Source organism: Micromonospora sp. AMSO31t (assembly GCF_008868175.1).
In the GTDB taxonomy this organism is placed as follows: Bacteria; Actinomycetota; Actinomycetes; order Mycobacteriales; family Micromonosporaceae; genus Micromonospora.
Map to the genome: position 1 here is coordinate 1 of NZ_WBKT01000008.1, position 54,990 is coordinate 54,990.

The following is a 54,990-nucleotide window of genomic DNA, read 5'->3' on the forward strand; positions in this document are numbered from 1 at the left end:
GTCGCCGACGAGGAGAGAGATGAAGGTTCTGCTGTGGCACGTGCACGGCTCCTGGACGACGTCGTTCGTGCACGGGAGACACCGGTACCTGGTACCGGTCACGCCCGACCGCGGCCCGTACGGGCTGGGCCGGGCGCGGACCTACCCCTGGCCGGACAGCGCCGTCGAGGTGACCCCGGAGGAGCTGGGGCGGGCCGAGGTCGACCTGGTGATCCTGCAACGGCCCGAGGAGCTGGAGCTGGCCGAACGGTGGCTGGGCCGCTGGCCCGGCCGGGACGTGCCGGCCGTCTACGTGGAGCACAACACCCCGAAGGGCGACGTGCCGAACACCCGCCACCCGATGGCCGACCGGGACGACCTGCTGCTCACCCACGTGACCCACTTCAACGAGCTGTTCTGGGACACCGGCGGCACCCGCACGGCGGTCGTCGAGCACGGCATCGTGCCGCCGGCCGTCGAGTGGACCGGCGAGCTGGACCGCCTCGCCGTGGTCACCAACGAGCCGGTCCGCCGCTGGCGGGTCACCGGCACCGACCTGATGCCGCGCTTCACCGCGGTCGCCCCGCTGGACGTCTTCGGCATGGGGGTGGCCGGGCTGCCCGACCGGCTCGGGCTGCCGGCGGACCGACTGGCCATCCACGACGACCTGCCGCAGGACCGGATGCACGCCGAGGTGGCGAAGCGGCGGGCGTACCTGCACCTGTGCCGCTGGACGTCGCTCGGGCTGAGCCTCGTCGAGGCCATGACCATCGGCATGCCGGTGGTCGCGCTGGCCACCACCGAGGCCGTGGACGCCGTGCCACCCGACGCGGGGGTGCTCTCCACCCGCGTCGACACGCTCGTCGAGGCGGCCCGCTGGCTGGCCGAGGACCGCGACGCCGCGTACCGGCTGGGGGCGCGGGCACGCGAGGTGACGAAGGAACGCTTCGGGCTCGACCGGTTCCTCGCCGACTGGGACCGGATCATGGAGGAGGAGACATGCGCATCGCGATGATTTCGGAGCACGCCAGCCCCCTCGCCGCCCTGGGCGAGGAGGACGCCGGCGGTCAGAACACCCACGTGGCCGAACTCGCGGCCGCGCTCGTCGGCGAGGGGCACGACGTCCGCGTCTACACCCGTCGGGACTCGGCCGCCCTGCCCGAGGTCGTGTCCACCCCGGACGGCTACCAGGTGTGCCACGTGCCGGCCGGCCCGGCGCAGCGCGTGCCGAAGGACGAGCTGCTGCCGTACATGGGCGAGTTCGGCAGCTGGCTCGCGGACTCGTGGCGGCGCGGCGGCTGGCTCCCGGACGTGGCGCACGCGCACTTCTGGATGAGCGGCCTGGCCACCGTGCACGCCGGCCGGCGGACCGGGGTGCCGACGGTGCTCACGTACCACGCGCTCGGCACGGTCAAGCGTCGGCACCAGGGCGCGCGGGACACCAGTCCACCAGGGCGGATCGGCTACGAGCGGGCACTCGGCCGGGCCGTGGACCGGGTCGTCGTGCAGTGCGAGGACGAGGTCGCCGAGCTGGTGCGGATGGGCGTGCCCCGCTCCCGGATGGCACTGGTCCCGTCCGGCGTCAACCAGGCCGTGTTCCGCCCGGACGGCCCGGTCGCCCCCCGCGACCCCGCCCGCCCCCGCATCCTCACCGTCGGCCGGATGGTGGAGCGGAAGGGTTTCCTGGACGTGGTGCGGGCGCTGCCCGCGGTGCCGGACGCCGAGTGCGTGGTGGTCGGCGGCCCGCCGGCCGACCTGCTCCCCGCCGACGCGTTCGCCCGGCGGCTGTCCGCGCTGGCCGAGTCGTGCGGTGTGGCCGACCGGGTGAAGCTGGTCGGCGCGGTGCCGCGCGAGGAGATGCCGACCTGGTACCGCTCGGCGGACGTCCTGGTCGCGGCCCCCTGGTACGAGCCGTTCGGGCTCACCCCCCTGGAGGGGATGGCCTGCGGCGTGCCGGTGATCGGCACCAACGTGGGCGGCATCGCGGACAGCGTCGTGGACGGGCTCACCGGCGACCTCGTGCCGCCGCGCGACCCCCGCGCGCTCGGCACCGCGTTGCGCCGGCTCCTCACCGACCGGGTCCGCCGGTTCGCGTACGCCACGGCCGCGCTGGACCGGATCCGCAGCCGGTACTCCTGGAAGCGCTGCGCCGAACAGCTCGGCGCCGTCTACGCCGCGCTGACGACGGTGTCCCGGCCGGCGCCGGCGGTGGCCTGATGACCCGCCACGACACCCTCGACGCCCACCTCTCCGGGCTGGCCGCGGCGCTGCTGCCGTACCGGCGGGAGGCCGAGCGGCTGGCGGGCTGGGGCACCGAGCTGGCCTGGACACTGGCCCGGGGCGGACGGCTGCTGGTGGCCGGCAACGGCGGCAGCGCCGCCGAGGCCCAACACCTCACCGCCGAACTCGTCGGCAAACTCCGCGACGACCGCGAACCCCTGTCCGCCATCGCCCTGCACGCCGAAACCTCCGCCCTCACCGCCATCGGCAACGACTACGGCTACGACGAGATCTTCGCCCGCCAGGTCCGCGCCCACGGCCGACCCGACGACATCCTCCTGCTCCTGTCCACCAGCGGCACCAGCACCAACCTCCTCACCGCCGCCCGCGCCGCACACCACACCGGCCTCCGCTGCTGGGCCTTCACCGGCCCCACCCCCAACCCCCTCGCCGACGAGTGCCACGACGTGCTCGCCGTGCCGTCCCCGGACAGCCAGGTGGTGCAGGAGCTGCACCTGGTGTCCACCCACGTCCTCTGCGAGTACGTCGACCAGGCGCTGCCGCTGATCCGGCAGCTGCCGAGCGCGTCCGTCCCCGCGCCGCGGGCGGGCACCTTCGCCCGCTGGGCACCGCCACCCGTCGCCACCGGAGGCGGCCGGGACGGCGGGAACGGCCACAACGGACACTCCGCCCACGGGCACGGCTTCGCCGGCACGGGGTCGGTGGGGTCGTGACCCGCCCGCTGGTCGTGGTCGGTGACGCGCTGTTGGACCGGGACGTCACCGGCGTGGTCGGCCGGGTCGCCCCGGACGCGCCGGTGCCGGTGCTCGACGAACGGTTCGCCGCGGAGCGACCGGGCGGGGCGGGGCTGGCCGCGCTGCTCGCCGCCGCGCAGGAGACCGAGGTCGCGCTGGTGACCGGGCTGGCCGACGACGCCGGCGGAGCCCGGCTGGCGCACCTGGTGACCGAGGCGGGCGTCGAGCTCTACCCGATCCGGCTGCCCGGCGCCACCGCCGAGAAGATCCGGCTCCGGGCCGGCGGGCAGACCCTCCTGCGGTTGGACCGGGGAGGTGACCCCCAGCCGCCGGGCGAGCCGCCGGAGGCGGTGCTGGAGCTGCTGTCCCGGGCCCGGGCCATCCTGGTGAGTGACTACGGTCGCGGGCTGGTCCGGCAGCCGGCGCTGCGCGCCGCGCTGGCGGCCGCCGCCGCCCCGGTGGTCTGGGACCCGCACCCGCGCGGCCCCGCCGCGGTGCCCGGGGCCCGGCTGGCCACCCCGAACCTGGCCGAGCTGCGGCAGCTCACCGGCGACGCCGGGGCGGGTTCGGTGCTCTCCACGGCCACCCGGGCCGGGCAGGAGCTGCGCCGCCGGTGGCGGGTCGGCGCGGTCGCGGTGACCGCGGGGCCGGACGGGGCGGTGCTCTGCCACTCCGGCACCGCGCCGCTCGTCGTGCCTCCGCCGTCCACGGTGGCGCACGTCGAGGACACCTGCGGCGCCGGGGACCGGTTCGCCGCCACCGCCGCGCTGGCGCTGGCCGACGGCGCGTCGGTCGCCGAGGCGGTGCAGGCGGCGGTCGGGGCCGCGTCCGCGTACGTGGCGGCCGGCGGGGCGGCCGGCCTGCACCGGGCGCCGGAGCAGCCCCGGGCCACCGGCGGCACCGCCGAGGAACTCGTCGCGACGGTACGCGCCGAGGGCGGCACGGTGGTCGCCACCGGCGGCTGCTTCGACATCCTGCACGCCGGTCACCTGGCCACCCTCCAGGCGGCCCGCCGCCTCGGCGACTGCCTCGTGGTCTGCCTCAATTCCGACCGGAGCGTGCGGGGGCTCAAGGGGCCCGAGCGCCCGGTCAACCCGGAACCCGACCGGGCCCGGCTGCTGGCCGCCCTGGACTGTGTCGACGCGGTGGTGGTCTTCGACGAGCCCACCCCGCACCAGGTGCTCGCCCGGCTGCGCCCGGACGTGTGGGTCAAGGGCGGCGACTACGCCGGTGACGGCGCGCCCGAGCTGCCCGAGGCGGAGCTGGTACGCCGCTGGGGCGGGCGGGTCGTCACCGTGCCCTTCCTGACCGGGCGGTCCACCACCGGCACCATCTCGGCCGCGCGCCAGCGCGGTCTCCACCTCGTCAAAGGAGTGGTATGAGCAGGGACCTGAATGGACGGGCCGTCCTCGTGACCGGCGGGTCGAGCGGCCTCGGCGCGGCGGTGGTGGCGGCCGTGGCCAAGGCCGGCGGCCGGCCGTACGTGCTGGACCGGCAGGCGCCGGCCGACGGGGTGCCCTGGGTCGAGTGCGACCTGGCCGACACCCGGGCCGCCGAGGCGGCCACCCGGCGGATCGCCGAGCAGGCCGGGGACCTCGACGGCGTGGTGACCGCCGCCGGCATGGACGTGCCGGGCCGGCTGGCCGACGTCGACGGCGCGACCTGGGACCGGATCGTGACGATCAACCTGCTCGGCACCGCCGCGGTGATCCGGGCCGCGCTGCCGCACCTGGAGCGGGCGCACGGCACGGTGGTGACCGTGGCGTCCACGCTGGGCGTCAAGGCGGTCAGCGACGCGACCGCGTACTGCGCGGCGAAGTTCGGGGTGGTCGGCTTCACCCGGGCGCTCGCCGCCGAGCTGGCCGGCACGGTGGGCGTCACGCTGCTGATCCCGGGTGGGATGCGGACGGCGTTCTTCGACGAGCGGGACGAGCGGTACAAGCCCGGGCCGGACGCGATCCTCAACGACCCGGCCGACACCGCCGAGGCGGTCCTGTTCGCGCTGGCCCAGCCGCCCGGCTGCGCCGTACGCGAGCTGGTGGTCTGCGCCGAGCAGGAGTCGTCGTACCCGTGATCCTCGTGCTCCGGGCGCTCGGCGTCGGCGACCTCGCGACCGGGGTGCCGGCGCTTCGCGCGTTGCGTGCGGCGTACCCCGGCACCGAGCTGGCGCTGGTCGCGCCCCGCTGGCTGACCCCGCTGGTCGAGCTGGTCGGTGGCGTGGACCGGCAGGTCGTGGCGGACGGGCTGGGCCACCTCGGGTGGTCCGGCCCGCCGCCGGCCGTGGCGGTGAACCTGCACGGGCGGGGGCCGCAGTCGCACCGGATGCTGGCCGGGGTCCGGCCGCGGCGGCTGCTGGCCTTCGCCAACGCCGAGGCGGGGTGGCACGACGGTCCGCCGTGGCGGGCCGAGGAGCACGAGGTGGACCGGTGGTGCCGGCTGCTGGGCTGGTACGGCATCCCCGCCGACCGCACGGACCTGGCGCTGTGCCGCCCCGGGCCGGGCGGGCTGCCGACCGGCGTGACGATCGTGCACCCGGGGGCCAAGGCGAGGCAGCGGCGCTGGCCGCCGGAACGCTTCGCGGCGGTGGCCCGGGAGCTGGCCGGACGGGGCCACCGGGTGGTGGTCACCGGCGGTCCCGGCGAGCGGGACCTCGCCGCCGGCGTGGCCCGCCGGGCCGGGTTGCCGGCCGACGCGGTGCTGGCCGGCGCAACGGATGTCGGTGAGCTGGCCGCCCTGGTCGCCCACGCCCGCCTGGTGCTGTGCGGGGACACCGGGGTCGGTCACCTGGCCACCGCCTACGCCACCCCGTCGGTGCTGCTGTTCGGTCCGGTGCCGCCGGCGGAGTGGGGGCCGCCGCCGGACCGGCCGTGGCACGAGGCGCTCTGGGCCGGGCCGTGCCCGGCCGGTGACGGCCGGGCCGTGCACCCGGCGCTGGCCGGGCTGGACGTGCCGGCGGTGCTGGCCGCCGTGGACCGGGTGACCGCGGCCGCCCGGTCGGGGCCGGTGGCCGGGCGGCGGATACCGGCGCAGGCGGCCCGCCGACCCCTTGCTACCCGCCGGTAGCCTCCGGCCGTAGGCTGAGCCGGTGAGCGGGGAGTACACGCAGGAGTTCGTGGACGTCGACGGGGCGCGGATCGGCGTCCAGGTCTACCCGGAGCCGGACGGGCCGCCCGGCGCGCCCGTCGTGGTGATCTGGCCCGCCATGGGTGTCCGCGCCCGCTACTACCGGCCGTTCGCCGCCGCGCTGCGCGACGCCGGCCTGGCCGTCGTCGTGGCCGACCTGCGCGGCACCGGCGAGAGCACCCCGGCCCCCGCCCGAACCTGCCGGTACGGCTATGCCGAGCTGGCCACCGACGTCGGCGCGGTGCTCGACGCGCTCAAGCCCCGGCTGGACGGCCGGACCCGGCTGCTGCTCGGGCACTCGCTCGGCGGGCAGGTCGCGGTGCTGCACCAGGCGCTGCACGACGCCGACCGGGTGGACGGGCTGGCCCTGGTGGCGGTGGGCGTCCCGTGGTGGCGCGGGTACCCGGGGCTGCGCGGCTGGGGTGTGCTCCCGTACACCCAGGGCATCGCGGCGGTCGCCCGGCTGCTCGGCGTCTGGCCCGGCTGGGGGTTCGGCGGCCGGCAGGCGCGCGGGGTGATCCGGGACTGGGCGTACACCGCGCGGACCGGGCGCTTCCCGGTGCTGGACGGGGTCGACGCCGAGGCGGCCGTCCGGCGGGTCCGCACCCCGGTGCTCGCGGTCAGCGTCGACGACGACCAGTACACGCCGCACGAGACGATGGACCACCTCTGCGGCAAGCTCACCGCCGCCCCGGTGACGCGGCACCGCTACACCGTCGCCGAGGCGGGCGCCCCGCTGGACCACTTCACCTGGGTGCGCGCCGCCGCCCCGCTGGCCGCCCGGATCGCCGCGTTCGCCACCGCGCTGCCCCGCTGACCCGGCCGGGCCGCCGTGCCCGGAAAACGGGTGCGTAGCCGCGCGAAAGGTGGGTAAGCCGCACCGCCCGAACACGGCGGAGGGGGATCAGATGTCCGAACGGCACACCGCGTTGCGCTCGATGCACGACCTGGGTCTGGCGGCCTGGTTCGGCGGCTCACTGATGGGGGCGCTCGGCGTCAACGGCGCGGCGGCGAAGATCGACGATTCAACCCAACGGCTGCCGGTCGCCTCGGCCGGCTGGGCGCGCTGGACCCCGGTCAACGCGGCCGCGATCGGCGCGCACCTGGCTGGCGCGGTCGGCGAGCTGGTGACCGAGAGCCCACGGGTGGCCAGCCAGTCCGGAGTGGCCAAGATGAGCACCGTGAAGACCGCGCTGACCGTGGGCGCGCTGGCGGTGACCGGTTACAGCCGGCTGCTCGGCATGCGGCTGCAGAAGGCGGGCGGGCCGCCCGTCGAGGGGGCCACCGAGCCGAACTACCAGACGCCCGCGAACGTCGCCTCCTCCCAGCGGCAGATGAAGCTGCTCCAGTGGGCCATCCCTGCGATGACCGGCGCGCTGGTGGTGGTCTCGGCGTACATGGGTGAGCAGCAGAAGCCCGGACAGGTGTTCCGGGGCCTGCTCAATCGGGCCGGCGGACTGGCGAGCGCCCCGATGGCGATCGGCAAGATGGCCGGGATGGGCGCGACCAAGCGACCGATGGCCATGGCCGGCAGGTGATCCGCGGATGACCGACGCCCGGGGCGGTCGCCCCGGGCGTCGACCATCCGGTCAGGAACCGGTGCCGTCCTCTTCCCCCGGCCGGCCCAGCGCCGACGGCTCGTTCTCCGGCACGGGCGGCTCGGCCACCGGGTGCCCGGTGTCGTCCACCAGGCCGGGGGCCATGCTGCCGCCGTGCGCCTCCTCGGCCTCCCGGGTCGCCCGGGGATCCCGGCCGTCCCGGGCCAGGCCGCCGGGCTCGTCCCGTCGCTCGTCCACGCGTCCCCCTCGCTGTCGGTCCTCGCAGCGCCGGTACCCGGGGCGTGCCGGCGGAAACCTCAGGCGGGGGTGGCGGCGGGCGCGACTCCGAGCAGCCCGGCCAGCCGGGCGGCGTCGCGCTGGGCCTGGTCGCCGCAGCAGTTGTTGAGCAGGACGTGCAGCTCGGCGCACTGGTCGGCGAGGTCGCGCAGCAGCACGGACCAGCGCCGCAGTTCCTCGTCGCCGTAGGCGTAGCGGAACTTCTCCTGCTTGTCGCCGCTCTCCCAGGCCGTGCTGTGCCCGTGGAACCGGACCACGGCCAGGTCGGCGGTGGCCACGAGGATCGGCGGCACCGAGGAGACGTGCCCCTGGGGCATGTCCACGCAGACGTAGCCCAGGCCGTGCTCCCGCAGGAAGGTCACGGTGTCGACCACGGCGTCCTCGGTGAACCAGGAGGAGTGTCGCAGCTCGACGGTCACCGGCCGGGGCCGGCATCGCCGTGCCGCCGACAGGATCCGCTGCCGGGCCGCGTCGCCGCGGGCCAGCCAGGGTGGGAACTGCAGCAGCACGGCGCCGAGCCGGTCGGCCGCCGCGAGCGGCGCCAGCGCCGCGTGGAACCGGTCCCAGAGCGCGTCGTACGCCCCGGCGGGCAGGTCCCGCCAGCGGATCCGGCTCGGGCCACCGGCCGGGCGCAGGTCCCGGGGCAGCGCGTCGACCGGGGTGTGGTGGCCGGTGAAGAGGCGGAACGCCTTGACGTCGAAGGTGAAGCCCGGCGGGGTGGCGGCCGCCCAGCCCGCGGTGGTCTCCGGCGCCGGGATCGCGTAGTACGACGTGTCCGCCTCGACCAGACCGAACCGTTCGGCGTACCAGCCGAGCCGGCCGGCCGGGGTGTTGACCGCACGGGGATACCAGCCGGAGCGGACCAGCATCTGGTCGGCCCAGGAGGACGTGCCCACCTTGATGACACCCATGTAATTCAGTGCACCGCGATCCGGACGAAACGGCAACTCGGGACGTCCGGTGTGGAGCCGGAAAGTGTCGGTGCCGGGTCGTACGGTGTCCCCCGTCCTCAAGCGAAAGGCGGGCGGCATGAGCGTCTCCGACCAGGTCCTCACCGGCGAGCGGGCCGATCTGCGCACCACTCTCCAGCGACACCGCGGCCTCCTCCGGCAGACCGTGGCGGGTCTCGACGACGAGCAGGCCGCCAGGCGCAGCACGGCCAGCGAGCTCTGCCTCGGCGGCCTGGTCAAGCACGTGACCCTCTGCGAGCACCGGTGGATGCGGTTCGCGGTGGGCGGCGCCGAGGCGATGCAGAGCGAGCCGGTCGACTGGACCGGCCAGTTCCGGATGACCGAGGGCGAGACGCTCGCCGGGCTGCTCGCCGAGTTCGACCGGGTGGCCGCCGAGACCGACGACCTGCTCGCCACGCTCGACCTCGACGCCGCGCACCCGCTGCCCACCGCGCCCTGGTTCGAGCCGGGCGCAAGCTGGTCGGTGCGCCGGGTGCTGCTGCACCTCATCGCCGAGACCGCGCAGCACGCCGGCCACGCCGACATCATCCGGGAGTCGATCGACGGGGCGAAGACCATGGGTTGACCGGCGCGCGGTGACCGACATCACCCGCCCTTCCGGTGCGGGCGGCGGGTTCCGGTGTGACGCCATGACCGGTGGCGGCGCTGAGGGACACGAGATGAACGGACACCGCATGGACCAGGAGACCGCCGAGCGTCTGCTCGTCGGCACCGTCGCCGAGGCACCGGACGGTCCGCGGGTGCTCGTCCGGTTCCTCGCCGCCGTCCGCGCCGCTCCCCGCCCGCACGAACTCACCGGCGAGGGGGCGGCCGTCCAGGCGTTCCGCGTGGCGCGGGCCGGCGGCGCGGTCCCCGTGGCGGCGTCCCGTCCCCCGCGACGGCTCCACGCCGGGCTGCTCGGCGCCAAGCTCGCCCTGGCCGCCCTGCTCGCGACCGCGACCGGCGGTGTGGCCCTGGCCGCCGTCACCGGCAACCTGCCCGGCCCGACCCGCGGCGGTGGCGGCGCCGGCCTGACGCCGTCCCCCGGCGCCGGCACCGGCGGGCCGGCCACGCCGACCGTCGACCCGAGCCGCCCGAGCACACCTGTCCCCACCCCGACACCGCCCCCCGGTCCGACCGACCGGTCGGCCAGTCCGTCCGCGCTGGCGGGGCTCTGCACCGCCTACCGGGCGAAGAACGGCGCGGACCGGGGGCGCGCCCTGGAGGCGCCGCCCTTCGCCGCCCTGGTCGCGGCCGCCGGCGGACCGGACCGGGTCCCCGGTTACTGCGACGGGCTGCTGCACGGCAAGGACGAGGCGAGCGCTGGCAGCCCGACACCGCCCACGCCGAGCGCCGACCCGACGCAACCCCCCGGCACCGGACCGACCACCCGCCTCACCGGTCGGCCCGAGCCCACCTCCAGCGCCCCGACGGCCGGTCTCGCGCCGACCACCCGGCCGGGCAAGCCGCCGGCGCGGACGCCCGCGTCGGTCCGCCCCTCCCGGCGCTGACCCCTCGCCCCGCCGGCGGGCGCTCGTCCGGCGATCGCCACCGGACGGGCTGGTAGCGTGCGCCGGTGACTCCGCGGCGTCGCCGACTGGCGATCCCCTTCCGCCTGGCCGTCGTGGTCGGCGTGGTGGCCGGCATTATGCTCACCGCGCTCGGCCCGGCCACGGTGACCGGCCTGCTGCCGTACTTCACCATCCAGAGCAACGTGGCGGTCGGCGTCTTCGCGGGCTACGCCGCCTGGCGGGCCTGGCAGGGCCGCCCGGAGCCGCCGAGCGTGCTCAAGGGCGCCGTGACCCTCTACATCGCCATCACCGGCACCGTCTACCACCTGGTGCTGGCAAACCCGGCCAGCCCGTTCGCGATGGTCCAGCCGCACCGCGGGCCGGGCGAGTGGTGGGGCAACCAGTTCCTGCACACCGTGGTGCCGCTGCTGGCCGTCGCCGACTGGGCGCTGTTCGACCGGCGTGGCCGGCTGCGCCCCCGGTACGCCGCGTGGTGGCTGGCATTCCCGGTCGGGTACCTCGGTTTCGCCCTGGTGCGGGGCCTGGTCGTGCACCGCTACCCGTACCCGTTCCTCGACGTCGCCCAGCTCGGCTACGGCGGCGTGGGGCTCAGCGCGCTCTTCTTCGCCGTCGCGTTCTGGCTGCTCGGCCTCCTCTTCGTGGGCGTCGACCGGGGGCTGGCCGGGCGGGTCCGCGGCGTGCCGGCCGAGCCGGCCCCGGCGCCGGCCGTCGCACCGGAGGAGAGCGCGGCCGGGCCCCGCTGACCGGCGGCGACGGAGCGGTCGCCGGTCACCCGGCGCCGAGCCGCTGGCCGATCGCGCCGCCGACCCGGACCCGCCGTGCGGTGGTGCGGTCGCGGCCGTAGGCGTCGGCCCGCCCCCAGCGCCCCGGCACGTCCAGCAGCTCGATCCGGCCGTAGCCGTCGGGGACGTACGGATTCACCAGCAGGTTCTCCCCGCACGGGCGCAGCCCCAGCATGGTGCCGAGCAGCATCAGCAGGCCGCCGGAGGCCCACGACTGCGGCCGGCCGGCCACCGGCAGCTGGACCGGGTACTTGGTGACCTCGCGCGGGTAGCCGGCGATCACCTCCGGAACCGAGCCGCCGAGCGTCTCCACCGCGGCGAACATGCCGGCCGCGACCTGGGCCGCCTCGGCGTCGTACCCGTAGCGGCGCAGGCCCGCCGCGACGAGCGCGTTGTCCGACGGCCAGACCGCGCCGAGGTGCGCCCCGACCGGGTTGTACGGCCGCTGCCCCGTGGCGTAGGTGCGCACCCCCCAGCCGGAGAACAGTTCGGGGCCGCACAGGTGCGCGGCCAGCGCGTCGGCCCGCTCCGGCTCGACGATGCCACTCCAGAGCAGGAGCCCGAGATTGGAGGTGAGCGCGTCGACCGGCTCCCCGTCCGGGGTCAGGGCCAGCGCGTAGTAGCCCCGGTGCGGCAGCCAGAAGTCCCGGTTGAACCGCTCGCGCAGCCGTGCGGCCTCGGCCTCCAGCCGGTCGGCGTAACCGGGGTCGCCCCAGAACTCCCGGGCCAGCCGGGCGCCGCGGATCTTCGCGTCGTAGGCGTACCCCTGCAGCTCGCAGGTCGCCCGCGGGTACGGCGGCGGGACGGCGTCCCGGTCGACGATGGCCTCCGGCGAGTTGCGCCAGGTCTGGTTGGCCACCCCGTTGACCGTGTTGCGCGGCTGGTAGCGGACGTAGCCGTCGCCGCACGCGTCGCCGTACTCGTCGAGCCAGTCCAGCGCCATCCGGGCCGGGTGACGCAGTTGCCGGACCAGGTCGGCGTCGCCGGACCAGCGCTCGTACTCGTCGAGCAGGATCACGAACAGCGGCGTGGTGTCGGCCGCGCCGTAGTACGCCCCGGTGGGCTGCTCGTCGAAGGCGGCCGACTCGCCGTACCGCAGCTCGGCCAGGATCTTCCCGGGCTCCTCGTCGTGGTGGTCGTCGAGCTGCCCGCCCTGGAGCAGGGCGAGCAGGCGCAACGTCGCCGGGGTGAGCTCCGGGGTGAACGGCAGCGTCTCCAGGCAGGTGACGAGGGCGTCCCGGCCGTAGACCGCCATGGCCCAGGGCAGCCCACCCACCGGCACCCGATCGGTGTACGACAGCGGCTGGTACCGCAACGAGGCCAGGTCGGTCAGCGCCTGTTCGTACGCCGTCGTCAGCGCCTCCCGCTCGGCGACGAGCTGCGGCGCGTGGTCGAACCAGCGGGCCAGGTCCTCGCGCATGTCCTGGCGGATGTGCCGGCGGTGGGCCTCGAGGCTGGACCGCAGGTCCCGCCCCCCGGCGCCGTGAATGATCATGCCGATGTGCAGGTCGGTGTGCCAGGCGCCGTTCGGGGCGACGCGGATCCGGAAGGTCATGCCCCGCTGGTCGACCTCCACGGGCGCGGTGCTGGAGACGACGGTCTCCCGGCCGAACCGGTCCCGCTCGTAGCAGATCCTCAGCTGTCGCTGGTCCGCGTCGGCGACGACCACCGGCCGGCGCGGCCCGGGCCGGAGGATCTCGGCGGTGTCGGCGAAGTCGCTGCCGATCTCCATCCGCACGGTGAACTCGGCGGGCTCGGCGGAATGGTTGAACACGGTGAGCCGCTCGTTGAAGCTGTCGTCGATGGACCGGTGCCGGAGCACCGAGACGTCGGCGTCCACGTAGTGGCTGGCGGCGCCCGGAACCAGCACGAACCGGGTCTCGAAGTAGGCCAGCTCGTCCCGGGACAGCGCGTTCAGCCGTTCCCCGTCGACGGTGAGCACCCAGCGGGACAGGAAGCGGGTGTCGAACGAGAACAGCCCGATCGGGGCGTACGGCTCGATCTCCATGTCGCCCTGCGCGTCGCTGAGCGCGAAGGTGTTGCCGGCGAGGACGGCCACCAGTTCCTTCATCGCGTCCCCACCCGGGCGCAGCCCACCTCGCGGGGGTGCCGGGCGTCGGGCGGGCCCGGGAAGAGCCGGCGCAGCGACGGCAGCAGCCGCAGGTCGCCCTGCACGGTGAAGTCGTTGCGCAGCAGCTCCGCAATCATGTGCAGCCGGCCGGCGGCGACCCGGTCGAACACCTCCCGGTCGGCGCGGACCACCAGGTCGGCCTCCTCCGCCAGGCGGGCCACCCGGACCTCCTGCTGGTCGATCGTCAGATACCAGTGTTCGGTCCGCGCCCCCTCGCGCAGGTCCAGCCGGATCGTGCCGCCGGTGGTCTCCGGCAGTTCGGGGTGCCGGCCGGCGACCTGCCGGGCCAGGTACTCCTCCGCCGCCGAGGCGCTCATGGGTCCCTCCCCGTGTCGTCGTTCACGGCCGGTCGCCGGGCGGCTTCGCCCCGCTCCGGCAGGGTCCCCACCGGTCGGGTGAGCTCAACTCACCCCGTCGGGGTGAGTTGGGCGGTGCGCCGCGGCGGAAGTCGGGTACTGCGGAGGAATGGGGATGACCGGGGACACCACGACGGACCGGGTGCTCGCCGCGCTGCTGGCCATGCAGCGCCAGTCCTGGGAGCAGGGGGTGACCGGGCACGCCCTGCTCGACCTCGGGCTCGGCGAGCTGGCCCTGCTGGTCGCCGACGCGGCGGTGACCCGGCAGCACCCGGACGGGCGGCTCGGCGACGTGTCCGGCGAGGCCGGCGCTGTCAACGGCGCGGCCTGCGGCGAGGCGGTCCGCCACGCGGCCACGACCGACGGGGACCCCCGCTACGCCGCCGCCCTGGACGCGCAGCTCGACTGGCTGGTCGCCCGGGCGCCCCGGGCCGCCGACGGCACCCTGTTCCACCTGCTCGACAGTCGCCAGGTGTGGGCGGACACGGTCTACATGGTGGTGCCGCTGCTCGCGCTGGCCGGCCGGACGGACCTGGCGGCCGCGCAGGTCGAGGGGCACCGCCGGCGGTTGTTCGACCCGCGCACCGGCCTCTACGCGGCCCGCTGGGACGAGGACCGAGGCGAGCTGGACCAGCCGCGACCCTGGGGCACCGGCAACGGCTGGGTGGTGGCCGGGATCGCCCGGGCGCTGCGCCTCGCGCCGGACTGGCCGGCGGGGTCCCGCACCGAGCTGGCCGGGCACGCCCGCACGGTGCTGGACGCCTGCCTGGCCCACCGGACCGACGACGGGCTCTTCCCCGACGTGCTCGACGACCCCGGCTCGTTCCGGGAGGCGAACACCGCGCAGCTCCTCGCGTACGCGGCGCTGACCGGGGTGGCCGACGGCTGGCTGCCGGCGCCCTGGCTGGCCACCGGCGCGGAGCTGCTGGCCGCCGCCGGCCGGCGGGTCGACCGCCACGGTCGGGTCACCGGGGTGAGCGGCGCGCCGGACTTCACGGCGCCGGGCACCTCCCCCGAGGCGCAGGCGTTCCACCTGCTCGGGCACGCCGCGCTGCGCGGCGCCCGCGCGGCCGTCAGCCCCGCTGGATGAGCCCGCGCACGTAGGCGGCCTGGCCGACGTGCTGGAGGTCGTCGTCCAGCACGCTCACCAGCCGCACCCCGAGCGTGACGGGCGGGTCCCAGTTCTCGTCGACCACCCGGTCCAGGTCGGCCGGGCGCAGCCCGCGCAGGTACGCCCGGGTCCGGTCCACCACCGCCCGGTGGTAGTCGAGCAGCACCCCGCCGTCCTCCGGCCGCACCCGGGCGATCTGCTCGGGGCCGTGCCCGTAGCCGGTGTCGTCCGGGTCGGCGGCCAGCCCGCAGCGCCCCGCCCAGTCGCCGCCGACCCAGAGCTGCTCCTCCCCCAGCACGTCGCTGACGTGGTGGTCCTGGATGCGGGTGAGGTGCCAGACCAGCCAGCCCACCGGGTTCGCCCCGGCGGCCGGGGGCTGCCGCAACTGTTCCGGGCTCAGCCCGTCCAGCGCCCCCGCCACCAGGTCGGGCAGCCGGCCGTACGCCTCGGTCAGCAGGTCGTTCACGTCCACGGGTCCCACGCTCCTCCGCCGTCGGTGCCACCGGGGGCAGTACCGCCCAGGCCGGGCGGCAAACCTCACCCCCTTAGGGTTGATCGTGTGGTCGCGGCGCTGGAGCTGTATCTCGACACCGACGCCACTCGGCGGATCCGGGTGCTCTGGGACGCGTTGGAGGCCGAGGGCGTGCAGAGCATGAGGTCGCTGCTGGAGCAGCGGCACCGGCCGCACGTCTCGCTGGCGGTCGCGCCGCGTCTCGACCCGCACCGGGTCGCCGAGGCGCTCGCCGGGATGGTGGTGGCCGCCCCGCTGCGGCTGGAGTTCCAGCACGCCGGGCAGTTCGTCGGGCGGGTCCTCTGGCTCGGGCCGGCCCCCACGCCGGAGCTGCTGGCCCACCACGGCGCGGTGCACGAGCGGCTGACCCGCGCCGGCATCGGTCTGGTGGAGCACTACCAGCCGGGCCGCTGGGTGCCCCACTGCACGCTGTCCATGCGGGTGCCGAACGCGCTGATGGCCGCGGCGGTGCGCCGCTGCCTGGAGGTGCTCCCGGTGACCGCCACGGTGGTCGGCGCCGCCGTCACCGACCACGCCCGGGGCATCTCCCACCCGCTCGACTGACTCCCACCCCTCGCGCACGGGCACCGGGTTTTGCGCCATCTGCCGCCGCTGATGACGATGCCGCCAGACCGACGCAAGCTGGTAAAAGAGCAGGTCAAAGCCGTCCTGGCCACCCGAGGACGTGCGGCCGGAGCGCCCACGAGCACGCCTGAAGGAGTCATCCCATGGCCGCACCCGTCATCCGTTCCGTCACCGCCGATCCGACCGTCCTGCTGCCCGGTCAGTCCACCACCGTCCGCGTGGACGCCTACCATCCCGACTCGCGGCTGCTGACCCTCTCCGGCCGGGTCAGCGACCCGACGGGCGCCGCCTGGGACAGCCCGGTCCGGGTGGATCTCAGCGTGCCGCTGACCATCCAGCTCGGCAGCACCTCGCCCGGCGTCACGGTCACGCCGAACCCCACGGACCCCACCCGCTTCACCGTCACCGTGCTGGCCGGGCGGGGCACGGTCACGCTGACCGCCACGGCGCGGGACGCCGCCGGCCGGACCGGCACGGCCGCCACGACCCTGACCGTGCCGCTGCTGGTCGGGATGAGCACCGAGAAGGGGGCGCGGACCCAGCGGGCGGTGGCCGAGTACCCGGGCATCCGCTACATGCGCGACTTCGGCGCGGACGGCGGCGACGCGGACGCCCTGCCGGAGCTGCCGCCGCTGAACGCCGGCAAGTTCGTCGACGCCCCGTCGGCCGTCATGCACGTGTCGTGGAAGGACGACGTCGAACAGTTGACCGGGTGGCTGGACGGTCTGAGCCGGCCGATCTACCTGACCTGGTACCACGAGCCGATGGGCGATGTGGCGCCGGCGACGTACCGGACCACCGCCACCCGGGTGGCGCAGATCGTCGCCGCCCACCGGAACCGGCGCTGGGTCCTCGGGCACGGCCCGATCGTCACCCGCTACTGGCTGGACGAGGGGCGCGGCAACCCCACCGACTGGGGCTACCCGGGCATGACCCACTACGGCGTGGACTGCTACTCCCGCGACACCGCGACGTACTGGCCGGTGGCCCGGATGTTCGGTGTGGCGTTCGGCAAGGTGCGCGCCGCGTACCCGGGGATCCGGCTGTTGGTGCCCGAGTACGGGCTGAGCCGGACCACGGCCGACACCACCGGCGCGGGCCGGGCGCAGGCCATGCGGGACCACGTGACCTGGCTGCGGCAGCAGAACGACGTGGACGCGGTCGCCTACTGGAACAACTGGGCCGAGTACCAGCTGGGCGACCCCCCACTGGAGTCGACCGCCTGGCGGAACCTCCAGCTCGCCTGACGCCCCCGCCCGGCCCGGTGGGACCTCCGCCGGGCCGGGGTGGGCGGCGGCCGAGAGGTGACCGTACGCCGGATGGACCTAGACTGGCCGCGTGGGGGAGGCCGAGTGACCAGCGGGAGCGCGTCGTCGACGACGTACGGTCACGCCTGCCTGGCCTACGACGACCCGACGGCCCTGGACGCCCGGGCGGTCGCCTACCTGGCCGCGGGCCTCGCGGCCGGCGAGCAGGTCTGGCTGGTCGCGCCCGGCGACCGCGGCTCCCTGGTCCGCCGGCTGGACCGCCTCCCCGGTCTCGACGCCGCGCTGCGTCGGCGCGCGCTCCGACTGCTCCCGGTCGAGGACGCCTACCGCCACGACGAGGTCGTCGACCCGGACAAGCAGGTCCGGGCGTACGCGGCGGCCACCCGTGACGCGCTGGCCGCCGGCTACACCGGCCTGCGGGTGTTCGCCGAGGCCACCACGCTGGTCCGCTCCCCCGCCCAGCGGGAGGCCTTCACCCGCTACGAGCACCTCATCGACCGCTGGATGCGCCGCCACCCCATGTCGGCCGTCTGCGCCTACGACCGGCGGGAGCTGACCGGGGCGGCGGTCGCCGAGCTGGCCTGCATGCACCCCGAGACCAACACGGAGGTGTTGTTCCGGCTGCACGCCGGGGGCGGCGACGCGGTCGTCGAACTCGCCGGCGAACTGGACCCGTCCAACCACCGGCTCTTCGCCGCCGCGCTGGACCGGGCCGACCCGCGACCGGTGGACGGTCGGCTCGTGCTCCACGCCACCGGGCTGCGCTTCGTCGACCACCGCAGTCTGCTGCACCTGCGCGACCACGCCCGCCGGCACGACGCCACCGCCGTGCTGCGCACCTCGCGCTCCGCCGCGGCCCGGCTGGTCGAGCTGTTGGACCTCGACGAGGTGCGGGTGGAGGTGGTCCGATGAGGACGGGTGCGGCCGCCGGGCACGTCGGCTACTTCCACGAGGCGATCCTCTACGACTCCGACGACCACCTGCTGGCCGTGGTGCTGCCGTTCCTGCTCGGCGGGGTCGAGGCCGGCGAGCCGACCGTGGTCGGCTTCGGCGCGCGCAACGCGGAGCTGGTCCGCCGGGCCCTGCCCGCCGGCGCCGGGGTCACCTTCCTGCCCGGCGGGGACGTCTACGCCCGCCCCACCTCGGCGATCCGCTCCTACCGGAAGCTGCTGGGCTCGTACGTGGCCGACGGCGCCCGGCAGATCCGGATCGTCGGCGAGCTGCCGCCGGCCGTGCTCGGGGCCACCTGGGACTGGTGGGCCCGCTACGAGTCGGCCATCAACCACGCCTACGACGACTTCCCGCTGTGGAGCATGTGCGCGTACGACGCCCGGGCCACGCCGTCGCGGGTGCTCGCGGACGTGGCGCGGACCCATCCCCGGGTGGCGTTGCCGGACGGCAGCCACGTGCCGACCGACGTCTACACCGAACCGGCGAGCTACCTGGCCGAGCACCGCCTCGTGCTGCCCGACCCGGTGCAGCGGACGGCGCCGGCCGTCGAGCTGCACGACCCGACGCCCGCCCAGGCACGCGACGCGGTCCGTGCCGCACACCGGGGGCAGCTCCCGGCCGACCACCTCGACGACCTGGTCGTGTCGGTCAGCGAGGTGGTGAGCAACGCGCTGCGGCACGGTGTGCCGCCGGTGCGGATGCGGCTGTGGAGCGCACCGGACCGGATGGTGGTGACCGTGCACGACCGGGGTTCCGGCCCCGGCGACCCCTACGCCGGCCTGCTGCCCGCGGGCAACGGCGCCGCCGGTGGCCTGGGTCTGTGGATCAGCCACCAGTCGTGCAACCACGTGACGCTGCACCGGGACGCCGACGGCTTCACCGTCCGGCTGACCGCCGGAAATCCGTACTTCCCGGTCTGAGTCGACCCGCGTTCGCGATCGTGGGCGGGGCGGGGCGGAACCCGCGCGCCGACGGCGGTACCGTAGCGCCTCATCACGCCCTGCGGGGCGGTCATCCGCCGGCCTGGCGCTGGCGAACCGACGGAGGATGGCGCATGTCCAACGGCGAGGAACCGTTCGCACCCCACGACGACGTGTCCGCGCGACCGAGGTTCGACCAGGCGCTGCGCGGCTACGACAAACGCCAGGTGGACCGGTACGTCGAGCAGATGGACGGCGAACTGACCGCCGTGACGGCCGACCGGGACCGCGCGTACGCCCAGATGCGGGAGCTGACCGCGCAGACGCAGCGGGCGCAGACCGAGGCCGCCGAGCTGCGCCAGCGCCCCACGCAGGTGGACCGGGCGTCCTTCCGCGACCTGGGCCCGATGGTCGACCAGATCCTCGACCTGGCCGAGAAGCAGGCCGGGCAGATCACCGAGGCGGCCGCGAAGCGCGCGGCCGACCTCCAGGGGCAGGCGGAGAAGGTGCTGGCCACCGCGCGGGACGAGGCGGAGCGGGAGCGGCGCGAGCTGGCCGAGGAGCTGTCCACCCGCCGGGCCGAGCAGGAGCGGGCGGACGAGGAGCGGCACACGGCCGCGCAGGCGGAGCTGACCGCGATCCGGGAGCTGACCGAGAAGCTGCGCGTCGAGGGGCAGGCGGCCCACGACCGCGCGCAGCAGGAGGCGAAGCGGATCGCGGAGCAGAGCGCCCAGCAGGTCGAGCAGGCCCGCTCCGCGTCGGAGGCGCTGGTGAAGGCGGCGCGCACGCAGATCCAGCAGGAGGTGCAGGCCAACCGGAGCAAGGCCCAGCAGGAACTGGCGCAGTGGCAGGCCACCATGTCCCGGGAGCTGGACGAGCAGCGGGCCGCGGCCGAGCAGGAGCTGGCCGACCGGGCCACCGCCGCCGAGCGGGACAGCGCCGCCCTGGTCGCCGAGGCCCAGCAGTACGCCACCGAGGTGCGTGAGCGGGCCGACGAGGAGAACGCCGCGCACCAGGAGCAGCTCGCCACGGTGCAGCAGGAGATCCAGCAGCGGCAGGAGGCGCTCACCGAGCTCCGGGCCGAGCTGGAGACGGTCGCCCAGCAGCTGGAGCACACCCGCCGGGAGATCGCCACGGTGGAGCAGGAGGGCGCCGCGCTGGAGGAGCAGCTGGTCGTCGTGCGCCGGGACCTGACCGCGGAGACCAAGCGGCTGGAGGACGCGCGCCGGGCGGCGGACCTGGCCGAGCAGCACGCGAAGGAGACGCGGGCGCGGGTGCAGCGGGAGGCCAAGCGGGTCGCCGACCTGGCCGCCGCGGCGGTGATGGCGGCCGCCGCGGGCGGGGTGGAGACGGCCGAGTACCCGATGGTGGCTCCGCGTCCGGCCGCGACGCCGGCGGAGGCCACCCCCGTGGTGGTGCCCGCCCCGGCCCTGGTGGCCGTGCCCGTCGCGCCGGCCGCCCAGGCCGACCCGGAGCCGGACGAGCCGGCCGACGGCGACCGGCCCACCGCCGAGCCGTTCCTGGAGCGGGCCTCCCTGGACCGGCCGAGCTTCGACGCGTTCGCGGTGCGCGCCCCCGCGCAGCGGCCCGCCCCCGAGGCGGAGGTCACCGGGGAGCCGGCGGCCGGTCCGGAGGGTGGGGTCCCCGCCAACGCCTGACCGGTCCTCGCCGCCGTGGTCAGCCGAGCGCGGCGGCCAGGTCGGCGAGGTACCGGGCCACCGGCCCCGCGGTGAGCACGCCGCTGCCGGCGCCGGCCAGCTCGCCGGCGGCCGGCAGCAGGGCGGCGTGCAGCCGGGCCATGGTGGGGCGGTCGTCGAGGGCCAGGGCGGCCCGGGCGGCGACGCAGAGCCGGGCCTCGCGCAGCAGGTCGTGCGGCGAGGGCGGCAGGGCGCGCAGCGCGGCGGCGGCCTCGCCCCGGCGCCCGGCGGCGAGCAGGGCCAGCGGCCGGACCCACGGCGCGTACGGGCCGGCGTGGGCGGCATCGGCCAGCGCCGGCCCGGGGTCGTCGCCGGTGGACAGCCGCAGGCAGAGCAGTGCGAACGGCAGCAGCCCGCCGGCCATGCCGGGCATCTGCCCGGTGTCGAGCCGGACGGCCGCCGACCGGTACGCCGCCTCGGCCTCGGCGCCGCGTCCCGTCACCGCCAGCCGGAGGGCGGCGTACCAGGCGGTGAAGACGCCGACGAGGGGCAGCTCGTAGCGCGCGGCGAGGCGGTCGGCGGCGGCCGCGTGGGTGTCGGCGGCGGCCAGGTCGGCGAGGGCGCAGTGCGCCTGGAGCGCGACGAGGTGCCCGAGCACCTCGAAGGTGACCAGCCCGTGCCGGGCCGCCAGGTCGACCAGGTCGGCGCCGATGCGGGCGCGTTCCGGCGCCCGGCCCGCCCGGTCGAAGGTGTGCATGAAGCGGGCGTTGAGCGCGAAGGCCAGCAGGGCCGGGTCGTCGAGGCGGCGGGCGGTCTCCTCGGCCTCGGCGGCCGCCCGCCGGCCCCGGTCACCGGTGTCGCCGCGCAGCTCCAGGGCGAGGGTGCAGAGCAGCCGGACGCGCCGGGACGCCGGGTCGGCGGGAAGCGCGGCGAGGGCGGCCTCGGCCGCGGCGACGATCCGGCGGGACAGCTCCTCGTCGTCGTTGCGGGTCCAGACGGCCGGCACGTCGAACGCGGCCAGCACGTCCGCGGTGAGCCCCGGGTCGGCGAGGCGCTCGACGGTGGCGACGGCCTCGGCCCGCAGCCGGCGGGTCCGGTCGAGGTGGCCGGTGACGGCCAGGGCGCGGCCCCAGCCGATGACCGCCGCCAGCCGCCCGCGTACGTCGGTCCCGCCGGCCCGGTCGTGGGCGGCGACGGCCTGCTCCCAGAGGCGGGCCGCCTCGTGGGGGTGGCAGCGCCGCTCGGCCCGGACGGCGGCGGCCGTGGCGTACCGGGCGGCCCGGGTCGCGGCCTCCGGGCCGGGGGCCTGTCCGAAGTGGTGGGCCAGGGCGGTGACGTCGTCCGGCCGGAGGCGTTCGAGCACCGACCCGACGGCGGCGTGCCAGCGGGCCCGGCGCGGCGCCGACAGGTCGGTGTAGAGGGTGTCGCGGACCAGGATGTGGGCGAACCGGGTGCCGTCGGGGGTGAGGAACCCGTCCTGCGCCGCCCGATCCACGGCGTCCAGGGTGGCCTCCTCGCCGGCCAGCGCGGCCAGCACGTCGGCGTCGAGGTCGCGGCCGAGCACGGCGGCCTGCGCCAGCACCGTCCGGGTCGGCGCGGGCAGCTGCGCGAGGCGGTGCCGGATGACGTCCCGCACGCCGGCCGGTACGCGGTCCAGCGCGGCGGCCCCCTCGGCGGCGAGCAGCCGGGCCAGTTCCCGGACGAAGAACGGGTTGCCGCCGCTGCGCCGGTGCAGCGCCCGCACGGTGTCCGGGTCCGCCGCACCGGCCACGGCCCGGACCAGGTCGCCCGTCTCCGCCTCGGCGAGCCCGCCCAGGTAGACGCGGACCGGTTCGGTGGGCGCGAGCCGGGCCAGGGCCCCGGTCAGCGCCGGGGTGATCCCGGTGGCCCGGTACGTGCCGACCGCCAGCACCGGGCCGGTCACCGGCTCCGGGCCGGTGAACAGCGCGGTCAGCAGGTCGAGGGTGTCCTCGTCGGCCCGGTGCAGGTCGTCGAGGACGAGCAGCACGGGCCCCCGCCGCGCCGCCGCGCCGACCCGGGCGCCCGCGATCCGGTGCAGCCGGTAGCGGGCCACGGCCGGCTCGCCACCGTCCGGGAGAGCGGTCGGCGGTTCCCCGGCGTCGGGCAGGGCCGCGGCGAGCTGCGTCCACGGCCAGGCGGCCGGGGCGCCCTCGTACTCCGGCACCCGGCCGACGGCGCAGGTCCAGCCGGCGGCGGCGAGCCGGTCGGCCAGCGTCTCGACGAACGCGGTCTTGCCCGCGCCGGCGTCGCCGGAGACCAGCGCGAGCGCGGGCCGGCCGTCGCGGGCCACCTCCCCGGCCAGCCCCACGAGGCTCGCCAGTTCGGCCTCGCGCCCCACGAACGGGCGCCGCTCCTCCCCCGCTCCCCCGGCCGGTGGCGCGGCCGGGACGGCGACCGGAGCCGGGTCGAGGTGCGGGGCCTGGGCGAGGACGTCGGCCTCCAGCCGGCGCAGCCGGGGGCCGGGGTCCACCCCCAGCTCCCGGACCAGCACGGCCCGGGCCTCCCGCAGCGCGGCGAGCGCGTCGCCCTGCCGGCCCGCCCGGTAGAGGGCGGTCGCGAGCAGCCGCCAGGTCTCCTCTCGCAGCGGCTGGGCGGCGGCCTGGGCGCGCAGGTCGCCGGCGGCCTCGGCGGCGCGGCCCAGGGCCAGCAGAGCCTCGGCGCGCCGCTCGACGGCGAGCATCCGCAGCTCGTCCAACCGGTCGATCTCCGCCCGCGCCCACGGCTCGGCGGCGAACTCCGCGTAGGCGGGGCCGCGCCAGAGGGCGAGCGCGCCGTCCAGGGCTGCCAGCGCCGGGCCGGCGCGTCCGGCGGCGAGGAGTTCCCCGGCCGCAGCGGCGGCCGTCTCGAACCGGCCCGCGTCGACGGCCCCGGGGGCGGCCGCCAGGGCGTACCCGGGCGGGGCGGTGACCAGCAGCCGGGCCGGCTGCCGCGGGGGCCGGTCGGGCTCCAGGGCCCGGCGCAGGTCGGCGACGAACGTGCGGACCGCGCCGACCGCGCCCTCCGGCGGTTCCGCCCACAGGTCGCTGACGAGCCGGTCGACCGGCACCACGCGGCCGCGGGCGACCAGCAGGCGGGCCAGCACGGCCCGCTGCCGGGGGCCCTTCAGCGCCACCGGCCCCCGCTCGCCGGCCGCGACCAGCGGCCCGAGCACCCCGAAGGTCACTCCGGGTACGCGCGGCGGGTCGGTCACCCCGCCCACTCTAGGCAGCGCGGTGCGCGCGCACCGGCGGCCCGGCCAGGGCACTCATCCGATGCTGATCGGCCACTGACCGGCGCCGGGCAGGCTCGACGGGAACCGAGCACACCCGAGAGGACCTCTCATGATCAACGGATTCGAGTCGCGCCGCGTCACCGTCGCCGAGGGCGTCGCCCTGCACGCCGCGGTGGGCGGCAGCGGCAGCCCGGTCGTGCTGCTGCACGGCTTCCCGCAGACCCACCTGATGTGGCGGCACGTCGCCGCGGACCTCGCCGCCGACCACACGGTCATCTGCCCCGACCTGCGGGGGTACGGCGACAGCGACAAGCCCGCCGACACCGACGGCGCGGCCTACGCCAAGCGGACCATGGCCGCCGACGTGGTGGCGCTGGCCCGGGCGCTGGGGCACGACCGGTTCGCCCTGGTCGGGCACGACCGGGGCGCCCTGGTGGCGATCCGCGCCGGCCTGGACCACCCGGAGACGGTCACCCACCTGGCGTCGCTGGACGTGCTGCCGACCCTCGACACCTGGGAGGTGATGCACGGCGTCACGGCGGCGGTCGGCTTCCACCTCTACCTGATGGCCCAGCCGCCGGGGCTGCCCGAGCGGCTGATCGGCGCCGCGCCGGACGAGTTCTTCGGGTACTTCCTCGACCTGTGGGCCGGCGACCCGGACGCGATCCCCGCCGACGTGCGGGCCGCGTACCTGCGGGCCTGTCGGGCGGCGGTCCCCTCGATCGTGGCGGACTACCGGGCCTCGGCCGGCGTAGACCTCGCGCACGACGAGGCGGACCGGGCGGCGGGCACCGTGCTGCGGATGCCGGTGACCGTGCTCCAGCAGGACTGGGGCGCGGCGCTCGGCTTCGACGCGGCGGCGCGCTGGCGGGCCTGGGCCCCGGACCTGCGCCACGTGCCGGTATCGTACGGCCATTTCATGGCCGAGGAGGCCCCGGCCGAGGTGGTGAAGGAACTGCGCGCGCTGCTGGCCCGCTGAGGCGCCCTTGCCCCGGACCGTGGAAGATGCAAATATTCGGATCACTGTACGTGTGGGGGCTATCACGTTCGGGGGTTGATCGACATGCGGAAGCTTTCCTCGATGGCGGCGGCGGTCGCGCTGACGCTGGGCTGCACCGGTGTGGCGGTGGTGAGCGCGGCGGGCCCGGCGAGCGCGACGTGCAGCCACGCGCACTCCAACATCGACACCAAGTTGGGCTCGCTCTTCAACGCCGCCAACGTCAACATCCGCACCGGCCCGCACACGACCTGCGGATCGCTCGGCTACGGCCAGCTCAGCCACAGCGTCGACTTCCACTGCTACACCAACGGCGACCGGGTCAGCGCCAACGGCCACACCACCTACACCTGGACCTACCTGAGGGACAGCACGACCGGTGTCTCCGGCTGGGTCGCCGACGCCCTGCTCGACAACCTGGGCAGCAGCATCGCCTGCTGACCGTCCCCGCACGACCCGCCCCGAGGGGGCAGGATGGTCCGGCATGACCGAGCCACGCCTGTACCCGCCCGTCGAGCCGTACGCCACCCACCGGATCGCCGTCGGCGACGGCCACGAGCTCCACGTGGAGGAGGTGGGGCGGCCGGACGGCGTACCCGTGGTGTTCCTGCACGGCGGGCCGGGCGGCGGCCTGGTGCCGGCGGCACGGCGGTTCTTCGACCCGCGGCGCTACCGCGCCGTGCTGTTCGACCAGCGCGGCGCGGGGCGCAGCACCCCGTTCGGTGGGCTGCGGGGCAACACCACCTGGCACCTCGTGGCCGACCTGGAGACGATCCGGGAACGGCTCGGGATCGACCGCTGGCTGGTGTTCGGCGGGTCGTGGGGGGTCACCCTGGGCCTGGCGTACGCCCAGACCCACCCGGACCGGGTCACCGGGCTGATCCTGCGCGGGGTGCTGCTGCTGCGGCGCAGCGAGCGGGACTGGTTCTACCAGGGCGGCCTGCGCCACCTCCAGCCGGACGAGTGGGAGCGGTTCGTCGCCCCGATCCCCGCCGCCGAGCGGGGCGACGTGCTGGCGGCGTACCACCGGCGGCTGCACGGACCGGACGAGGCGCAGGCCCGGGCCTGCGCGGTCGCCTGGGGGCGCTGGGAGGCCGTCAACTCCTCCCTGCGCCCCGACCCGGGGGTGCTCGCCCACTTCACCGGCGAGGAGCAGGCGCTGCCTATCGCCCGGATCCTCTCCCACTACGCCGTGCACGGCGGCTTCCTCACCGAGACGCAACTGCTCGACGGCGTGGACCGGATCCGCCACCTGCCCGCCGTGATCGTCAACGGCCGCTACGACCTGTGCTGCCCGCCGGTGTCCGCGTACGACCTGGCCCGGCGCTGGCCGGAGGCGGAGCTGCGGATCGTGCCCGGTGCCGGGCACTCGGCGGCCGAGCCGGGCATCGCCCGGGAACTGCTCCGCGCCACCGACCGGTTCGCCGACCTGCTCACCTGACCGTCCGGGTCGGACCCCCGACACCGGCCAGGTCGCGGCTGTCCATCCGGGATCGGCGCTGGCAAGATCGGTTGCGTGACGGGTGCGCTGTTCGCGGTCAGTGACCTCCATGTGTCGTACGCCGAGAACCGCGCGGTGGTGGACGGCCTGCGGCCGGAGTCGGCGGACGACTGGCTGATCGTGGCCGGCGACGTCGGCGAGGTGTTCGCGGACATCGAGCGGACGTTGCGGCAGCTCCGCGACCGGTTCGCCCGGGTGGTGTGGGTGCCCGGCAACCACGAGCTGTGGACGCACCCGGCCGACCCGGTGACCCTGCGCGGCCGGGCCCGCTACGACGCGCTGGTGGAGATGTGCCGCGGCCTGGGCGTGCTCACCCCGGAGGACGACTATCCGGTGTGGCGCGGCGAGGGCGGGCCGGTCATCGTGGCGCCGCTGTTCCTGCTCTACGACTACTCGTTCCGGGCCCCGGGCACGACCTCCAAGGAGGAGTCGCTGCGCGCGGCGTACGCGGCGGGGGTGGTGTGCACCGACGAGATGCTGCTGCACCCCGACCCGCACCCGGACCGGGAGTCCTGGTGCGGGGAGCGGATCGCCGGGACCGAGCGGCGGCTGGCCGGCGTCGACCCGGCGCTGCCGACCGTGCTGGTCAACCACTGGCCGCTGGTCCGCCAGCCCACCGACGTGCTCTGGTACCCGGAGTTCGCCCAGTGGTGCGGCACCGACCGCACGGCCGATTGGCACCTGCGGCACCGGGCCGCCGTGGCGGTCTACGGGCACCTGCACATCCCCCGCACCACCCACTACGACGGGGTGCGCTTCGAGGAGGTGTCGCTGGGCTACCCGCGCGAGTGGGGCCGGCGGGGCGGCGAGCCCCGGCCGATGCGGCGGATCCTCGGCGGCGCCGCGTGATCGAGGCCCTGCTCCCGCCGACGGCGGTCGCCGTCGAGGCGTTCGCCGACATCCCCGGCGAGGCTCCCCATCCCGGCGAGGAGGACCTGCTGGCCCGGGCCGTGGAGGGCCGCCGCCGCGAGTTCGTCACGGCCCGCCGCTGCGCCCGGGAGGCCCTGACCCGCCTCGGGTACGCCCCGGCGCCGATCCGCCCCGGTCCGAAGCGGGAGCCGCGGTGGCCGGCCGGCGTGGTCGGCAGCATCACCCACTGCGACGGCTACCGGGCCGCGGCGGTCGCCCGGGACACCGCGCTGGCCGGGCTCGGCATCGACGCCGAACCCCACGAGCCGCTGCCCGACGGCGTGACTCAGGTGGTCACCACGGCCGGCGAGCCCGCGTCGCTGGCGCGGCTGCGCGCCGCCCACCCGGCCGTGCACTGGGACCGGCTGCTGTTCAGCGCCAAGGAGTCGGTCTACAAGGCGTGGTATCCACTGACCGGCCGCTGGCTCGGCTTCGAGGACGCCGAGCTGTCGGTCGATCCGGCCGTGGGGCGCTTCGCGGCGCGGGTCCTGGTCGACGCCACCCGCGCCGACGGCGGCCCGCCGCTGGCCACGCTGCACGGCCGGTGGCTGGTCGCCGGCGGGCTGGTGGTCACTGCCGTGGCCGTGCCCCGGCAGCCGTGAACGTTTACGCCCCGCTGCACCGGGAAGGCCGGGGCCTCACGGTCAGGAGCGGCGGATGAACGGACCCATGGGCGACGAGCCGGTCGGCGACCTCGAACTGGTGCACACCTTCACCGGGCCGATGCCGACCGGGGTCAGCGTGTCGCACACCGGCCGGGTCTTCGTGAACTTCCCCCAGTGGGGGGACGAGGTGCCGGCCACCGTCGTCGAGCTGCGCGACGGCCGGGAGGTGCCCTTCCCGGACGAGTCCTGGAACAGCCCGTCCGGGAACGACGACCCGAACGCCTTCGTCTCGGTGCAGAGCATCGTGGTGGACCCGGCCGACCGGCTCTGGGTGGTCGACACCGGCAGCCCGATGTTCCAGCCGACGAAGCCGGGCGGGCCGAAGCTCGTCCGGGTCGACCTGGACACCGACACCGTCGGGCAGGTGATCACCTTCCCGACCGACGTGGCGCTGCCCACGACCTACCTGAACGACGTGCGCTTCGACCTGCGCCGGGGCGACGCCGGCCTCGCGTACCTCACCGACTCCTCCGGCTCGGGGCCGAACGGCATCGTCGTGGTGGACCTGGCCACCGGCGCGTCGTGGCGGCGGCTGCACGACCACCCGTCCACGAAGGCGGAGCCGCTGGAGTCGTTCCGCCCGGTCGTGGAGGGCCGGCCGTTCCTGGAGCGCCCCGCCGACGGGCCGCCGAAGCCGGTCGCCATGGGCTCGGACGGCATCGCCATCTCGGCTAACGGCTCCCGGCTGCACTACTGCCCGCTCGCCTCCCGCCGCTGGTACAGCGTGGCCACGGACGCCCTGGCGGACCGGACGCTGCGCGAGGAGCAGGTGGCGGCCACCGTGGTGGACGAGGGCGACAGAGGCGGCGCCTCGGACGGCCTGGAGACCGACGACTCCGGCGCCTTCTACCTGACCTCCTACGAGCACAACGCCGTGCTGCGCCGCCGGGCGGACGGCGAGTTCGAGACCCTGGTGCACGACCCGCGGCTGCTCTGGCCCGACACCATGTCGGTGGCCGCCGACGGCTATCTCTACGTCACCGCCAACCAACTGCACCGGCAGGCGAAGTACCAGGGCGGCACCGACCTGCGGCGCAAGCCGTACGCCCTGTTCCGGGTCCGCATCGACGCCGGACCGGTCCGGCTGCGCTGACCAGCCGCGCCCGGATTCATCGAAAGGCATCGTTGACGGCTTAGTTAATACTCTTTAATATTTGGTCCACCTCGAGGAACACCGTCCCCTGTCCGACCCGTACCGTTCGGCCGTGCCGCCCGACCAGCGCTGGCCGGGCGGCACGGCGCCCCCTGCACCGGGAAGGCCCTCGATGTCCGCACCGCGCCCCCGCCGCCGTTCCCCCGTGGCCGCCGGCCTGCTCGCGCTCGCCACCGCCACGGCGACGCTCGCGCTGACCCCGACCGCCGCCGACGCCGTCGTCCTGCCGAACAACTTCAAGAGCGTCGGCTACATGCCGTCCTGGAGCGGCAGCGTCAACAGCATCCAGTACGGCAAGCTCACCCACATCAACTACGCGTTCGTGCTACCCAACAACGACGGCAGCCTGCGCCCCGTGGAGAACCCCAGCAAGCTCTCCTCGCTGGTGTCGCTCGGGCACGCCAACAACGTCAAGGTGTCAATCGCGATCGGCGGCTGGAACGACGGCAACGACTCGGCGTTCGAGGCGCTCGCCGCGAACTCCGGCGCCCGCGGCGCGTTCGTCACCAACGTGGTCAACTTCGTCAACCAGTACAACCTCGACGGCGTCGACATCGACTGGGAGTATCCCGACCCGGGCGCCTCGGCCACCAACTACACCGCGCTCATGCAGCAGCTCGGCAGCGCCCTGCACAGCCGCGGCAAGCTGCTCACCGCCGCCGTGGTCTCCGAGGGCTACTACGTCGACGGCGTGCAACCGGCGGTCTTCGGCTCGGTCGACTGGCTGAACATCATGGCGTACGACGGCGGCAGCCCGCACGCCAACTACGACTGGTCGATCAACAGCGTCAACCTGTGGAAGTCGCGCGGCCTGCCGGCCGCCAAGGCGGTGCTCGGCGTGCCCTTCTACAGCCGGCCCGGCTACTACACCTATTCCGCGCTGGTCGGCATGGACCCGGCCAACGCCAACCGTGACTGCACCACGGTGAGCGGCGCCCAGCAGTGCTACAACGGCGTGCCGACCGTGAAGCGCAAGACCCAGTGGGCGCTGGCCAACGCCGGCGGGATGATGAACTGGGAGCTGTCCCAGGACACCACCGGCGCGACCTCGCTGGTCAGCGCCATCTACGACACCGTCATGGGCGGCGGCACCCCGCCGCCGAGCGGGCGGACCGGTCCGATCACCGGTATCGGCGGCAAGTGCGTCGACGTCGCCGCGGCCGGCACCGCCAACGGCACCGCGGTCCAGCTCTACACCTGCAACGGCACGGCCGCGCAGAGCTGGACGGTGGCCGGCGACGGCACCCTGCGGGCGCTGGGCAAGTGCGCCGACGTGACCAGCGGCTCCACGGCCAACGGGGCCAAGGTGCAGCTCTGGGACTGCAACGGCAGCGGCGCCCAGGTCTGGCAGGCGCAGTCCAACGGCACCCTGCGCAACCCGCAGTCGAACCGGTGCCTGGACGCCACCGACAACAGCTCCGCCAACGGCACCCGGCTGCAGATCTGGGACTGCTTCGGCGGCGCCAACCAGGTCTGGCGGCTGCCGGTCTGAGCACCGGCCGAGATCCCCGCCGCGCCGGCCCGGGCGCGGCGGGGCTCCGCCGTCACCAACGGTTGCGGGCCTCCTCCGCCCAGCCGACCAGGCCGTCGAGGTCCACCCGCTCGCCGTCGTCCGTGGCGGCCCAGCCGGAGAAGTGCCCGAAGCACTGGTGGGTCTCCCCCGCCAGCACGACGAGGTTGGTGCGCGCCACCCGCTCGTGGAACGGGTGGAACGCCAGGTCCACCCGGTCGCCGGTGACGCGCCACGGCCGCAGCCAGTCGGCGCGGTCGTAGCTCCAGGTGAGGTCCGCGCCGATCTTGTGCAGCCGCCCGTCGAGGAACACCGCGTTCTCCGTCGCGCCGGTGCCGTCGGTCCACCTGCCACCGAGCTGGATGGCCCGGCCCGGTGCGCTGCCGGCGGCCCAGTTCCAGCTCACCGCGTACCGCCACTTGCCGCGGCCGTGGTCGAGCACCGCGAACGACTCGGTGCCGACCGGGTACGCCGTGCCGTCCACGCGGAGCGTGCCCCGCACCGGCCGGCCGACGTCCTTGTGCGTGTACTGGAACCGCCGGGTGCTCCACGGCACCACCACGCCCAGCGACTCGTGCCCCGGCGGCAGGGGCGCCACGAGGTCCACCTCGACGCCGGGCGCGGTGGCCCGGATGGTGCTGCCGTCGGGTCGCTGGTCGACCTCGACCACCAGGCCGCCACCGCGGGCCCGCACCGCGCCCGCGCCGCTGACCGGCGGGAGCACCGCGCCGCGGGCGAGCGGGACGACGGCCTCGGTGGTCCGCTCGATCCCGGTGCGGCGGTCGAGCAGGTAGAGGCTGTGCACGCCGGCGTAGTCCAGCGACGACGCGACCAGGCCGACGATGTGCGTCGGTGTGACGACGCCCCAGTGCTCCCAGCGCTTGGCCCGGCCCCAGCCGCGCAGGTTCGCCCGGTGCAGCGGGCGGCGACTCCAGCCCACCGCCGCCGGGTTCAGCCGCCCGTCCGGCCGGCACAGGTCGACCGGCTCGATGATCTCCCGCTCGTGCGTCATCGACGCAGGCTACCGGCTCCGGCGCACGGTCGAGCCGACAAAGCGATTTCCATCGATGCTTTATATCGATGCAAGACGATATATAGGCTGTGCCGGTCCCCGCTCGACCCCGTCCCACAAGGAGAGTGAGCGATGCGTCTACCCAAGGTCACCCGGTTCCTCGCCACCGTCGCCACCGCGGCGCTGGCGGCGCTGGGCACCGTCACCGTCGACGCGGCGCCGGCCTCCGCCGCCGTCCGCAACGTCTGCTACAACACCAGCCAGGCCGGGCCGTTCGCCAGCTACGCCGTCCAGGCCGCCTCGATCTGGAACAACCGCACGAACAACATCAACATGGCGCAGTGCGGCTCGAACCTGATGATCTACTACACCTACGGCGGCGGCTCGTACGCCCAGCGCACGAGCCTCGGCAACGGCCGCGTCGTCATCGACTACTACCAGGCGCAGCAGTACTCGCCGCTGCGGATCATGACCCACGAGATCGGGCACATCCTCGGCCTGCCCGACAACTACAACGGCAACTGCGCCATCCTCATGTCCGGCGGCAGCGCCGGCGCCAGCTGCACCAACCCGTACCCGAGCACCGCCGAGGCCGCCCGGGTCGACCAGCTGTTCGGCTTCGCCGCCGCCCGCAGCGCGACGACGCCGCAGGTCTTCACCGGCAGCTGGCCGGCACCCGCCACGGCGGGCGCCCAGCGCTGACCGACCGCACCGAGGACGCCCGGCCGGAGCGGCGCAGAGCCGACCCGGCCGGGCGGTCCCGGCTCAGGACAGGAACCGGTCCAACGTCAGCTCGTAGCGCGAGGAGACGTAGGAGACCGTGACGACGGGTATCCGGCAATGGATCACGGCCAGGGTAGTGAGCGACGCAAACCCCCATCGCCCGTCGACGAGCGGCACCCGGAACCCGGTGGGGCGGTGTGGGCACCCGCCCCACCGGGCGCGGGTTCAGCGGCCCCGGGTGGCCTTGCAGATCTCCACGGGCCGGGCCGGCGCGCCGTCGACCGGCGCCGGGTCCTCGGGCGTGGCGGCGATCCCGCCGGCCGCGATCCGGTCCAGGGTGGCCAGACCGGCCGCGTCGATCGTGCCGAAGACGGTGTAGTTGGGGCGCAGCGCCGAGTCGGACTGCACCAGGAAGAACTGGCTGCCGTTGGTGTCCGGGCCGGCGTTGGCCATGGCCAGGGTGCCCCGGGCGTAGAGGCGGCGGACCCCGGTCGGGTCGGTCGGCGCGGGCGGCAGGTCGGTGGGCAGCTCGTCGGCGTACCGGTAGCCCGGCCCGCCCTCGCCGGTGCCCGACGGGTCACCGCACTGGAGCACCTTCAGCGTCGGGTACGCGGTGAGCCGGTGGCAGACCGTCCGGTCGTAGAACCGGTGCCGGGCCAGGTGCAGGAAGCTCTGCACGGTGCACGGGGCCTGCTCGCGGTCGAGGGTCAACCCGATCGGCCCCTGGTTGGTCCGCAACGTGACCCGGACGGTGCCCCGGTCGGGCGTGCGGCGGGGGTCCGGCGGCAGCGGCACCGGCCGGGCGGCCGGCTCGTCCGGCGTCGGCGTGTACGCGCACGGGCCCTTCGTGGGCGCCGGCGGGACGGGCGCCGCGGAGGCGGCGACACCTCCGGTGGCGACCAGCGCGGCGGCGACCACCGCCACCCCGGCGAGACGGGCCAGCAGCGGCGGTGCGGCGTGCGGTCGGGTTTCGCTCGACACGTGGGTCCTCCCTGGACTCGTGGTACCAGAAAGACCGGAGTCTATGGAGGTGCCGAACGGATGTCGATGACGGTCGACGCCGCGCGCCGCGGCCGACGCGGCTCCGCGCACCACGGGCCGGCGACCGGCGCCCCGAAAGGTGACATGATGGCGCCGACCAGGCCGGTGCTCCAGGCGAGAAAGCGTGGCTGTCCATGGCGTCCTTCCAGGCGAGGACCTCCCGCGAACCGGGACGGACGGTGGTCCGGCTGGCCGGCGAGTGCGACCTGGCCGCCCGGGAACGGCTGACCGGCACGCTGCTGGCCGCCGTGGACGGCGCTCCGGTCGTGGTGGTCGACCTGGCCGCGGTCGACTTCCTCGACTCCACCGGCATCCACGCGCTGGTGGCGGCGCACCACCGGGCGCGGGCGGCGGACGGCCGGCTCTACCTGGTCAACGCCGCCGGGGCGGTGGCCGCCCTGCTGGCGCTGACCGGCGTCGGCGACCTGCTCCGGCACCCCGGGGAGACGGCCGGCTGATCCGTCCGGCCGCCGCGGACGGTCAGGGCAGCACGCGGACGGCCAGGGTGCAGGTGTCGTCGTCCGGGCTGGGCCGGTGCAGGGCGTCGCGCAGCCGGGCCAGGGATCCTGCCCCCGGCCGGCCGGAGAGCGCCGCCAGGGCCGAACGGACCTCCGCCAACCGGTCCCCGGGGCTCCCGGCGCGGCGTTCCGTCAGCCCGTCGGTGTAGAGCAGCAGCACGTCGTCGCCGCGCAGCTCGGTGGTGACCACCGGGTAGCGGGCGGCGGGGTCGGCGCCCAGCAGCATCCCGGCGGGCCGGCCGAGGTCGCCGGTCGCCCCCGCCCGGGACAGCATCGGCAGCGGGTGCCCGGCCCGCGCCCAGGCCAGGCGCCGGGTCGCCGGGTCGAAGACGGCGAGCACCGCGGTGCCGGTGATCGCCAGTTGGCCGCAGAGCCGGTTCAGGTGCCCGAGCAGCGCCGCCGGCTCGCGGATGCCGATCGACAGCCAGGCGACCAGCGCGAAACGCAGGTGCGCCATGCCGCTGGCCGCCTCCAGCCCGTGCCCGGCCACGTCGCCGACCGCCAGCACGACCGACCCGTCCGGCAGCGTCTCGGCGTGGTACCAGTCCCCACCGACCCGCAGGGCGCTCTCCGCCGGAAGGTAGCCGACCAGCACCTCCAGGCCGGCCAGGGCGACCGGCTCGCGGGGCACCGGTTGGATGAGGTTCTGGAGCTGCCCGGCGAGGCGGTGCTCGGCCAGCGCGGTGGTCTCCCGGGTCCGCAACTGGTCGTGGAGCTGTTCGATGGCGCTCCGGGAGTTCTCCCGCACGGTCACGTCCTGGACCACCGCGTAGACCTTCACCGGCGCGCCGCCCTCGTCGCGGGCCACGTCGGACAGGATCCGCAGGTGCTTGACGGTCCCGCCCGCGCGGAACCGCACCGTGACGTCGGAGGCCGCGCCGCTGTCCAGCGTCTGCCAGGCGGCCTCCCGCAGGCCCTGGTCGGCGGGAAGGAGCGCGGCGCCCTGGTCGGCCCGGGACATCGGCCCGAGCGCCGGGTCCCGCTCGAAGATGCGGTACATCCCCGGTGACCACTCGCTGCGACCGGTGACCAGGTCGTACTCCGCCCAGCCCAGGCTGCCCAGCAGTTCCGTGCGGGCCAGCCGGAGGCGGTGCTCGTCGAGCCGCTGCCACCAGACCAGCAGGCCGCCCAGCACCCGGTGCACGCTCACGTCGAAGGCCGAGTCGGCGACGACGCCCGCGCCGTGGCCGGCGTACCGGAAGTCGGGCAGGTGGGCGGGCTCCCCGGTGGCGAGCACCTGGTGGTACGCCTGCCACAGCGGGCCGGCGACCATGCCGGGATACAGCGTGCTGAGCGGTTGGCCGACCCGCCCGGCGCCCCGGCCGTGGACGTCGCGCCCCTGCGCGCTGACGGCGGCCACCAGGAAGTCGGCCACCGCGCCGTCCGGCGCCCGCACCGGCAGCAGCCAGGTGCACCCCGCCGGGATCGTCGCCAGCACCTGCCGGAGCGCCGCCACCACGGGATCGGCGGTCGACGGGGCCGCCGGCTCGGCGGGCGCGTGCGGCACGGCCTCGTCTGCCATGCCGGCAGCCTAGCCAGCTCCGGAGCCCCACGGTGGATCCGGAATCCGCCCGTTTCCGGGAGTGGGCCGCCGGTGCGTCACTGGGCCGGGGACGGCTGCTCCGGTGGGCGGCCGGCCGCGTTCCGGGCGTCGGCGACGGCGACGCCCAGCAGGACCAGCAGCGCCACGACCGCGGCGGCCAGCGGCGCGGCGAGGTACAGGGGCGCGGCGGCGACCGCCAAGGCGGCGATGGCCACGACCCGCCGGATCGAGAGCCGGTCGAACACCACCCGTTCCAAGCGGATGCGCCCGTACAGGAAGAACGCCGGCCCGCCGAGGATCACGGCCAGCCAGGCCGGTTCGGGCCGCCCGACGGGATGCTCCATGACGACCTCGAACCCGACGGCCGTGGCCACGATCCCGATCACCATGACGATGTGCGCGACACCGGTGGCGCGGCCGGCGGCCAGCCGGTCTCCCGCGGCGGCCACCGCCTCGGCGAGGACCTGGCCGGAGCGGTAGAAGTAGATGCGCCACATGAGCACCGTCGAGACGTACGCGATCACCAGCGTGGCCGCGGTGTCCGGGCCGATCGGATGGTTGGTAAAGGTGATGCCGACGGCCAGGACGGCCTCGCCGAGGGCGATCAACAGCAGCTGCTGGTAGCGCTCCGGCAGGTGGTGGCGGCTGTCCATGGCCCAGGCGCTCACCGGCGGGCGGGCCATGCCCGGCACCGGCCACCGGAGCTGAGCGGCGACGATGTCCACGGTCACCGCGATCCCCCACAGCGCGGCCCGGGCGTTGCCGCTGGCGGCCGCGCCGGCGACCCAGAGCACCGCCCCGCCGCCGCACCAGAGCAGCGAGCGCAGGTAGAGCCGGCCGAGCGGGTGAACCCGCAGGCTCGGCAGGAGGACGAGCGGCCGGCCGCAGAGCAGGAGCACGTACGGCAGCACGAACGCCCAGCCCCGGCCGATGAAGGCGGCCGGCAGGGACGCCGCCATCACCAGCAGGCCGAAGGCGCTGACCAGCACGAGCCACTGGATCCTGCGGCGGCGGGGGTCGAACCAGCTGGTGATGTGCGCGGTGGTGATCCACAACCAGATCAGCGGCATCGCCAGCACCAGCAGGTAGGTCAGCGACCGCCAGCGGACGACCGGGTCGTCGGCGATGATGTCGCGGACCACACGAGTCACGACACCGGACAGGGCGAACACGAGCACCAGGTCGACGAAGAGTTCCAGGAAGTTGGCCTGCCGCACGTCCTCACGCCGTTCCAGCAGGTCCCGGCCGCCCCCCGCCCGAAGTCCCATGCGGCTCATCGTCGCCCGGACCGGGCCGTTCCACCGGCGGGATCGGCGCCCGCCACCCGCAGGGAGGCCGGGCGCGTCCCCGGCGGCGGGGCATGGCGCGCGCGGCAGCGGGTACGGCGCCGGGATGGGACGCTACGACGACGAGGTGGCCGCGCTGGCGACCCCGCTGACCGGCCCGGACAGCCTGGACGCGCTGCTGGACCGGGTCGGCGACGCCCGGGTGGTGATGCTCGGCGAGGCCACCCACGGCACGCACGAGTTCTACACCTGGCGGGCGGCCGTCACCCGCCGGCTCGTCGACGAGCAAGGCTTCTCGTTCGTCGCCGTGGAGGGCGACTGGCCCGACTGCGACCGGGTGGACCGCAGCGTCCGCTGCCGCCCCGAGGCGCCGGCCGACCCGCGCGCGGCCCTGGCGGCGTTCGAGCGGTGGCCGACCTGGATGTGGGCGAACGAGGAGGTCGCCGACTTCACCCGCTGGCTGCGGGACCGCAACGCGCGGGTGGGCGAGGCCGAGCGGGTCGGCTTCCACGGCCTGGACGTCTACTCGCTCTGGGAGTCGCTCCGGGAGATCCTCACCTGGCTGCGCGAGCACGACCCCGAGCAGGTGCCGGCCGCGCTTGCCGCGTACCGCTGCTTCGAGCCGTACGACGAGGACCCCCAGCAGTACGCCCTCGCGACCCGCCTGGTCCCGCACCGCTGCGAGGAGGAGGTGGTCGCGCTGCTGGCCGGGCTGCGCGAGCGGGCGGCGGCCGGGGGGCCAGAGCACTTCGGCGCGTGGCAGAACGCCGAGGTGGCGGCCGGCGCCGAGCGCTACTACCGGGCGATGGTCCGGGGCGGACGGGAGTCGTGGAACGTCCGCGACCGGCACATGGACGACACCCTCGGCCGGCTCCTGGACCACTACGGCCCCGGCGCCCGGGCGGTGGTCTGGGCGCACAACACCCATGTCGGTGACGCCCGGGCCACGGACATGGCCGACGCGGGTGAGGTCAACATCGGCCAGCTGGCCCGGGAGCGGTACGGGCCGGAGCGGGTGGTGCTGGTCGGTTTCGGCACCCACTCCGGCACGGTCACCGCCGGGGCGGCCTGGGGCGCGCCCATGGAGACGATGACCGTCCCGCCGGCACGCCGCCACACGCTGGAGGACGCCCTGCACGCCGCCGCCCCGGACCGGGCGCTGCTGGTCTTTCCCCGCGACGGCCGGCCCGACCTCCTGACCCACGAGATCGACCACCGGGCCATCGGCGTGGTCTACCACCCGCAGCGGGAGAGCCAGGGCAACTACGTGCCCACCGTGCTCGGGGACCGCTACGACGCCTTCTGCTGGTTCGACACCTCCCGGGCGGTCCGGCCGCTGCCCACCCGGCCGGCGCCCGCCGAGGCCGAGACCTGGCCGTCCGGCGTCTGACCGACGTTCGGGTCACCTGACGTGGGTGAGGAAGAAGTCCCGGACGTCCTCGGCGAGCAGGTCCGGCACCTCCATCGCGGCGAAGTGGCCGCCGCGGTCGAATTCCGACCAGTGCCTGATGTCGTACAGCCGCTCGGCCAGCGGTCGCACCGACCGGGTGATGTCGTGTGCGAACACCGCCACGCCGACCGGCACCTGGCACGGCAGGGCCCGCCCCCGCGCCGCGTCGTGGTGCAGCCGGGCCGAGGACGCCGCGGTGGCGGTCAGCCAGTACAGCGAGATGTCGGTGAGCATCCGGTCGTCGCTGACCGGTGAGCGGGGATCCGTCCACTGCGCGAAGCGCTCGGCGATCCAGACCAGCTGGCCGACCGGCGAGTCGGTCAACGCGTACCCGATGGTCTGTGGGGTGAGGGCCTGTAGCGCCTGGTACGGCGGGCGGTTCGCCATCAGCTGCCGGACGGTGTCCAGCCGGGCCTCGTCCGTTTCGGACAGTTCGATGTCGGCCTCCGGGTCCGGCCGGGTCGGCAGGTAGTTGACGTGCGCGCCGACGACCTGCTCGGGCGCCACCGCGCCGAGCGCCAGTGAGATGCCCGCGCCGAAGTCGCCGCCCTGGGCTCCGTAGCGCTCGTATCCGAGGCGGCGCATGAGTTCGGCCCAGGCCCGCGCGATCCGGAAGGCATCCCAGCCGCGCTCGTGGGTCGGCCCGGAGAAGCCGTAACCCGGGATGGACGGCACCACCAGGTGGAAGTCCCGGGACAGCGGCTCGATCACGTCGAGGAACTCCAGGAACGAACCGGGCCAGCCGTGGGTGAGGATCAGCGCGAGCGCGTCCGGTTTCGACGACCGGACGTGGACGAAGTGGATGTTCTGGCCGTCGATCTCCGTGGTGAAGTGCGGTAGCTCGTTGAGCTCGGCCTCGTGCGCGCGCCAGTCGTAGCCGGTGCGCCAGTATTCGGCCAGTTCCTTGAGCCGGGCCAACGGGAAGCCGTAGTCCCACCCGGCGTCGGCGACCTCGTTGGGCCAGCGGGTGCGCGCGAGCCGGTCGGTCAGGTCGTCGAGGTCGGCCTGGGGGATGTCGATGCGGAACGGCTTGATCATGTCTCGACTCCAGCGATTCATTCGCCGCATGAATGTTTATACGGCTAACGTTTGAAGCCCGAACGTTAGCACAATCGTTAGTCGTCCGAACGGTTCGTTACACTCCTCACATGCCGACCTCCGCCGAGAAGACGCCCGCCCGGTGGGAGAGCCTGCCCAGCTGGCTGCTCACCCAGACCGCCAACCACGCGCACCGCCTGGTGGCCGAGGCGTTCTCCTCCGTCGGCGCCCGCGGCTACCACTACCGCCTGCTGGCGACCCTGGAGGAGTGCGGCCCGGCCAGCCAGGCCGCACTGGGCCGCCGCAGCGGCATCCACCTCAGCGACATGGTCGCGGCCGTCAACGAACTCGCCGACCGCGAACTGGTCGAGCGCGCCCCGGACCCCTCCGACCGGCGGCGGAACATCATCTCGCTGACCGCCGCCGGCAAGCGGCAGCTGCGGCAACTGGAGAAGAAGCTGGCCGCGGGTCAGGACGAACTGCTGGCTCCGCTGTCACCCGAGGAGCGACAGCGGTTTACCGAGCTGCTGTCCAGGCTGCTGGACCACCACACCCGGCGAACCGGCACCCCGGACGAGCCCTGGCGCTGACCCGTGGCGGTGTAGCGGCGGATCCGCCGGGTAGGCGCACCGGGTGAGCGACTGGCAGAGGCTGCTGGTGCCCGACACGCCGCTGTGGGAGATCGCGGTGCGGGGCAGCGCGATCTATCTGGCGCTGTTCTTCCTCCTGCGGGTGCTCCTGAAGCGCGAGAGCGGCAGCACCGGCATGACCGACCTGCTGGTCATCGTGCTGATCGCCGACGCCGCCCAGAACGCCATGGCGGCCGACTACACCTCGATCACGGACGGAGTGGTGCTGGTCGCCGTGATCATCGGATGGGCGTACCTGCTCGACCTGCTGGCGTACCGCTTTCCCGCCGTGGCCCGGATCATCCAGCCGGGGTCCCTCGTGCTGGTGCGCGACGGGCGCATGCTGCGCCGCAACATGCGCCGCGAGCTGGTCACCGAGGACGAGCTGTACGCCCAGCTCCGGCAGCAGGGCGTCGAGGACCTCACCGACGTGAAGGAGGTCCGGATGGAGTCGCAGGGCCAGTTCAGCGTCATCACGCGCGGCGGCGGGCGCCGGTGAGGGCAGCGGCCGTTTGTTCCCGGCCGGTCCGGGAAGCCGATGCCGGAGTGGCGCGCGGAGCCGCCCGCGCCAGCCCACGGAGGGAGCTCGACATGGGTGACCGCGATCGGTTGCACGAGCTGCGGCAGCAGGCCCACAACGCGGGCATCGAGGGGAACTCCAAGATGTCCGAGGAGCAGTTGCGCGACGCGCTGCGGCGGGTCGGCAAGGGGGAACGCCCGCAGATGGCGAAGGAACACGCCAGGCGGTGACCATCGGGCGCCGGCACCCACTGGTGCCGGCGCCCGCCGTCAGCCGAGCGTGATCTGGGCGCTCCCGTACGTAATATGAACGGCTGGTTAACGACTCGTCTCTTGACTGCCGGTTGATGCAGGTCATTGAATTTCGACGTGGTGAGCTGCCTCATCCGAGTGGCGTCCACACCGGCGGTCGGCGCGATCCCGCCGGCTGAACGACGCCGTGCCCGCACGGCTGCGGGCGACCGAGGGCCGGGAGCACGGTGGACGGCGGGATGAGAGAGCGCCGTCGCCGCACCCTGGTCAGCGCGGCCCTCCACGCCGTCTCCCACTCGGTCGCCGTCGTCTACTGCCTCCTGACCCTCGGCGCGCCGAACCGGGAGCTGATGCTGACGGCGTACGGCTGCGGCCTGGCCGCCGGTGTCGTCGGCACGTGGGCGGCCACCCGGGTGACCAGCAAGGCGTCCAGCTACCGCGTCTCGTTCACCCTCCTGATGATCACGCTGGTGATGGCGGCGCTCGGCGCGTACTGGGACGGCGGCGTGACGTCGCCGGCCGCGCTGGGGTTCGTGACCACGTCCGTGTTCGTCGCCGGCTACACACCGCACCTGCGGCTCATGGTGGGGCTGGAGGTGCTCACCGTCGGGTCGTACCTCGTCGTCGCCTTCGCCGGGCCGCCGGCCCCCGCCGGTCACGTGTTCGTCTACCTGGCCGGCATGCTGGTCCTGGCCTCGGTCTGCTCGACGCAGACCCGGACCCTCGCCCGGCAGCGGTCCCAGCTGCGCGCCCTGGCGTCCCTGGACCCGCTCACCGGCGCGCTGAACCGGCGCGGCCTGGCCGAGCTGGCCACGTTCCTGTTCCACGCCGGCTGCCGACCCGGCCCGTCGCTGCTCTGCCTCGACCTGGACGACTTCAAGCTGGTGAACGACCGTCTGGGGCACGCCGCCGGCGACGACCTGCTCCGCCGGGTGGTCGCGGCGACCCGGAACGTGCTGCGGGCCGAGGACGCCCTCGCCCGCATCGGCGGCGACGAGTTCGTGGTGGTGCTGTCCGACGCCGACCGGGAATCGGCGCGGGCCGCGGCGGCCCGGATCGAGGCGGCCGTGCGCGGGCTGGCCGGCGTCAGCGTCGGCTCGGCCACCGCCCCCTACGACGGGGACACCTTCGACCGGCTGCTGCACGTCGCCGACCAGCGGCTCTACCTGGTGAAGCAGCAACGCCGCCGGACGGCGGGGCGGCTGCTCGCGGACGGCACCGGTCGCGGCTGAACGGACCCGAGGCGCCGGCCGCCCGGGCCCCGGATACCGTTTGCCGCGGCGCGGGTGGCGCGCCGGGCGGTCGAACGGTGGGAGGGACCGGATGCGCCTGCACGTCGGCTGCGCCATGTGGACGCACAAGGCTTGGCAGGGTCGCTACCTGGCGCACCCGCTGCCGGCCCACGAGCGGCTGCGCGCCTACGCCGAGTGGTGCACCGCGGTCGAGGGGAACACCACCTTCTACGCCACCCCGTCCCGGGAGACGGTCGCGTCCTGGGCCCGGCAGACCGATCCCGGTTTCCGCTTCGTGCCCAAGCTGCCGAAGGTCGTCACGCACGAGCGCCGGCTCACCGGCGCCGACGCGGAGCTGCGGGCCTTCCTCGACGCCGTCGAACCTCTCGGCCCGCGGGCACACACCCTCTGGGTGCAACTGCCGGGCTCGTTCGGCCCCGGCGACGTGCCCACGCTGGCCCGCTTCCTGCGCGGCCTGCCCACCACCCACCGGTACGCCGTCGAGGTCCGCCACCCCGCCTTCTTCACCGAGGCCGGCGCGGCACGCGCCCTGGAGGACACCCTCGCCCGGGTCGACGCCGAGTGGATCCCCTTCGACACCACCGCGTTCTTCCGCACCCCGCCGACCAGCGACGCGGAGCGGGAGGCATGGCTGAAGAAGCCGCGCACCCCGCTGCGGACCCGGGCGCTGACCGACCGGCCCATCGTCCGCTACCTCGGCCGGGACGACCCGGCACGCACGGTCGAGGGCTGGCAGACGTGGCTCGACGTGGTGACCGGCTGGCTGCGCGAGGGCCGCTCCCCCACCGTGTTCGTGCACACCCCGGACAACGCCGACGCGCCCGACCTCGCCCGCCGCTTCCACGACCAGGTCCGGGCGCGCCTGCCCGAGGTCGCGCCGCTGCCCGAGCCCGCGCCGGTGGCCCCGTCGACGCTGTTCTGACCCGACCGCGCCCGGGTCAGGCCGGCGTCAGCGGCAGCAGCACGACGAACCGGGTGTCGCCCGGCTCCGACCGCACCCGGATGTCGCCGTGGTGCTTGTTCACGACGATCCGGTAGGAGATGTCCAGCCCGAGGCCCGTGCCCTCGCCGACGGGCTTCGTGGTGAAGAACGGCTCGAAGATGCGCGGCCGGATCTCCGACGGGATGCCGCCGCCGGTGTCGCCGACCTCCACGACCAGCCGGTCCTCCTTGCGGCCGGTCCGGATGGTCAGCGTGCCGGTGCCGCCCATCGCGCCGAGCGCGTTGTCGATGAGATTCGTCCACACCTGGTTCAGCTCGGCGGCGTACGCGGGAACGGCGGGCACGCTCCGGTCGTACTCCTTCACCACCCGGACGCCGGACGGGATCTTGGCCTGGAGCATGACCAGGGTGGCGTCGAGCAGGTCGTGCACGTCGACCGTCTGGTAGGGCGCCCGGTCCAGCTGGGAGTACTGCTTCGCGGCGCCGACCAGCCCGGAGACGCGGGTGACCGCGTCGTCGATCTCGCCCATGAGCAGTTCGGTGTCGATGGTGTAGGTGATCCAGTGGATCGCCGACTCCAGGTCGTCGGCGCCGACCGCGGCGTCCACCTGACGCAGCCAGCCGGTGTCGATGCCCCCGGCGACCAGCGTCGGGGCCAGCTCCCAGGCGCCCCGCACGCCGCGCTCGTCGAGCCAGTCGGCCAGTTCGTCCTCCGCGTCGCTGGCGGCGAGCGGGGTCAGTGCCGGCGCGGCGGCCGCCCGCTTCACCGCCTCCTCCTGCAGGGAGACCAGGTCGTGCAGGCGCCGGCCGTCGAGCCGGCCGTCGGCGATCATGGCGAGCTTGTGCCGCATCTTGGCGACCCGGCCGCGCAGCGCCGAGGTGGCCCGCACCGCGGCCGCCGCCGGGTTGTTGAGTTCGTGGGTGAGCCCGGCCGAGAGAGCGCCCAGGGCCAGCAGCCGTTCCCGCTCGCCCACGATGGTCTGCGTGTTGCGCATCCCGATGAACAGCCCCTCCAGCAGGTGGGTGGCCATCGGGAACCAGCTGCGCATCGCGTCGGCGATGATCTGGGCGGGGAGCGCGAAGACGTCACAGTCGGTCACCGCGAAGAGGCTGTTCTGGTAGCGCTGCTCGGCCAGGTCGCCCACGTACGCCTGCATGGCGCCGCCGTAGACGCCGGGCTGGCTGGTCCGGCTGATCTCGATCTCGTCACCCTGGACCCGGCGGTGCAGAGTCACCGTGCCGTGCAGCAGCACGTAGAAGCAACTCGCCGGCTCGCCCTCGACGTAGACGGCCTCGCCGGCGCGCCGCTGCTCCACCCGGCCGTGCTCGGCCAGGTGCGCGAGCTGCTCCGGGGTGAGCGACTCGAAGAGGAAGAGACGCCGCAGGTCGTCCGGGCTGAGCCGGTCCGGTTCGGTGGTCACTGTGCCTCCCTGGTTCGCGACTGCGGGGCTCGCAGACCCGGCTCACTCCTCGCGCTCACTGTGCCTCCAGGTAGCGGTGCACGAGCGAGACCGCCATGGCGCCCTCGCCCACGGCCGAGGCCACCCGCTTCACCGACTCGGCCCGCACGTCACCGGCGGCGAAGACGCCGGGCATGCTGGACTCCAGGTGGTACGGGTCGCGGGGCAGGGCCCAGCCGGCCGGCCGCCGGCCTCCCCGGGTCAGGTCCGGCCCGGTGAGGACGAAGCCCCGGCTGTCCCGGGCGACCGCGCCGTCGAGCCAGTCGGTGTGCGGCTCCGCGCCGATGAACACGAACAGCCACGAGGTGTCGACCCGCCGCGTCGCTCCGGTGCGGGTGTCGCGCAGGGTCACCTCCTCCAGGTGCTCCTGGCCGGCGCCGCCTACCACCTCGGTGTGCGGGTGGACCTCGATGGTGTCGATCCGGGCGATCTGCTCGATCAGGTAGCTGGACATCGAGCGGGTCAGGTCGTCACCGCGGATCAGCAGGTGCACCCGGCGGGCGTACCGGGAGAAGTGCACGGCGGCCTGGCCGGCGGAGTTCGCGCCGCCGACGATGTAGACGTCCTCCCCCGAGCAGCTCGGCGCCTCGCTGGCCACCGAGCCGTAGAAGCAGCCCCGGCCGGTCAGCTCGGCCAGTCCGGGCGCGGGCAGCATCCGGTAGGAGACGCCGGTGGCCAGCACCACCGTGTGCGCGGCGACGCTGCTGCCGTCGGCGAACCGCAGCACCCGCGCCCCACCGGCGTCCTCCAGGGACACCACCTCGCGGGCGCTGAGCAGTTCGGCGCCGAACCGCAGCGCCTGCCGGCGGGCCCGATCGGTCAGCTGGAGGCCGGAGACGCCGTCCGGGAAGCCCAGGTAGTTCTCGATCCGGCTGCTCTGCCCGGCCTGGCCGCCGGTGGCCCGCCGCTCGATGAGCACCGTCCGCAGCCCCTCGGAGGCGCCGTAGACGGCGGCGCCGAGCCCGGCCGGGCCCGCGCCGACCACCACCAGGTCGTAGAACTCCGCGGCCGGCGTCGTGGCCAGCCCGACCTGCGCGGCCAGGTCGGCCGTCGTGGGCTGCACCAGCGACTTGCCGTCGGCCGTCACGACCAGGGGTACGTCGTTCGCGGTCACCCCGGCCGCCGCGAGCAGCTCGGCGCCCTCCGCCTCGTCGGCGAGCACCCAGCGGAACGGCACCAGGTTGCGGGCCAGGAAGTCCCGGGCCTTGAACGACGGTGCGGACCAGCGGTGCCCGACCACGCGCAGCTCGGCCGTGGCCGTGGCCGCGCCGGCCGTCCACGACTCCAACAGCTGGTCCAGCACCGGGTAGAGCTTCTCCTCCGGCGGGTGCCACGGCTTGAGCAGGTAGTGGTCGAGGTCGACCACGTTGATCGCGTTGATCGCGGCGTCGGTGTCGGCGTACGCGGTGAGCAGCACCCGGCGCGCGGTGGGGAAGAGGTCCATGGCGGCCTCGAGGAACTCGATGCCGTTCATCTGCGGCATCCGGTAGTCGGCGACCAGCACCGCCACCTGCTCGCCGCGAAGCTTCAGCTCGCGCAGCGCCTCCAGCGCCGCCTCGGCGGAGTCGGCCCGCACCACCCGGTAGCGGTCGCCGTAGCGGCGCCGCAGGTCGCGGGCGACCGCCCGGGAGACGGCCGGGTCGTCGTCGACGGTGAGGATCGCGGGGTTGGGCATGGCGTCTACTAAAGCACCCCCGCCGGCCGACCCCCACCACGCGCGGTCCCCGCCCGGTTCAGTCGGGCCGGCCGCGCTCGCGGGGCGGCACCGGGTCGGCGTACGCCCCCGGCGGTCCGCTGTAGCGCCGGCCGTGCGGGTAGGGCAGCGCGTTGGGCGTGCAGCCGTGCAGGCCCAGGGTCTGCTGCTGCATCACCGGCGCCGGCCGGCCCCGTCCCGGGCACCGCTCGTGCCCGTGCCCGAGCCGGTGGCCGACCTCGTGGTTGACCATGTACCGGCGGTAGGTGGCGAGGCCCGCGCCGTAGCCCGGCACACCGCCGGCCCAGCGGGCGACGTTGAGCACCACCCGGTCGCCGTGGCGGCAGGAGGTGTAGCCGTCCGGCCGGTCCTGGCACAGCTCGTCGCGGGTGCCGGGGGTGGCGAGGTAGACGGTGAAGTCGGCCGGCTGGTCCCGCCCGACCCGGCGCAGGGCGAGGCTGCCGTCCGCGGTCCAGCCCTGCGGGTCGTTCAGGATGCGGGCGACCTCCGCGCCGAAGTCGGCCGGCGGCACCCCGTGGATGTCGCCCTCCACCGCGACCCGGTAACGCAGCAGCCGGCGCATACTCCTCGGGGTGGCGGGCTCCGCGGCGGCGAACCGCCATCGGCCGTGGCCGTGGCCGGCATAGCCGATCCGGACCGGAGGCTGCCGGGCGGACGCCGGCGCCGCCGCCCGCGCGGTGGCGGCCGGAGCGGCGGGCGGCGCGCCGGCGGCCCGGCCGGACGCGGGCGGCGCGCAGCCGGACACCAGCGTGACCAGCAGTAGCATCGTCCCGCCACCGCGAGCCCGGTCCACGGTTCTCGTCATCGTCGGTCTCCCTCGCCGTCGGTGGTGCGCAGGGAGGAGGACGGGTGGCCCGGTGCCAAAGTTGGTCCGGCGGGGACTCAACCTTTCGCCCGCCTCACCCGTCCTGTACCAGGTGGGACGTGGAGAGGGCGGGCATGGCCCGGGGTGACGCGGAGTTCGTCGAGTTCGCCACGGCGGCGTCCGCGCGGCTGGTGCACGCCGCCTTCCTGATGACGGGCAACCATCACCAGGCCGAGGACGCGGCCCAGACCGCGCTGGTCCGCACCTACGCGTCGTGGTCGCGGGTCCGCAACGGCGACGCCTACGGCTACGCCCGGTCGGTGCTCGTGAACCATCTCGTGGACGCCTGGCGGCGGCCGATCCGGGAGTACCCCACCGAGGACCTCCCGGAGCCGCACGGCGGCGACGTGGCGGACGAGGTGGCGACCCGGCGCTGGCTGCTCGCCATCCTCGGCACGCTCACCGCGCGCGAGCGGGCCGTCGTCGTGCTGCGTCACTACTTCGACCTTCCGGAGGCCCAGGTGGCCCGCGAACTCGACGTCTCGGTGGGCACCGTCAAGAGCACCGGTTCCCGCGCCCTGGAGAAGCTGCGCAGCGCGGGCCTCACCGCGCCCGAGCCGCAGGGGACGCGGCGATGAACGAGGTGGACGAGCTGCGCCGGGCCATGCGGGCGGCCGAGCGGGCCGACCGGAACGGTCCCGACCTCGCCGTGATCATGCGCGAGGGCCGGCGGGTGCGCCGCCGCCGGCGCGTCGCCGGGACCGGCGCGGTCGCGGTGGCGGTGGCCGCGGTGGTCATCGGCGTCGGTGGCACCGTGGCGCGGAGCCGCGCGCCGGAGCCGCCACTGCCGGCGCCGGTCGCCACGGCGCCCGTCGTCGCGCCGACGGCGACCGCCGACCCCGCTCCGACGGAACTGCGGCCCCGACCGGTCGGGGCAGTGGTGGGCAGCGGCATCCGGTACGGCGCCGACGAGCGGGTCTTCTACGTGGTGCCCGTCGACGTCCCCGAGCTGCCCGGGGTGACGATCGGCCTGGCCGCCGGCCGGCGCTCCCCCGCCGGGGAGCTGACCACCGACTACCTGGTCAACGACGTGGCCGGCAGCGACCGCCGGCCGGGGTTCCACCAGATCGGCTACGACCCGCAGGCACGGGTGCCCTCCGCCGTCCCGGTACCCACCTTCGGGTACTTCGTGGGGCCGGCCGCCCGGATCGTCGGCACCGTCGACGGCCGCCACGTCGAGGCCCGGCTGGCCCGGTGGAGCGAGGACCCCCGGCTGGTGATCTTCTGGTTCGACCCGGGGGTGCTCGCCCCCGGCGAACCCCTGGACGGGATCGTCGCCCGCGACGCCCGGGGCCGGAGGCTGTGACCGACCCCCGTGTCGTCGCCGGCCCGGGCGACGGTTCTAGGCTGGATGGCAGCACGGGGCGTTGACCAGGGAGGATCGCCATGAGCCAGACCGAGCGGACCGACATCGCGGACGAGTGGAACGTGGCCGAGGACGACGGCGTCCTGGACGCCTCGGACACCCTCGACGACGACCGGACGGGCGACCCCCTCGACACCGGCATCGCCGCCGCCGACCACTGGAGCGGGGCGAACCGGTTCGGCACCACGCCCGCCGAGGAGCGGGCCGGCGAGTCCCTCGCGCAGCTGCTCGCCCAGGAGGAGCCGGACCTCGACCCGTACGCCGAGGCGACCGACGACGAGGACGAGCTGACCCGCCGGGGCTACGAGCGGGAGGCGCGCACCGGACGCCTGGTGGCCGACGACGCGGGCCTCGGCGAGGACGAGCAGGCGGACTCGGTCGCCTGGGACGCGGGCATCGACGGGGGCGCGGCCAGCGCCGAGGAGGCCGCCGTGCACCTGGTCGACGACCCGAACGGCCCAGGGGACGGCCCGCTGCGCTGACGCCGGACGGTCGGAACGCGCTCGTTCCGTCACACCGTCAGCAGTGCTCGCCGGTCTCCCAGTGCATCTTGCTGCCACCGAAGGGCACCACGCCCGGCTTCAGGGTCTGCGGGATGCTCGCGCCGCCGGACACCACGTACCAGGGCCCGCAGGTGTCCGGGGTGACCAGGTGCATGGTCCAGGTCGGCGACGACCGGTCCAGGTAGCGGACCTGGGACCGGTACAGCGTCGCGCCGCCGTCGGCGGTGCGGCGGTAGGTGGCCCAGAAGACCCGGATGCGCTCGCCCGGGCAGAGCTGGTCGGTCCACTCGCCGTCGGTCCGGGCCGCGACCTTCACCACGCCGTCGGTGAACACCTGGACCACGTCCACCACGCCGGCCCGGGTGCAGCTCGGCCGTGGGGTGCGGGTCGTCGCGCGGGGCCGCGGGGCGGCGCCCGTGGTCGACCGGGCCGGCGCGGGCCGCCGCGTCGGCGTCGACGCGCGGGCGGGCGTGGCCGTCGGGCTCGCCGGGACCGGAACGGCGCTCGGGGTGGCGGTCTCGGTGCTCGGCGGCAGCGACGTCGGCGCGGCGACGGCGCGGGCCGCCGGTCGCTCCGGACCGGGCCCGGTCACGGCGACCACGGCGAACGCCACCGCGACGGCCGCGGCGAGACCGGCCGCCGGCAGCAGCCAGCGCCGTCGGGGCCGGCTCGCCTCCGGTACGTCGGGGGTGGTGTCCTGCGGCTCGGACATGCGGGCTCCGGAGGGGGCGGAGGCGAGGACTCGCCAGGGTGCGTGGATCTTACGGCGTTGGCGCAACGCTCTCGTTCCGGACACGTGAGATCCATCTGGCGCCAATAGCGTGCCACCCGCCAATCGTTCGGCGTCAGTCAGGTGGTGCTCTGTCATGGCAAGTGTTGACCGTCGAAATTTCCTGAAGATGATGAGCGCTCCGGTGGCGGCGGCCGCCCTGCCGGTGGACTTCAGCAAGGCCCTCGCCATCCCGGCGAACAACCGGACCGGTTCGATCGAGGACGTCGAGCACGTCATCTTCCTCATGCAGGAGAACCGGTCCTTCGACCACTTCTTCGGCACCCTGCGCGGGGTCCGGGGCTTCGCGGACCCGCACCCGGTGACGCTGCCCTCCGGCCGGAGCGTCTGGCACCAGCCGAACGGCTCCACCGACCTGCTGCCCTTCCGGCCCGAGGTGCCGGACCTCGGGCAGACCTTCCTGCCGGACCCGCCGCACGGGTGGGCCGACACCCACGGCGCCTGGAACGGCGGCCGGTACGACCGGTGGGTGCCCAACAAGGGCGTGGTCACCATGACCCACCACACCCGCGGCGACCTGCCGTACCACTTCGCGCTCGCCGACGCCTTCACCGTCTGCGACAACTACCACTGCTCGGTGCTGGCCTCGACCGACCCCAACCGCTACCACATGTGGACCGGCTGGGTCGGCAACGACGGCAAGGGCGGCGGCCCGGTCATCGACAACGCCGAGGCGGGCTACGACTGGTCCACCTACCCGGAGCGGCTGGAGCGCGCCGGAGTGTCCTGGAAGGTCTACCAGGACGTCGGCCTGGGCCTGACCGCCGAGGGCTACTGGGGCTGGACCGGGGACCCGTTCATCGGCAACTACGGGGACAACTCGCTGCTCTACTTCCACCAGTACCAGAACGCCCGGCCCGGCAACCCGCTGGCGGACCGGGCGAAGACCGGGACCGAGATCTCGAAGCAGGACCGCTCCCCCGAGGCGCTGCTGGCCGACTTCCGGCGGGACGTGGCGAACGGCACGCTGCCGCAGGTCTCCTGGATCGTCGCGCCGGAGGCCTACAGCGAGCACCCGAACTGGGGTCCCGACTACGGCGCCTGGTACATGTCCCAGGTCGTCGACATCCTGGCCAGCCACCCCGAGGTGTGGAGCAAGATGGCCCTGTTCATCACGTACGACGAGGAGGGCGGCTTCTTCGACCACCTGGTGCCGCCGACGCCGCCGCAGAGCCGCGCCGAGGGCCTGTCCACCGTGCCCACCACCAACGAGGTCTTCCCCGGTGACGCCCGGCGGGCCGCCGGCCCGTACGGCCTCGGCATCCGGGTGCCGATGATCGTCGTCTCGCCGTGGACCCGCGGCGGCTGGGTCAACTCGCAGGTGTTCGACCACACCTCGCTGATCCGCTTCCTGGAGACCCGGTTCGCCAAGGGCAGGGCCGACCTGGTCGAGTCCAACATCACGCCCTGGCGCCGCGCGGTGGTCGGCGACCTGACCAGCGCGTTCGACTTCCGGACCCCGAACGCCTCGCCGCGGGTGAAGCTGCCCGACACCGCCGACCTCAAGCCGGTCGACCTCACCCGCCAGCCCGACGAGGTGCCGGTGCCGCCGGCCGAGGAGCGCCTGCCCCGCCAGGAGCGGGGGGTACGGCCCGCCCGGGCCCTCCCGTACACCCTGCACGTGGACGGGCGGGCCGCCGGCACCTCGTTCCACCTCGACTTCCGCAACTCCGGCGGCGCCACCGGCGTCTTCGGGGTCCGCTCGGCCGACCCGGCCCAGCCGCCGCGCACCTACACGGTGGAGCCGGGCCGGCAGGTGAGCGACACCTGGGACGCCACCGCCGGGTACGACCTCGAGGTGCACGGCCCCAACGGCTTCTTCCGCCGCTTCACCGGCGGCACGGGTGCCGGCGTCGACGTCCGGGCGCGGTACGACGAGCGCGACCACCACGTCGGCCTGACCCTGGTGAACCGGGGCGCGAAGCGGGTCGAGGTGACCGTCGCGGACCGCTACCAGTCGAAGCGCACCAGGCTGTCGCTCAAGCCGGGTGAGACGGCCTCGCCGTCGTGGTCGCTGTCCCGGGCGCACGGCTGGTACGACCTCACCGTGACGGTCTCCGCCGACGCCGCGTTCGCGGTCCGGTACGCCGGTCACGTCGAGAACGGCAAGCCCAGCATCAGCGACCCGGCCATGGGCGGCCTCATCTGATCCTCGTCCGACCGCGAGGTGACCGTCCACCCCCGACCGGGCGGGCGGTCACCTCGGGCCGCGGTGGGGCGTCGCCTATCCGACGCCGGTGTTCCCCCGCCGCGGCCTCAGGCCGTTCACTGTCGCCACGCCGCACCAGTGGAAGGGGTCCCGCACATGACGATCAGCCACCGCACCGTGGGTCACGGAGCGCACCGGGTGCTGGCCCTGCACGGGTGGTTCGGCTCGGCGAAGGGCTGGGGCTGGCTGCCGGAGCTGATCGACGTCGAGCGCTTCACCTGGGCGTTCCCGGACTACCGGGGCTACGGCGCGCGCACCGACGTCGCCGGCGAGCACACCATGGCCGAGATCTCCCGCGACGCCCTGGCGCTGGTCGACTCCCTCGGCTGGGACAGCTTCTCGGTGGTCGGGCACTCCATGGGCGGCAGCGCCGCCCAGCGGGTCCTCGCCGACGCCCCCGGGCGGGTGAGCCACCTCGTCGGCATCAGCCCGGTCCCGGCGAGCGGCGTGCCGTTCGACCTCCAGGGCTGGACGCTGTTCGACGGGGCCGCGGCCGAGCCGGCCAACCGGCGCGCGATCATCGACCTGACCACCGGCAACCGGCTGTCCGGCCGCTGGCTCGACGAGATGGTCCGGTTCTCCCTCGCCCACTCCACGCCGGAGGCGTTCGGCGCGTACCTCACCGCCTGGGCGCGGACCGACTTCACCGACGACGTGAAGGGCAACCCGGTGCCGGCGCTCGCCGTCGTCGGCGAGCACGACCCCGCGCTGGGCGCCGAAACGATGCGCGAGACCTGGCTGCGCCACTACCCCAACGCCCGGCTCGAGGTGCTCGCCAACGCGGGCCACTACGCCATGTACGAGACCCCGGTGCGGCTGGCCACGGTCATCGAGGAGTTCCTCGGGCAGTAGCGGCGCGACGGCGCTCACCGCCCCGCCGGCCGCCGTCCCCGGGTCGACACGAACTGGTACGACATCACGGCGAACCCCGGGTCCCGCAGCAGCCGGCGGAACGCCTCCAGCTGACCGGGCGACAATCCGGCGTCGAGCAGCTCCGGCTCCAGCTGCCGGGAGTTCGTCCCGTACAGCGACGCCCCGAGGGAGCCGCCGGGCCAGCTCTGCGCGTGGACGACCGTGTCCACCTCGTCCAGCCCCGCCGCCACCAGCTCGCCGTGCACGTCCTGCGCCCAGGCCAGGTCGGCGCCGTGGCTCTGGAGGATGTCGAGCATCGCGTCGGTCACCTGGGCGAAGAGCTTCGCCGCGTCGTCGCTCGGCGCGGTCAGCACCCGCAGCGGCGCCGTGCAGTCGAACTCCTCGACCACCAGCCACCCGCCCGGGGCCAGCGCACCGGCCAGCGAGGACAGCACGCGCCGCCGCTCCGGCAGGTGCAGCAGCACCAGGCGCGCGTGGATCAGGTCGAAGGCGTCGCCGGGCGGCGGCTCGGTGCGCACGTCGTGCCGGCGTACGTCGAGGTTGCCGGTGGCCGTGAGGTGCCCGGTGTCGAGGTCGGTGGCCAGCACCCGGCCGCCCCGGCCGACCGCCCGGGCCAGGCTCCGGGCGACCGAGCCGCCGCCGGCGCCGACCTCCCAGCACACGCCGCCGGGCGCGAGCACCGGCGGGGCGATCCGGCGCGCCGTGATCGGATCCAGGAAGGACTCCAGCGCCCGCATCTGGGGCACGGCGTCCGGAGCGCCGTTGTCGAAGGCGTAGTCGGTGTCATGGACGTGGGTCGGCATCGTTCCTCATCCCTGTCGCTGCGGGTCGGGTCAGTGCCCGGCGTCGGACCAGAGCCCGGACACCGGTCGGGGAGCCGACGGCTCACCGACCGCGGCGACGCTGAGCATCGCCGCCAGGACGTCCGGGTCGGCCCGGACCTCGTGCACCGGCCGGTCGTAGACGACCCGGCCGTACTCCAGCACCGCGATCCGGTCCGCCACCTCGACGGCGTGCCGGAGCTGCTGTTCGACGAGCAGCACGGTCAGCCCGGTCCGGGCCAGCGTGTCGACGAGCTCCCGCACCCGGGCCGCCAGGTCGGGGGCGAGGCCCTCGCACGGCTCGTCCAGCAGGAGCAGCCGGGGCTGGCCCAGCAGGGCCCGGGCGATGGCCAGCATCTGCTGCTCACCGCCGGACAGCTGATCGCCGCGGTGGCGCAACCGGGACCCGAGCCGGGGCAGCAGCTCCAGGATCCGGGCCACCGTCCAGCCCTCGCCGCCGGGCGTCGCGGCCCGCCACGGCGCGGCCGCCAGGACCAGGTGCTCGGCCACGGTCAACCGGGAGAAGACCCGCCGGCCCTGCGGGACCAGGCCGACACCGGACCGGGCGATCCGGTGCGGCTGCCGGCCGGCGACCTGCACGCCGCCGATCTCGATCCGGCCGGCGTACGGCCGCACCAGGCCGGCCACGCTGTGCACCAGCGTGCTCTTGCCGGCGCCGTTGCGGCCCACCACCGCCTGGACGGTGCCGGTGCGCACGTCGAGGCTCACCTCGTGCAGCACGGTGCCGCCCCCGTAGCCGGCGCAGAGCCCGTCGATCCGCAGCATCAGGCCACCCCCTCGGCGTACGCCTCCCGGACCGGACCGGAGGCGCGGATCTCGGCCGGCGTCCCGGTGGCCAGCGTCCGCCCGTCGCGCAGCACGGTGACCGTGTCGCAGAGCGCGTAGACCAGGTCCAGCCGGTGCTCGACCAGCAGCACGGCGACCGCCCGGGGCAGCGTCCGCAGGAACTCCATGAGCCACCCGACCTCGACGGCGGACAGCCCGGCGGCCGGCTCGTCGAGCAGCAGCAGCCGGGGCCGGCCGGCCAGCCCCATGGCGATCTCGACCTGCCGGCGCTGCCCGTGCGCCAGGTGCCCGGCCGGGATCGCGGCGATCTCGGTGAGGCCGACCCGTGCCAGCAGCGCGTCGGCCGTCCGCGCGGCCGCCCGCCGCCGCGCCGACGGGTGCCACCGGCCCGGCCGCACCGCCCGCGGCAGCGCGGCGACCAGCACGTTCTGCCGCACGGTCAGCGTCGACCAGACGGCGGGGCGCTGGTGGATCCGGCCGACCCCCCGGCGGGCCCGGGCGGCCGGCCCCAGCCGGGTGACGTCCCGGCCGGCCAGCAGCACCCGGCCGCGGCCGGCCCGGGTGGACCCGCCGAGCACGTCCAGCAGTGTCGTCTTGCCGGCGCCGTTCGGCCCGATCAGGGCGTGCCGCTGGCCCGGCATGATCCGCAGGTCGACGCCGTCCAGCGCGGCCAGCGATCCGTAGCGGACGGTGATCCCCTCAGCGGACAGCAGCGGGGTCATGCGCGTACTCCCGTCGGCGTCGGGCTCTCCGGGGCGGGACG

Annotated in this window: 56 protein-coding genes (1 of these 56 only partly in view); 37 read left to right on the forward strand and 19 right to left on the reverse strand. The window is 75.2% G+C overall.

Translation table 11 applies throughout. From position 1 onward, the window contains the following. Nucleotides 1–19: 19 nt before the first annotated feature. The 8 genes from F8274_RS03350 (at nt 20) to F8274_RS03385 (ending at nt 7,615) form a co-directional block, all read left to right on the forward strand. Nucleotides 20–994, forward strand: coding sequence for a glycosyltransferase (locus F8274_RS03350; protein ID WP_151460782.1), 975 nt, complete (start codon nt 20–22; stop codon nt 992–994). Continuing rightward, entirely contained in the window at nt 979–2,196 is a 1,218-nt protein-coding gene (locus F8274_RS03355) for a glycosyltransferase (protein WP_151460783.1), read from the forward strand. Before F8274_RS03350 ends, F8274_RS03355 begins: the two co-directional genes overlap by 16 nt. Continuing rightward, nucleotides 2,196–2,933, forward strand: a complete 738-nt coding sequence (locus F8274_RS03360; RefSeq protein WP_151460784.1) for an SIS domain-containing protein — start codon at nt 2,196–2,198, stop codon at nt 2,931–2,933. Before F8274_RS03355 ends, F8274_RS03360 begins: the two co-directional genes overlap by 1 nt. Beyond that, on the forward strand, nt 2,930–4,336 hold the full coding sequence (locus F8274_RS03365; protein ID WP_151460785.1) for a PfkB family carbohydrate kinase: 1,407 nt from the start codon (nt 2,930–2,932) through the stop codon (nt 4,334–4,336). Before F8274_RS03360 ends, F8274_RS03365 begins: the two co-directional genes overlap by 4 nt. Continuing rightward, on the forward strand, nt 4,333–5,028 hold the full coding sequence (locus F8274_RS03370; protein WP_151460786.1) for an SDR family oxidoreductase: 696 nt from the start codon (nt 4,333–4,335) through the stop codon (nt 5,026–5,028). Before F8274_RS03365 ends, F8274_RS03370 begins: the two co-directional genes overlap by 4 nt. Further along, a complete protein-coding gene (locus tag F8274_RS03375) occupies nt 5,025–6,017 on the forward strand; it encodes a glycosyltransferase family 9 protein (protein WP_151460787.1) in 993 nt (330 codons plus the stop codon). Before F8274_RS03370 ends, F8274_RS03375 begins: the two co-directional genes overlap by 4 nt. 22 nt (nt 6,018–6,039) lie before the next feature. After that, nucleotides 6,040–6,894, forward strand: coding sequence for an alpha/beta fold hydrolase (locus F8274_RS03380; RefSeq protein ID WP_151460788.1), 855 nt, complete (start codon nt 6,040–6,042; stop codon nt 6,892–6,894). Nucleotides 6,895–6,985: 91 nt separating this feature from the next. Continuing rightward, nucleotides 6,986–7,615, forward strand: coding sequence for a hypothetical protein (locus F8274_RS03385; RefSeq protein WP_151460789.1), 630 nt, complete (start codon nt 6,986–6,988; stop codon nt 7,613–7,615). A 51-nt stretch (nt 7,616–7,666) separates the two neighbouring features. On the opposite strand, the gene F8274_RS03390 is transcribed toward F8274_RS03385, so the two are convergent. Next, nucleotides 7,667–7,873, reverse strand: a complete 207-nt coding sequence (locus F8274_RS03390; protein ID WP_225853582.1) for a GTPase activator — start codon at nt 7,871–7,873, stop codon at nt 7,667–7,669. A 59-nt stretch (nt 7,874–7,932) separates the two neighbouring features. Continuing rightward, a complete protein-coding gene (locus F8274_RS03395) occupies nt 7,933–8,823 on the reverse strand; it encodes a DUF72 domain-containing protein (RefSeq protein ID WP_151460790.1) in 891 nt (296 codons plus the stop codon). 118 nt (nt 8,824–8,941) lie between these two features. On the opposite strand from F8274_RS03395, the gene F8274_RS03400 reads away from it, so the two are divergent. From F8274_RS03400 to F8274_RS03410, 3 genes are all read left to right on the forward strand, one after another. After that, the gene (locus F8274_RS03400; RefSeq protein ID WP_151460791.1) at nt 8,942–9,448 is read left to right on the forward strand and encodes a DinB family protein; all 507 of its coding nucleotides are present in this window, start codon (nt 8,942–8,944) and stop codon (nt 9,446–9,448) included. Nucleotides 9,449–9,542: 94 nt separating this feature from the next. Further along, nucleotides 9,543–10,373: a hypothetical protein gene (locus F8274_RS03405; RefSeq protein ID WP_151460792.1), complete on the forward strand. Its 831-nt coding sequence runs from the start codon at nt 9,543–9,545 to the stop codon at nt 10,371–10,373. 65 nt (nt 10,374–10,438) lie between these two features. Then, nucleotides 10,439–11,137: a Pr6Pr family membrane protein gene (locus tag F8274_RS03410; RefSeq protein ID WP_192579687.1), complete on the forward strand. Its 699-nt coding sequence runs from the start codon at nt 10,439–10,441 to the stop codon at nt 11,135–11,137. A 25-nt stretch (nt 11,138–11,162) separates the two neighbouring features. Here the strand turns inward: F8274_RS03410 and F8274_RS03415 are convergent, their stop codons facing one another. Further along, the gene (locus tag F8274_RS03415; protein ID WP_151460793.1) at nt 11,163–13,247 is read right to left on the reverse strand and encodes a glycogen debranching N-terminal domain-containing protein; all 2,085 of its coding nucleotides are present in this window, start codon (nt 13,245–13,247) and stop codon (nt 11,163–11,165) included. Next, on the reverse strand, nt 13,244–13,624 hold the full coding sequence (locus tag F8274_RS03420; protein WP_151460794.1) for an SCP2 sterol-binding domain-containing protein: 381 nt from the start codon (nt 13,622–13,624) through the stop codon (nt 13,244–13,246). Before F8274_RS03420 ends, F8274_RS03415 begins: the two co-directional genes overlap by 4 nt. 154 nt (nt 13,625–13,778) lie before the next feature. Between F8274_RS03420 and F8274_RS03425 the strand changes: the two genes are divergently transcribed. After that, nucleotides 13,779–14,753: a glycoside hydrolase family 88 protein gene (locus F8274_RS03425; RefSeq protein WP_225853583.1), complete on the forward strand. Its 975-nt coding sequence runs from the start codon at nt 13,779–13,781 to the stop codon at nt 14,751–14,753. On the opposite strand, the gene F8274_RS03430 is transcribed toward F8274_RS03425, so the two are convergent. Next, nucleotides 14,737–15,246, reverse strand: a complete 510-nt coding sequence (locus F8274_RS03430; protein ID WP_151460796.1) for a DinB family protein — start codon at nt 15,244–15,246, stop codon at nt 14,737–14,739. The two genes, F8274_RS03425 and F8274_RS03430, sit on opposite strands and share 17 nt — an antisense overlap. 87 nt (nt 15,247–15,333) lie before the next feature. Here F8274_RS03430 and F8274_RS03435 point away from each other — a divergent pair, with 87 nt between their 5' ends. The 5 genes from F8274_RS03435 (at nt 15,334) to F8274_RS03455 (ending at nt 20,667) form a co-directional block, all read left to right on the forward strand. After that, the gene (locus F8274_RS03435) at nt 15,334–15,849 is read left to right on the forward strand and encodes a 2'-5' RNA ligase family protein (RefSeq protein WP_151460797.1); all 516 of its coding nucleotides are present in this window, start codon (nt 15,334–15,336) and stop codon (nt 15,847–15,849) included. 164 nt (nt 15,850–16,013) lie between these two features. Then, on the forward strand, nt 16,014–17,117 hold the full coding sequence (locus tag F8274_RS03440; protein ID WP_151460798.1) for a hypothetical protein: 1,104 nt from the start codon (nt 16,014–16,016) through the stop codon (nt 17,115–17,117). Between the two features lie 105 nt (nt 17,118–17,222). Then, on the forward strand, nt 17,223–18,050 hold the full coding sequence (locus F8274_RS03445) for an MEDS domain-containing protein (protein WP_151460799.1): 828 nt from the start codon (nt 17,223–17,225) through the stop codon (nt 18,048–18,050). Beyond that, nucleotides 18,047–19,009 carry a sensor histidine kinase gene (locus tag F8274_RS03450; protein WP_151460800.1) on the forward strand — a complete coding sequence of 321 codons (963 nt, stop codon included), beginning with the start codon at nt 18,047–18,049 and terminating at the stop codon, nt 19,007–19,009. Before F8274_RS03445 ends, F8274_RS03450 begins: the two co-directional genes overlap by 4 nt. 134 nt (nt 19,010–19,143) lie before the next feature. Further along, nucleotides 19,144–20,667, forward strand: coding sequence for a hypothetical protein (locus F8274_RS03455; protein WP_151460801.1), 1,524 nt, complete (start codon nt 19,144–19,146; stop codon nt 20,665–20,667). A 19-nt stretch (nt 20,668–20,686) separates the two neighbouring features. Here F8274_RS03455 and F8274_RS03460 read toward each other — a convergent pair whose 3' ends face one another. Beyond that, complete coding sequence (locus F8274_RS03460) at nt 20,687–23,857, reverse strand: BTAD domain-containing putative transcriptional regulator (RefSeq protein WP_225853584.1); 3,171 nt, start codon at nt 23,855–23,857, stop codon at nt 20,687–20,689. A 130-nt stretch (nt 23,858–23,987) separates the two neighbouring features. Between F8274_RS03460 and F8274_RS03465 the strand changes: the two genes are divergently transcribed. The 7 genes from F8274_RS03465 to F8274_RS03495 all read left to right on the forward strand — a co-directional run bounded on the left by F8274_RS03465 (nt 23,988) and on the right by F8274_RS03495 (nt 30,595). Continuing rightward, nucleotides 23,988–24,857: an alpha/beta fold hydrolase gene (locus F8274_RS03465; protein ID WP_151460802.1), complete on the forward strand. Its 870-nt coding sequence runs from the start codon at nt 23,988–23,990 to the stop codon at nt 24,855–24,857. Between the two features lie 84 nt (nt 24,858–24,941). Continuing rightward, nucleotides 24,942–25,316: a hypothetical protein gene (locus tag F8274_RS03470; RefSeq protein WP_151460803.1), complete on the forward strand. Its 375-nt coding sequence runs from the start codon at nt 24,942–24,944 to the stop codon at nt 25,314–25,316. A 43-nt stretch (nt 25,317–25,359) separates the two neighbouring features. After that, a complete protein-coding gene (pip, locus tag F8274_RS03475; protein ID WP_151460804.1) occupies nt 25,360–26,316 on the forward strand; it encodes a prolyl aminopeptidase in 957 nt (318 codons plus the stop codon). 75 nt (nt 26,317–26,391) lie between these two features. Further along, nucleotides 26,392–27,225, forward strand: coding sequence for a metallophosphoesterase (locus F8274_RS03480; protein WP_151460805.1), 834 nt, complete (start codon nt 26,392–26,394; stop codon nt 27,223–27,225). Next, nucleotides 27,222–27,887: a 4'-phosphopantetheinyl transferase gene (locus F8274_RS03485; protein ID WP_151460806.1), complete on the forward strand. Its 666-nt coding sequence runs from the start codon at nt 27,222–27,224 to the stop codon at nt 27,885–27,887. The genes F8274_RS03480 and F8274_RS03485 overlap by 4 nt, the downstream gene beginning before the upstream one ends. Nucleotides 27,888–27,942: 55 nt before the next feature. Beyond that, a complete protein-coding gene (locus tag F8274_RS03490; protein WP_151460807.1) occupies nt 27,943–29,043 on the forward strand; it encodes an L-dopachrome tautomerase-related protein in 1,101 nt (366 codons plus the stop codon). Nucleotides 29,044–29,215: 172 nt separating this feature from the next. Beyond that, nucleotides 29,216–30,595, forward strand: a complete 1,380-nt coding sequence (locus F8274_RS03495; protein ID WP_151460808.1) for a glycosyl hydrolase family 18 protein — start codon at nt 29,216–29,218, stop codon at nt 30,593–30,595. A gap of 52 nt (nt 30,596–30,647) precedes the next feature. On the opposite strand, the gene F8274_RS03500 is transcribed toward F8274_RS03495, so the two are convergent. Beyond that, nucleotides 30,648–31,625: a DUF2804 domain-containing protein gene (locus F8274_RS03500; RefSeq protein WP_151460809.1), complete on the reverse strand. Its 978-nt coding sequence runs from the start codon at nt 31,623–31,625 to the stop codon at nt 30,648–30,650. 132 nt (nt 31,626–31,757) lie between these two features. On the opposite strand from F8274_RS03500, the gene F8274_RS03505 reads away from it, so the two are divergent. After that, nucleotides 31,758–32,327, forward strand: a complete 570-nt coding sequence (locus F8274_RS03505) for a snapalysin family zinc-dependent metalloprotease (protein WP_151460810.1) — start codon at nt 31,758–31,760, stop codon at nt 32,325–32,327. A gap of 246 nt (nt 32,328–32,573) precedes the next feature. On the opposite strand, the gene F8274_RS03510 is transcribed toward F8274_RS03505, so the two are convergent. Then, a complete protein-coding gene (locus tag F8274_RS03510; RefSeq protein ID WP_151460811.1) occupies nt 32,574–33,329 on the reverse strand; it encodes a peptidylprolyl isomerase in 756 nt (251 codons plus the stop codon). Between the two features lie 194 nt (nt 33,330–33,523). Between F8274_RS03510 and F8274_RS03515 the strand changes: the two genes are divergently transcribed. After that, nucleotides 33,524–33,847 carry an anti-sigma factor antagonist gene (locus tag F8274_RS03515; protein ID WP_151460812.1) on the forward strand — a complete coding sequence of 108 codons (324 nt, stop codon included), beginning with the start codon at nt 33,524–33,526 and terminating at the stop codon, nt 33,845–33,847. Nucleotides 33,848–33,869: 22 nt separating this feature from the next. On the opposite strand, the gene F8274_RS03520 is transcribed toward F8274_RS03515, so the two are convergent. Together F8274_RS03520 and F8274_RS03525 are read right to left on the reverse strand one after the other, a co-directional pair. Further along, nucleotides 33,870–35,429, reverse strand: coding sequence for a PP2C family protein-serine/threonine phosphatase (locus tag F8274_RS03520; RefSeq protein WP_151460813.1), 1,560 nt, complete (start codon nt 35,427–35,429; stop codon nt 33,870–33,872). A 77-nt stretch (nt 35,430–35,506) separates the two neighbouring features. Further along, nucleotides 35,507–36,718 (reverse strand): low temperature requirement protein A, encoded by a 1,212-nt coding sequence (locus tag F8274_RS03525; protein WP_192579688.1) that lies wholly within the window; start codon nt 36,716–36,718, stop codon nt 35,507–35,509. A gap of 124 nt (nt 36,719–36,842) precedes the next feature. Here F8274_RS03525 and F8274_RS03530 point away from each other — a divergent pair, with 124 nt between their 5' ends. Next, nucleotides 36,843–38,126, forward strand: coding sequence for an erythromycin esterase family protein (locus tag F8274_RS03530; RefSeq protein WP_151460815.1), 1,284 nt, complete (start codon nt 36,843–36,845; stop codon nt 38,124–38,126). Between the two features lie 12 nt (nt 38,127–38,138). Here F8274_RS03530 and F8274_RS03535 read toward each other — a convergent pair whose 3' ends face one another. Continuing rightward, nucleotides 38,139–39,224, reverse strand: a complete 1,086-nt coding sequence (locus F8274_RS03535) for an epoxide hydrolase family protein (protein ID WP_151460816.1) — start codon at nt 39,222–39,224, stop codon at nt 38,139–38,141. A gap of 110 nt (nt 39,225–39,334) precedes the next feature. Here F8274_RS03535 and F8274_RS03540 point away from each other — a divergent pair, with 110 nt between their 5' ends. From F8274_RS03540 to F8274_RS03555, 5 genes are all read left to right on the forward strand, one after another. Continuing rightward, entirely contained in the window at nt 39,335–39,814 is a 480-nt protein-coding gene (locus tag F8274_RS03540; RefSeq protein WP_151460817.1) for a MarR family winged helix-turn-helix transcriptional regulator, read from the forward strand. Nucleotides 39,815–39,857: 43 nt separating this feature from the next. Beyond that, on the forward strand, nt 39,858–40,352 hold the full coding sequence (locus F8274_RS03545) for a DUF421 domain-containing protein (protein ID WP_151460818.1): 495 nt from the start codon (nt 39,858–39,860) through the stop codon (nt 40,350–40,352). 92 nt (nt 40,353–40,444) lie between these two features. After that, nucleotides 40,445–40,603: a hypothetical protein gene (locus F8274_RS31130; protein ID WP_192579689.1), complete on the forward strand. Its 159-nt coding sequence runs from the start codon at nt 40,445–40,447 to the stop codon at nt 40,601–40,603. A 260-nt stretch (nt 40,604–40,863) separates the two neighbouring features. Next, on the forward strand, nt 40,864–41,856 hold the full coding sequence (locus F8274_RS03550; protein WP_151460819.1) for a GGDEF domain-containing protein: 993 nt from the start codon (nt 40,864–40,866) through the stop codon (nt 41,854–41,856). Between the two features lie 115 nt (nt 41,857–41,971). Continuing rightward, on the forward strand, nt 41,972–42,799 hold the full coding sequence (locus F8274_RS03555) for a DUF72 domain-containing protein (RefSeq protein ID WP_225853589.1): 828 nt from the start codon (nt 41,972–41,974) through the stop codon (nt 42,797–42,799). Between the two features lie 16 nt (nt 42,800–42,815). Here the strand turns inward: F8274_RS03555 and F8274_RS03560 are convergent, their stop codons facing one another. Genes F8274_RS03560 through F8274_RS03570 form a run of 3 tightly spaced genes read right to left on the reverse strand, consistent with a single transcriptional unit; the run spans nt 42,816 to nt 46,798 of the window. After that, the gene (locus tag F8274_RS03560; protein ID WP_151460821.1) at nt 42,816–44,240 is read right to left on the reverse strand and encodes an ATP-binding protein; all 1,425 of its coding nucleotides are present in this window, start codon (nt 44,238–44,240) and stop codon (nt 42,816–42,818) included. A gap of 55 nt (nt 44,241–44,295) precedes the next feature. Beyond that, a complete protein-coding gene (locus F8274_RS03565; protein ID WP_151460822.1) occupies nt 44,296–45,954 on the reverse strand; it encodes an FAD-dependent oxidoreductase in 1,659 nt (552 codons plus the stop codon). A gap of 58 nt (nt 45,955–46,012) precedes the next feature. Continuing rightward, nucleotides 46,013–46,798 (reverse strand): DUF3152 domain-containing protein, encoded by a 786-nt coding sequence (locus F8274_RS03570; protein ID WP_151460823.1) that lies wholly within the window; start codon nt 46,796–46,798, stop codon nt 46,013–46,015. A gap of 134 nt (nt 46,799–46,932) precedes the next feature. Between F8274_RS03570 and F8274_RS03575 the strand changes: the two genes are divergently transcribed. From F8274_RS03575 to F8274_RS03585, 3 genes are all read left to right on the forward strand, one after another. Beyond that, nucleotides 46,933–47,436, forward strand: coding sequence for a SigE family RNA polymerase sigma factor (locus tag F8274_RS03575; RefSeq protein WP_151460844.1), 504 nt, complete (start codon nt 46,933–46,935; stop codon nt 47,434–47,436). Then, a complete protein-coding gene (locus tag F8274_RS03580) occupies nt 47,433–48,164 on the forward strand; it encodes a hypothetical protein (RefSeq protein WP_151460824.1) in 732 nt (243 codons plus the stop codon). Before F8274_RS03575 ends, F8274_RS03580 begins: the two co-directional genes overlap by 4 nt. Nucleotides 48,165–48,244: 80 nt before the next feature. Further along, nucleotides 48,245–48,706, forward strand: a complete 462-nt coding sequence (locus tag F8274_RS03585; RefSeq protein WP_151460825.1) for a DUF5709 domain-containing protein — start codon at nt 48,245–48,247, stop codon at nt 48,704–48,706. A gap of 37 nt (nt 48,707–48,743) precedes the next feature. Here the strand turns inward: F8274_RS03585 and F8274_RS03590 are convergent, their stop codons facing one another. After that, a complete protein-coding gene (locus tag F8274_RS03590; protein ID WP_151460826.1) occupies nt 48,744–49,439 on the reverse strand; it encodes a hypothetical protein in 696 nt (231 codons plus the stop codon). 154 nt (nt 49,440–49,593) lie between these two features. On the opposite strand from F8274_RS03590, the gene F8274_RS03595 reads away from it, so the two are divergent. Together F8274_RS03595 and F8274_RS03600 are read left to right on the forward strand one after the other, a co-directional pair. Continuing rightward, a complete protein-coding gene (locus F8274_RS03595; RefSeq protein WP_151460827.1) occupies nt 49,594–51,666 on the forward strand; it encodes a phosphocholine-specific phospholipase C in 2,073 nt (690 codons plus the stop codon). A gap of 156 nt (nt 51,667–51,822) precedes the next feature. Continuing rightward, nucleotides 51,823–52,578, forward strand: coding sequence for an alpha/beta fold hydrolase (locus tag F8274_RS03600; RefSeq protein WP_151460828.1), 756 nt, complete (start codon nt 51,823–51,825; stop codon nt 52,576–52,578). Between the two features lie 14 nt (nt 52,579–52,592). Here F8274_RS03600 and F8274_RS03605 read toward each other — a convergent pair whose 3' ends face one another. The 4 genes in view from F8274_RS03605 to F8274_RS31735 are tightly spaced (at most 30 nt apart) and all read right to left on the reverse strand, a layout consistent with a single transcriptional unit that may run on beyond the window. After that, on the reverse strand, nt 52,593–53,402 hold the full coding sequence (locus F8274_RS03605) for a methyltransferase domain-containing protein (protein WP_151460829.1): 810 nt from the start codon (nt 53,400–53,402) through the stop codon (nt 52,593–52,595). A gap of 30 nt (nt 53,403–53,432) precedes the next feature. Then, nucleotides 53,433–54,206, reverse strand: coding sequence for an ABC transporter ATP-binding protein (locus F8274_RS03610; RefSeq protein ID WP_151460830.1), 774 nt, complete (start codon nt 54,204–54,206; stop codon nt 53,433–53,435). After that, complete coding sequence (locus F8274_RS03615) at nt 54,206–54,949, reverse strand: ABC transporter ATP-binding protein (protein ID WP_151460831.1); 744 nt, start codon at nt 54,947–54,949, stop codon at nt 54,206–54,208. Before F8274_RS03615 ends, F8274_RS03610 begins: the two co-directional genes overlap by 1 nt. Beyond that, nucleotides 54,946–54,990: the 3' end of a branched-chain amino acid ABC transporter permease gene (locus F8274_RS31735; protein WP_225853586.1), read on the reverse strand. The gene runs 966 nt beyond the window's last position; only the last 45 of its 1,011 coding nucleotides appear in the window; its start codon lies beyond the right edge, outside the window; the stop codon is at nt 54,946–54,948. The genes F8274_RS03615 and F8274_RS31735 overlap by 4 nt, the downstream gene beginning before the upstream one ends.

What these genes read in the sequence shown, in the direction of transcription:
- F8274_RS03385 (WP_151460789.1), top strand. Translation starts at nt 6,986, where the DNA reads ATGTCCGAACGGCACACCGCGTTGCGCTCGATGCACGACCTGGGTCTG.
- F8274_RS03515 (WP_151460812.1), top strand. Translation starts at nt 33,524, where the DNA reads ATGGCGTCCTTCCAGGCGAGGACCTCCCGCGAACCGGGACGGACGGTG.
- F8274_RS31130 (WP_192579689.1), top strand. Translation starts at nt 40,445, where the DNA reads ATGGGTGACCGCGATCGGTTGCACGAGCTGCGGCAGCAGGCCCACAAC.
- F8274_RS03610 (WP_151460830.1), bottom strand. Translation starts at nt 54,206, where the DNA reads ATGCTGCGGATCGACGGGCTCTGCGCCGGCTACGGGGGCGGCACCGTG.
- F8274_RS03565 (WP_151460822.1), bottom strand. Translation starts at nt 45,954, where the DNA reads ATGCCCAACCCCGCGATCCTCACCGTCGACGACGACCCGGCCGTCTCC.
- F8274_RS03425 (WP_225853583.1), top strand. Translation starts at nt 13,779, where the DNA reads ATGACCGGGGACACCACGACGGACCGGGTGCTCGCCGCGCTGCTGGCC.
- F8274_RS03585 (WP_151460825.1), top strand. Translation starts at nt 48,245, where the DNA reads ATGAGCCAGACCGAGCGGACCGACATCGCGGACGAGTGGAACGTGGCC.
- F8274_RS03405 (WP_151460792.1), top strand. Translation starts at nt 9,543, where the DNA reads ATGAACGGACACCGCATGGACCAGGAGACCGCCGAGCGTCTGCTCGTC.
- F8274_RS03615 (WP_151460831.1), bottom strand. Translation starts at nt 54,949, where the DNA reads ATGACCCCGCTGCTGTCCGCTGAGGGGATCACCGTCCGCTACGGATCG.
- pip (WP_151460804.1), top strand. Translation starts at nt 25,360, where the DNA reads ATGACCGAGCCACGCCTGTACCCGCCCGTCGAGCCGTACGCCACCCAC.
- F8274_RS03605 (WP_151460829.1), bottom strand. Translation starts at nt 53,402, where the DNA reads ATGCCGACCCACGTCCATGACACCGACTACGCCTTCGACAACGGCGCT.
- F8274_RS03355 (WP_151460783.1), top strand. Translation starts at nt 979, where the DNA reads ATGCGCATCGCGATGATTTCGGAGCACGCCAGCCCCCTCGCCGCCCTG.
- F8274_RS03540 (WP_151460817.1), top strand. Translation starts at nt 39,335, where the DNA reads ATGCCGACCTCCGCCGAGAAGACGCCCGCCCGGTGGGAGAGCCTGCCC.
- F8274_RS03415 (WP_151460793.1), bottom strand. Translation starts at nt 13,247, where the DNA reads ATGAAGGAACTGGTGGCCGTCCTCGCCGGCAACACCTTCGCGCTCAGC.
- F8274_RS03470 (WP_151460803.1), top strand. Translation starts at nt 24,942, where the DNA reads ATGCGGAAGCTTTCCTCGATGGCGGCGGCGGTCGCGCTGACGCTGGGC.
- F8274_RS03495 (WP_151460808.1), top strand. Translation starts at nt 29,216, where the DNA reads ATGTCCGCACCGCGCCCCCGCCGCCGTTCCCCCGTGGCCGCCGGCCTG.
- F8274_RS03580 (WP_151460824.1), top strand. Translation starts at nt 47,433, where the DNA reads ATGAACGAGGTGGACGAGCTGCGCCGGGCCATGCGGGCGGCCGAGCGG.
- F8274_RS03420 (WP_151460794.1), bottom strand. Translation starts at nt 13,624, where the DNA reads ATGAGCGCCTCGGCGGCGGAGGAGTACCTGGCCCGGCAGGTCGCCGGC.
- F8274_RS03550 (WP_151460819.1), top strand. Translation starts at nt 40,864, where the DNA reads ATGAGAGAGCGCCGTCGCCGCACCCTGGTCAGCGCGGCCCTCCACGCC.
- F8274_RS03600 (WP_151460828.1), top strand. Translation starts at nt 51,823, where the DNA reads ATGACGATCAGCCACCGCACCGTGGGTCACGGAGCGCACCGGGTGCTG.
- F8274_RS03590 (WP_151460826.1), bottom strand. Translation starts at nt 49,439, where the DNA reads ATGTCCGAGCCGCAGGACACCACCCCCGACGTACCGGAGGCGAGCCGG.
- F8274_RS03595 (WP_151460827.1), top strand. Translation starts at nt 49,594, where the DNA reads ATGGCAAGTGTTGACCGTCGAAATTTCCTGAAGATGATGAGCGCTCCG.
- F8274_RS03455 (WP_151460801.1), top strand. Translation starts at nt 19,144, where the DNA reads ATGTCCAACGGCGAGGAACCGTTCGCACCCCACGACGACGTGTCCGCG.
- F8274_RS03490 (WP_151460807.1), top strand. Translation starts at nt 27,943, where the DNA reads ATGAACGGACCCATGGGCGACGAGCCGGTCGGCGACCTCGAACTGGTG.
- F8274_RS03535 (WP_151460816.1), bottom strand. Translation starts at nt 39,224, where the DNA reads ATGATCAAGCCGTTCCGCATCGACATCCCCCAGGCCGACCTCGACGAC.
- F8274_RS03465 (WP_151460802.1), top strand. Translation starts at nt 23,988, where the DNA reads ATGATCAACGGATTCGAGTCGCGCCGCGTCACCGTCGCCGAGGGCGTC.
- F8274_RS03530 (WP_151460815.1), top strand. Translation starts at nt 36,843, where the DNA reads ATGGGACGCTACGACGACGAGGTGGCCGCGCTGGCGACCCCGCTGACC.
- F8274_RS03500 (WP_151460809.1), bottom strand. Translation starts at nt 31,625, where the DNA reads ATGACGCACGAGCGGGAGATCATCGAGCCGGTCGACCTGTGCCGGCCG.
- F8274_RS03370 (WP_151460786.1), top strand. Translation starts at nt 4,333, where the DNA reads ATGAGCAGGGACCTGAATGGACGGGCCGTCCTCGTGACCGGCGGGTCG.
- F8274_RS03450 (WP_151460800.1), top strand. Translation starts at nt 18,047, where the DNA reads ATGAGGACGGGTGCGGCCGCCGGGCACGTCGGCTACTTCCACGAGGCG.
- F8274_RS03525 (WP_192579688.1), bottom strand. Translation starts at nt 36,718, where the DNA reads ATGGGACTTCGGGCGGGGGGCGGCCGGGACCTGCTGGAACGGCGTGAG.
- F8274_RS03440 (WP_151460798.1), top strand. Translation starts at nt 16,014, where the DNA reads ATGGCCGCACCCGTCATCCGTTCCGTCACCGCCGATCCGACCGTCCTG.
- F8274_RS03400 (WP_151460791.1), top strand. Translation starts at nt 8,942, where the DNA reads ATGAGCGTCTCCGACCAGGTCCTCACCGGCGAGCGGGCCGATCTGCGC.
- F8274_RS03575 (WP_151460844.1), top strand. Translation starts at nt 46,933, where the DNA reads ATGGCCCGGGGTGACGCGGAGTTCGTCGAGTTCGCCACGGCGGCGTCC.
- F8274_RS03555 (WP_225853589.1), top strand. Translation starts at nt 41,972, where the DNA reads ATGTGGACGCACAAGGCTTGGCAGGGTCGCTACCTGGCGCACCCGCTG.
- F8274_RS03360 (WP_151460784.1), top strand. Translation starts at nt 2,196, where the DNA reads ATGACCCGCCACGACACCCTCGACGCCCACCTCTCCGGGCTGGCCGCG.
- F8274_RS03505 (WP_151460810.1), top strand. Translation starts at nt 31,758, where the DNA reads ATGCGTCTACCCAAGGTCACCCGGTTCCTCGCCACCGTCGCCACCGCG.
- F8274_RS03395 (WP_151460790.1), bottom strand. Translation starts at nt 8,823, where the DNA reads ATGGGTGTCATCAAGGTGGGCACGTCCTCCTGGGCCGACCAGATGCTG.
- F8274_RS03520 (WP_151460813.1), bottom strand. Translation starts at nt 35,429, where the DNA reads ATGGCAGACGAGGCCGTGCCGCACGCGCCCGCCGAGCCGGCGGCCCCG.
- F8274_RS03570 (WP_151460823.1), bottom strand. Translation starts at nt 46,798, where the DNA reads ATGACGAGAACCGTGGACCGGGCTCGCGGTGGCGGGACGATGCTACTG.
- F8274_RS03350 (WP_151460782.1), top strand. Translation starts at nt 20, where the DNA reads ATGAAGGTTCTGCTGTGGCACGTGCACGGCTCCTGGACGACGTCGTTC.